General features: G+C 42.2%; 39 protein-coding genes, 1 other RNA gene and 2 pseudogenes. 19 read left to right on the top strand and 23 right to left on the bottom strand.

Annotated elements, in window-relative coordinates; translation table 11 throughout:
- Positions 1-15: 15 nt before the first annotated feature.
- The 3 genes from ACY3FQ_RS10970 to ACY3FQ_RS10980 all read right to left on the bottom strand — a co-directional run bounded on the left by ACY3FQ_RS10970 (position 16) and on the right by ACY3FQ_RS10980 (position 3,131).
- On the bottom strand, positions 16-945 hold the full coding sequence (locus ACY3FQ_RS10970) for an aminoglycoside phosphotransferase family protein (protein WP_151836211.1): 930 nt from the start codon (positions 943-945) through the stop codon (positions 16-18).
- A 150-nt stretch (positions 946-1,095) separates the two neighbouring features.
- On the bottom strand, positions 1,096-2,418 hold the full coding sequence (gene pepP / locus ACY3FQ_RS10975) for a Xaa-Pro aminopeptidase (protein ID WP_151836210.1): 1,323 nt from the start codon (positions 2,416-2,418) through the stop codon (positions 1,096-1,098).
- Positions 2,419-2,498: 80 nt separating this feature from the next.
- A complete protein-coding gene (locus tag ACY3FQ_RS10980; RefSeq protein WP_151836209.1) occupies positions 2,499-3,131 on the bottom strand; it encodes a UPF0149 family protein in 633 nt (210 codons plus the stop codon).
- A 64-nt stretch (positions 3,132-3,195) separates the two neighbouring features.
- Between ACY3FQ_RS10980 and ACY3FQ_RS10985 the strand changes: the two genes are divergently transcribed.
- The 3 genes from ACY3FQ_RS10985 (at position 3,196) to ssrS (ending at position 4,317) form a co-directional block, all read left to right on the top strand.
- Entirely contained in the window at positions 3,196-3,747 is a 552-nt protein-coding gene (locus ACY3FQ_RS10985; protein ID WP_010326327.1) for a hypothetical protein, read from the top strand.
- Positions 3,748-3,749: 2 nt separating this feature from the next.
- Positions 3,750-4,034: a cell division protein ZapA gene (locus ACY3FQ_RS10990; RefSeq protein WP_151836208.1), complete on the top strand. Its 285-nt coding sequence runs from the start codon at positions 3,750-3,752 to the stop codon at positions 4,032-4,034.
- A 99-nt stretch (positions 4,035-4,133) separates the two neighbouring features.
- Positions 4,134-4,317: non-coding RNA, 6S RNA (gene ssrS, locus ACY3FQ_RS10995), on the top strand.
- Between the two features lie 267 nt (positions 4,318-4,584).
- Here the strand turns inward: ssrS and ACY3FQ_RS11000 are convergent.
- The 7 genes and pseudogenes from ACY3FQ_RS11000 to ACY3FQ_RS11030 all read right to left on the bottom strand — a co-directional run bounded on the left by ACY3FQ_RS11000 (position 4,585) and on the right by ACY3FQ_RS11030 (position 15,353).
- The gene (locus tag ACY3FQ_RS11000; RefSeq protein ID WP_171500563.1) at positions 4,585-6,306 is read right to left on the bottom strand and encodes an acetyl/propionyl/methylcrotonyl-CoA carboxylase subunit alpha; all 1,722 of its coding nucleotides are present in this window, start codon (positions 6,304-6,306) and stop codon (positions 4,585-4,587) included.
- Entirely contained in the window at positions 6,306-7,889 is a 1,584-nt protein-coding gene (locus ACY3FQ_RS11005) for a 5-oxoprolinase subunit B/C family protein (protein ID WP_195728798.1), read from the bottom strand. Before ACY3FQ_RS11005 ends, ACY3FQ_RS11000 begins: the two co-directional genes overlap by 1 nt.
- A 33-nt stretch (positions 7,890-7,922) precedes the next feature.
- On the bottom strand, positions 7,923-8,729 hold the full coding sequence (locus tag ACY3FQ_RS11010; protein ID WP_151836205.1) for a putative hydro-lyase: 807 nt from the start codon (positions 8,727-8,729) through the stop codon (positions 7,923-7,925).
- Positions 8,722-9,504: a LamB/YcsF family protein gene (locus ACY3FQ_RS11015; protein ID WP_151836204.1), complete on the bottom strand. Its 783-nt coding sequence runs from the start codon at positions 9,502-9,504 to the stop codon at positions 8,722-8,724. Before ACY3FQ_RS11015 ends, ACY3FQ_RS11010 begins: the two co-directional genes overlap by 8 nt.
- Before the next feature lie 35 nt (positions 9,505-9,539).
- A pseudogene (locus tag ACY3FQ_RS11020) lies at positions 9,540-10,794 on the bottom strand (NRAMP family divalent metal transporter).
- 345 nt (positions 10,795-11,139) lie between these two features.
- Positions 11,140-12,051: a LysR family transcriptional regulator MumR gene (gene mumR / locus ACY3FQ_RS11025; protein WP_151836202.1), complete on the bottom strand. Its 912-nt coding sequence runs from the start codon at positions 12,049-12,051 to the stop codon at positions 11,140-11,142.
- Between the two features lie 341 nt (positions 12,052-12,392).
- Positions 12,393-15,353: a heavy metal translocating P-type ATPase gene (locus ACY3FQ_RS11030; RefSeq protein ID WP_151836201.1), complete on the bottom strand. Its 2,961-nt coding sequence runs from the start codon at positions 15,351-15,353 to the stop codon at positions 12,393-12,395.
- Between the two features lie 82 nt (positions 15,354-15,435).
- Between ACY3FQ_RS11030 and ACY3FQ_RS11035 the strand changes: the two genes are divergently transcribed.
- The 4 genes from ACY3FQ_RS11035 (at position 15,436) to ACY3FQ_RS11050 (ending at position 19,579) form a co-directional block, all read left to right on the top strand.
- On the top strand, positions 15,436-15,831 hold the full coding sequence (locus ACY3FQ_RS11035) for a MerR family transcriptional regulator (protein WP_151836200.1): 396 nt from the start codon (positions 15,436-15,438) through the stop codon (positions 15,829-15,831).
- A 71-nt stretch (positions 15,832-15,902) separates the two neighbouring features.
- The gene (locus ACY3FQ_RS11040; RefSeq protein ID WP_151836199.1) at positions 15,903-16,493 is read left to right on the top strand and encodes a 5-formyltetrahydrofolate cyclo-ligase; all 591 of its coding nucleotides are present in this window, start codon (positions 15,903-15,905) and stop codon (positions 16,491-16,493) included.
- 148 nt (positions 16,494-16,641) lie between these two features.
- Positions 16,642-19,071, top strand: a complete 2,430-nt coding sequence (lon, locus tag ACY3FQ_RS11045) for an endopeptidase La (protein ID WP_195728797.1) — start codon at positions 16,642-16,644, stop codon at positions 19,069-19,071.
- Positions 19,072-19,198: 127 nt separating this feature from the next.
- Positions 19,199-19,579, top strand: coding sequence for a VOC family protein (locus ACY3FQ_RS11050; protein WP_151836198.1), 381 nt, complete (start codon positions 19,199-19,201; stop codon positions 19,577-19,579).
- 245 nt (positions 19,580-19,824) lie between these two features.
- On the opposite strand, the gene ACY3FQ_RS11055 is transcribed toward ACY3FQ_RS11050, so the two are convergent.
- Complete coding sequence (locus ACY3FQ_RS11055) at positions 19,825-20,766, bottom strand: M20/M25/M40 family metallo-hydrolase (RefSeq protein ID WP_287167060.1); 942 nt, start codon at positions 20,764-20,766, stop codon at positions 19,825-19,827.
- Positions 20,767-20,912: 146 nt separating this feature from the next.
- On the opposite strand from ACY3FQ_RS11055, the gene rlmH reads away from it, so the two are divergent.
- The 3 genes from rlmH (at position 20,913) to ACY3FQ_RS11070 (ending at position 23,204) form a co-directional block, all read left to right on the top strand.
- On the top strand, positions 20,913-21,395 hold the full coding sequence (gene rlmH / locus ACY3FQ_RS11060; RefSeq protein ID WP_004980899.1) for a 23S rRNA (pseudouridine(1915)-N(3))-methyltransferase RlmH: 483 nt from the start codon (positions 20,913-20,915) through the stop codon (positions 21,393-21,395).
- Positions 21,396-21,503: 108 nt separating this feature from the next.
- Complete coding sequence (locus tag ACY3FQ_RS11065) at positions 21,504-22,280, top strand: dioxygenase family protein (RefSeq protein WP_287167062.1); 777 nt, start codon at positions 21,504-21,506, stop codon at positions 22,278-22,280.
- A 141-nt stretch (positions 22,281-22,421) separates the two neighbouring features.
- Positions 22,422-23,204, top strand: coding sequence for a DUF4377 domain-containing protein (locus ACY3FQ_RS11070; protein WP_287167063.1), 783 nt, complete (start codon positions 22,422-22,424; stop codon positions 23,202-23,204).
- Between the two features lie 75 nt (positions 23,205-23,279).
- Here the strand turns inward: ACY3FQ_RS11070 and gdhA are convergent, their stop codons facing one another.
- The gene (gene gdhA, locus ACY3FQ_RS11075) at positions 23,280-24,623 is read right to left on the bottom strand and encodes an NADP-specific glutamate dehydrogenase (protein WP_087010569.1); all 1,344 of its coding nucleotides are present in this window, start codon (positions 24,621-24,623) and stop codon (positions 23,280-23,282) included.
- A 347-nt stretch (positions 24,624-24,970) separates the two neighbouring features.
- Between gdhA and ACY3FQ_RS11080 the strand changes: the two genes are divergently transcribed.
- Positions 24,971-25,765 carry an RnfABCDGE type electron transport complex subunit B gene (locus tag ACY3FQ_RS11080; protein ID WP_151836196.1) on the top strand — a complete coding sequence of 265 codons (795 nt, stop codon included), beginning with the start codon at positions 24,971-24,973 and terminating at the stop codon, positions 25,763-25,765.
- A 3-nt stretch (positions 25,766-25,768) separates the two neighbouring features.
- Positions 25,769-26,479 (top strand): endonuclease III, encoded by a 711-nt coding sequence (nth, locus tag ACY3FQ_RS11085; protein ID WP_151836195.1) that lies wholly within the window; start codon positions 25,769-25,771, stop codon positions 26,477-26,479.
- Between the two features lie 12 nt (positions 26,480-26,491).
- On the opposite strand, the gene ACY3FQ_RS11090 is transcribed toward nth, so the two are convergent.
- The 4 genes from ACY3FQ_RS11090 to ACY3FQ_RS11105 all read right to left on the bottom strand — a co-directional run bounded on the left by ACY3FQ_RS11090 (position 26,492) and on the right by ACY3FQ_RS11105 (position 29,407).
- Positions 26,492-26,689: a hypothetical protein gene (locus ACY3FQ_RS11090; protein WP_151836194.1), complete on the bottom strand. Its 198-nt coding sequence runs from the start codon at positions 26,687-26,689 to the stop codon at positions 26,492-26,494.
- An 82-nt stretch (positions 26,690-26,771) separates the two neighbouring features.
- The gene (gene adk, locus ACY3FQ_RS11095) at positions 26,772-27,431 is read right to left on the bottom strand and encodes an adenylate kinase (protein ID WP_004980915.1); all 660 of its coding nucleotides are present in this window, start codon (positions 27,429-27,431) and stop codon (positions 26,772-26,774) included.
- Between the two features lie 77 nt (positions 27,432-27,508).
- On the bottom strand, positions 27,509-28,825 hold the full coding sequence (locus tag ACY3FQ_RS11100) for a DUF445 domain-containing protein (protein WP_062034448.1): 1,317 nt from the start codon (positions 28,823-28,825) through the stop codon (positions 27,509-27,511).
- Between the two features lie 63 nt (positions 28,826-28,888).
- The gene (locus tag ACY3FQ_RS11105) at positions 28,889-29,407 is read right to left on the bottom strand and encodes a hypothetical protein (RefSeq protein WP_004980918.1); all 519 of its coding nucleotides are present in this window, start codon (positions 29,405-29,407) and stop codon (positions 28,889-28,891) included.
- A 241-nt stretch (positions 29,408-29,648) separates the two neighbouring features.
- On the opposite strand from ACY3FQ_RS11105, the gene mrdA reads away from it, so the two are divergent.
- The 4 genes from mrdA (at position 29,649) to ACY3FQ_RS11125 (ending at position 33,704) form a co-directional block, all read left to right on the top strand.
- A complete protein-coding gene (gene mrdA, locus ACY3FQ_RS11110) occupies positions 29,649-31,694 on the top strand; it encodes a penicillin-binding protein 2 (RefSeq protein WP_005399838.1) in 2,046 nt (681 codons plus the stop codon).
- 2 nt (positions 31,695-31,696) lie between these two features.
- Positions 31,697-32,263, top strand: coding sequence for a 16S rRNA (guanine(966)-N(2))-methyltransferase RsmD (gene rsmD, locus ACY3FQ_RS11115; protein ID WP_195728796.1), 567 nt, complete (start codon positions 31,697-31,699; stop codon positions 32,261-32,263).
- 206 nt (positions 32,264-32,469) lie between these two features.
- The gene (locus ACY3FQ_RS11120; protein WP_151836191.1) at positions 32,470-33,204 is read left to right on the top strand and encodes a sulfite exporter TauE/SafE family protein; all 735 of its coding nucleotides are present in this window, start codon (positions 32,470-32,472) and stop codon (positions 33,202-33,204) included.
- A gap of 164 nt (positions 33,205-33,368) precedes the next feature.
- Entirely contained in the window at positions 33,369-33,704 is a 336-nt protein-coding gene (locus ACY3FQ_RS11125; RefSeq protein ID WP_151836190.1) for a hypothetical protein, read from the top strand.
- Between the two features lie 69 nt (positions 33,705-33,773).
- Here the strand turns inward: ACY3FQ_RS11125 and ACY3FQ_RS11130 are convergent, their stop codons facing one another.
- Positions 33,774-34,370, bottom strand: coding sequence for a 1-acyl-sn-glycerol-3-phosphate acyltransferase (locus tag ACY3FQ_RS11130; protein WP_171500561.1), 597 nt, complete (start codon positions 34,368-34,370; stop codon positions 33,774-33,776).
- Positions 34,371-34,647: 277 nt separating this feature from the next.
- Here ACY3FQ_RS11130 and ACY3FQ_RS11135 point away from each other — a divergent pair, with 277 nt between their 5' ends.
- Positions 34,648-35,124: a copper resistance protein NlpE gene (locus ACY3FQ_RS11135; RefSeq protein WP_151836189.1), complete on the top strand. Its 477-nt coding sequence runs from the start codon at positions 34,648-34,650 to the stop codon at positions 35,122-35,124.
- A 112-nt stretch (positions 35,125-35,236) separates the two neighbouring features.
- Here ACY3FQ_RS11135 and ACY3FQ_RS11140 read toward each other — a convergent pair whose 3' ends face one another.
- The 6 genes from ACY3FQ_RS11140 to ACY3FQ_RS11165 all read right to left on the bottom strand — a co-directional run bounded on the left by ACY3FQ_RS11140 (position 35,237) and on the right by ACY3FQ_RS11165 (position 42,934).
- Entirely contained in the window at positions 35,237-36,787 is a 1,551-nt protein-coding gene (locus tag ACY3FQ_RS11140) for an arylsulfatase (RefSeq protein WP_489774049.1), read from the bottom strand.
- 219 nt (positions 36,788-37,006) lie between these two features.
- Complete coding sequence (locus ACY3FQ_RS11145; protein WP_489774050.1) at positions 37,007-38,272, bottom strand: anaerobic sulfatase maturase; 1,266 nt, start codon at positions 38,270-38,272, stop codon at positions 37,007-37,009.
- A 777-nt stretch (positions 38,273-39,049) separates the two neighbouring features.
- Positions 39,050-40,684: a chaperonin GroEL gene (gene groL / locus ACY3FQ_RS11150; protein WP_004694331.1), complete on the bottom strand. Its 1,635-nt coding sequence runs from the start codon at positions 40,682-40,684 to the stop codon at positions 39,050-39,052.
- Between the two features lie 67 nt (positions 40,685-40,751).
- Entirely contained in the window at positions 40,752-41,042 is a 291-nt protein-coding gene (locus tag ACY3FQ_RS11155; RefSeq protein ID WP_010326285.1) for a co-chaperone GroES, read from the bottom strand.
- Between the two features lie 195 nt (positions 41,043-41,237).
- Entirely contained in the window at positions 41,238-42,014 is a 777-nt protein-coding gene (locus ACY3FQ_RS11160; RefSeq protein ID WP_126035858.1) for a metallophosphoesterase family protein, read from the bottom strand.
- Positions 42,011-42,934 (bottom strand): diacylglycerol/lipid kinase family protein, encoded by a 924-nt coding sequence (locus ACY3FQ_RS11165; RefSeq protein WP_126035856.1) that lies wholly within the window; start codon positions 42,932-42,934, stop codon positions 42,011-42,013. Before ACY3FQ_RS11165 ends, ACY3FQ_RS11160 begins: the two co-directional genes overlap by 4 nt.
- A gap of 414 nt (positions 42,935-43,348) precedes the next feature.
- On the opposite strand from ACY3FQ_RS11165, the gene ACY3FQ_RS11170 reads away from it, so the two are divergent.
- Both ACY3FQ_RS11170 and ACY3FQ_RS11175 read left to right on the top strand, forming a co-directional pair.
- Positions 43,349-45,181, top strand: coding sequence for a phosphoenolpyruvate carboxykinase (GTP) (locus ACY3FQ_RS11170; protein ID WP_126035854.1), 1,833 nt, complete (start codon positions 43,349-43,351; stop codon positions 45,179-45,181).
- Between the two features lie 105 nt (positions 45,182-45,286).
- Positions 45,287-45,515 (top strand): annotated as a pseudogene (locus ACY3FQ_RS11175) (hypothetical protein); the annotation flags it as partial.

A 45,515-nucleotide genomic window follows, 5' to 3' on the forward strand; every position in this document is an offset into this window, starting at 1 on the left:
AAAGAGTCTTAGAATCTAATCAAGCATCTCTAATTCTTTTAATGCAATTCTCAGCGTCCGAATTGCGGAAGCACGAAAAATAGGATTTGTCCCATCAGCGGAAGGATTTTGATCTGTCCAAGCGATTGCTGCAAGACATTGAATGCCAACATAGAATAGAAATTTCATTTTAGGCACAGTCTGCTTATACGTACATTCCCAACCCTCTAAAAAAGCATTTCGTAATTCTAAATCAGAGAAATCTATATCCACCCAAATAATTTTAGCTAAATCATAGACCGCATCTCCAATACGAGCAGCGTCGAAGTCTATAATACCCGAAATTCGATTTTCACTGTCTACAAGGATATTTCGACCTTTATAGTCACAATGCAGTAAATGAAGCTGTGTCGGCTCACATATCGCTTTAGCGTATTTTCGTAACTCATTCAATTGGTCGCAAAACTCATGATAATCAGATGACAATGGATTTATACGTGACATCCATTTTGAGATCATTAATTCTAATTGTTGCTTCCACAATACCCAATGTGTTGATAAGCCATCACGATCTTGCCAGAACCTCATATTCAATATGCGCGTTTGTGGAAGCGCACGATGAAGTTCGCCCAAAGCTCGTCCTGCATTCCCAAGCAAAGAGATTTTCTGTACCCGCGTACAATTCTTTAATGCTTGATCGACTTGAGTACCTTCTATGGCACTTATGACAAGGATAGAAGAACCTTCCCATTCAAACTTATTTAATACCTTTGGTGTTAGTGGAAATTCTTTGAGAGCTTCTAAGATTTCACAGTAACGATCATTAGCCGTTTGAATATTTGCTATTTTGATAAAGACTTCTCCTTGAGAGGATTGCCCTTGATACACTGAAGCCCCATTTCTCTGTGTAACTAAATCTAACGTCTTTGCCTGAATCCTATGCTTTAACTTAGATAAATCTTTCATGCTGCCTAATTTCTGTTGTGAATAAAAATGATGATGAAATAACTAAAATTTTTATTTATAAATATTATAGTTCTCTATTCAACATAAATACCTTACCTTATAAAAAATAAAAGCCGATCACATGATCGGCTTTTATACAGTAAATTATATTTATCGCGCCATTAACGCTTCAATCTCTTCTACCGACTTCACCACTTTCGCAGTCAAATTCAGTGGACCGTTTTGGGTTGCTACGATGTCATCTTCAATACGAATACCAATACCACGCCATTTCGCATCGACCGTTTCATCATCAGGCGCAATGTACAAGCCCGGTTCAACAGTCACCACCATGCCTTCTTCATAGGCACGCCACACACCTTCTTGCTTATATGAACCGACATCATGCACGTCCATACCGAGCCAATGTCCTGTACCATGCATATAAAACTGACGGAAACTTTCCTTTTGGATAATCTCTTCAATATCACCTTGCATAATACCCAGATCAAGCAAACCTTGGACTAAAATGCGCACAGCAACATTATGTGGTTCTTTATACGAGTTCCCTACACGCACTGCGTCAATTGCGGCAAGTTGTGCATCAAGGACGACATCATAAAGTGCTTTTTGCTCAGGGCTGAACTTTCCATTGACGGGGAAAGTACGGGTGATGTCGGAAGCATAGTATTCATACTCACACGCTGCATCGATCAGCACCAAATCGCCATCTTTTAGCTCTTTGTTGTTCTCTACATAGTGCAAAATACAAGCATTTTCACCACCACCGACAATGCTGTTATACGACGGCACGCAGCCATTTTGCCCAAATACATAATTAAGCTCAGCTTCAAGAGCATACTCCATCATACCGGGCTTAATGGCTTGCATGGCACGAGTATGCGCTTGTGCGGAAATATCAGAAGCTGTTTGCATCAATGCAATTTCTTGTTCTGACTTAAACAAACGCATTTCATCTAAAATACGGTCTAGCTGTATCACTTGTGCAGGTGCAGCAGTCCCACGACGTGACTCACCATTGGCAGTCGTGATCCATTTTGCTACACGCGCATCAAATTCAGGCTGTTGCCCAATACGATAGAATAATTTTTCTTTGCTTAAGAGTTTTTCAATGATTTCTTCATCTAACAAATCTATCGCATACGCTTCGTCAGCTTCATATTCTTCTACCGCCCCATCCACACCTGCGCGGTAACCATTCCAGATTTCCATCTCGCGGTCACGCTCACGGCAGAACAAACTGTAGCTGTAACCGTCTTCATCGTCTTCGGCAAAGGTTTCAATGACTGCCACGGCTTCGGGCTCAGCAAAACCAGTTAGATAAAAGAAGCTGCTATCGGTACGGTATTTATAGTCTGCATCACGATTACGCATCGCCACTGGACTGGTTGCAATAATGGCAATACTGTTCGGACCCATTTGTGCAGCCAAACGGTCACGGCGTTCCTGAAAATCCACTTGCGTTAGTTTCATGTTTGATCTGTCTTTTTTATACCAAAGAATAAAGTTGCCACGCGCACCCTATCATGTACGCGCAGCAAGTCTTATGCCAATCAGCTTGGGCGATGCGGCGTAAACATTTCTACAACATTGTTCGCTTCTGTTACAGAACGGTCGATTTGTTGCTTGTTATGAAAGTGTTTAAGCAGCGAACTTTCCTCTACCGCAATCTTTTTGCGGCCTACAGATAAGCTCACAGGAATTAAACGTACAAACTCGTATAATTCTTGATAGCTTTGTTCACCCTCTTCATCATCATCGGTTTCTTCAAACTCAACTGCCGCGACATCTTGTAAATGTTCGATCAGTTCCATTTCATCTGGGCGAATATGACCAGACGCCAAACCAAAGCCCAGCACTACGCCTGCGCACCAATCAGCCAAAGCTTGTACACGGTCTGCCAGCGTATGTGTGTCATCGGGAAGTAATGGTAAATAGTCCAATTCATCGTCAGAAAGTGCATGTGCGACATCTTCTGCTTCATCGGCTAACAACGCCAAAGCTTCTTCGCTTAACTCTGGAATTTCCAAAGTCGTGAGGATGTGTTGCCACTCTTCACGGCTCGGTGCCTGAGTTACACAAATGATACCTGTGAGTAAACCATGTAACTCACTTGGGCTAGAAATCTCTTCAATTTTAGAAAAATTTGGCTGCCATTCTGACCAACCTGAAATATCGTCTTGCATTCGTTTATCCAATCTCTATACTTCTTATATATTACCTTTGTTTGCAGCACTGTGCGACCACGATATGTTAGAAGAATTACAGCGTCTACAGGCGCATATTGGCGTTTTAAAAACGCGACTTGCTCATTTTGAAAGTGAAAATAGCACTTTAAATGCAGCTAAACTGGATGCTGAAGAACAGCACCGTTCTCAAGTTGTGCAAAAAAATGGCTTAATTACCCAGAAGCAAGAACAAATTGATGATTTAACTGAGCAATTAAGCAGCGCTCAGACCCAATATCAACACTTAAACACTGATGCGACTGCTTTGGCCGATCGTTATAGTCGTTTGGAAAAAAGTTGTACGGATTTAAAAAATCGCTTTCAGGAAATCTTGGCTGAACGTAATGAATTACGTGCAATTAAAGAAAAAATGAACAATGATCAGCGTCAAGCTCAGCAAGAAATCCAAGCACTTCAGCAAGAACGTGAAAGATTGTTACAAAAAAATGAGCATGCCAAAGCTAAAGTCGAAGCCATCATCCAACGTTTGGCTGTTTTAGGCACAGAGCAAGATCATCACGCGCAAGAAATTCAACAACTTGCCCACCCTACTGAAGCTGGCGAGGAAGTTTAATTATGAGCGAACCAATTACCGTTGAATTACGTGTCTTAGGTCATAGCTTTCGTTTAGTCACAACGGAAAAAGAAAAAGCCGACCTTGAACGTGCAGCTCTGCTTTTAAATGATAAATATGATGAGTTTCGCCGTAAAGCGCCACGGGTAGAACCCAGTAAAATTATCATTATGGTGGCACTAGAATTAATGCAAGAAGTGTTGTCGATGAATAAAACACTACAAGAGTATGCACACGCAGAACGATTACTGGCAAATATTATCGATGAGGTTGCAGAACTTGTTTAAACTCGACTTAATTGAATAAAGTATCAACACTTACTCCAGTTGTTTACAGTTCGTAGCGGTGTATGAGTTGCCATCAGTGTGATATTCGTTATACTTAAGGCAACTCTGAGGTGTTCGCCAGCGGGTCTATTCCCCTGCCGATACTTAAACTTATGGATGTGTTCTGTATATTTAGAGTGTATGCCCACTTTCATGTGGGAAACCCAGCAAGTATACGTCGCGTCCACCTTGAACTCATCGGGTTCAGGGTAACGACACATGCAGCGGCATCTTCGGAGTACTTTATTTAGTTAAAAATAATAATTACATACATCGTTAATACTCTTTTATTTTTTAACTTTATCGTTTTCATCTTGTCTTCCAGTTACCAAACAAAATGATTATTGAATATTTCTATCTCTTTAAATAACGCTTTTATTTGGCTATTCAACCTTTATCAAGTTATTTTTCTATAGAGCAAAGCTAACCAGCCCTCAATTTTTAAAAATTTCCAAACAAAAACCTGACTTAGCTGAATGCTGCATCAGGTTCATTCAAATGATTTATTTTTTTAGCAAATCGATCCAATAATATGCTCTGCGTGACAAGTTGTGCCTTGCAAAGCTGTCAATTGAATCATTCCGCTTTGATGTGCAAGTACAGGGACTTCCATTTTCATGGCCTCCATAATCGCAACCACTTGCCCCTCTACTACCTGCTCCCCGTTTTCTACCTTCCAAGCGCTAATTACGCCATTGATTGGAGCAAGTAAGTGTTCAGCACTCACTGCTGTTTCTGTAGCTGGTTGGTCATGAGATATAATTGCAGGGTTTTGTGCAAACATGCCCGCAGGTAAGCCTAAACGATGTAATTTCCCATCAATTTCAATATAGCTGAGTAACATCGGCTGTTGATGATTCGGAATACTGCGTTTCGTTGGCTTTAAGTCCTGTTTAAAATCATTTTCAATCCAACGAGTATGGACATTAAATGTTTCGGTAAAATCAGCTTCATTTAATACAGCACGGTGAAAGTCTAAAACCGACGCAACCCCTTCAATTTTAAATTGCTTCAGCGCACGTTTAGCACGAGCAATAGCAACCTCACGTGTCGGGCCAGTGATAATCAGTTTTGCCATGAGCGAATCAAAATGACTCGACACCAAAGAACCAGTACGAACACCTGTGTCTACGCGTACGCCCTGACCAAAAGGTGCTTCAAATAAACTCAATACACCAAATGCAGGAATGAAGCCACGAGCAGGATCTTCAGCATTGATACGAAACTCAATGGCATGCCCTTGCACTTTCGGGGTTTCTTTGATTGAAAGTTCATGACCTTGAGCCACACGAATTTGCTCGACCACCAAATCGACTTTGGCCGTTTCTTCAGTAACAGGATGTTCCACCTGCAAACGGGTATTAACCTCTAAAAATGAAAGCTTTCCATCACGGCTCAGCAAATATTCAACGGTACCCGCACCGACATAGTTGGCTGCCTGACAGATATTTTTAGCCGAAGTTAAAATTTCTTCATAAATTGCATCGCTGATAAAAGGCGCTGGGGCCTCTTCAATCAGCTTCTGATTACGACGTTGTAGAGAACAGTCACGTGTACCTAAAACCACTACATTGCCATGTTGATCGGCAATCACTTGCGCTTCGACATGGCGTGGTTGATCTAAGTATTGCTCAACAAAACACTCACCGCGGCCAAAGGCAGCTTGCGCTTCACGTACAGCCGAATCATACAGCTCTTTTACATCTTCCAGTTTCCAAACAACTTTTAAACCGCGACCACCACCGCCAAATGCGGCTTTAATCGCAATAGGTAAACCAAACTGCTTTGCAAACTCGAGTGCTTCATCAGCATTATTCAAGGGGTCTTGTGTGCCTTGAACTAAAGGTGCGCCCACTGAAGCGGCTATCTTACGTGCTTCAATTTTATCACCCAACTTTTCAATGGCGCTAGGTGACGGCCCGACCCACTTTAAGCCTGCATCAATTACGGCCTGTGCAAATTCAGCACGTTCAGATAAAAAGCCATAACCCGGATGAACCATGGTCGCCTTAGATTTTTTAGCAACCTCAAGAATGGCTGGAATATTTAAATAGGTTTCACGTGCAGTTGCACCCGCCAGCCCCCATGCTTCATCCGCCAGTTCGACATGCATACTATCCATATCATCATCGGCATATAACGCAACTGAGCTAATACCCATATCACGACAAGCATGAATAATACGAACGGCAATTTCACCACGGTTTGCAATTAATAATTTTTCAGTAGTCATCATTCATTCTCAAAATCTGTAAATTCAGTCATTTTTTTAAATTTGATTTGGCAACCTGCTGGAATCTGCGCCACCAAGTCCCAATGGTGCTTCGCCACAGCCGCAATCACGGGGTAGCCACCAGTTAAAGGATGGTCATTCATAAACAATACAGGCTGTCCACTTGGCGGAATCTGTAAGGCACCAATACAAGTTCCCTCACTTTCCAACTCATGGGTAATTTTGCGTTGCAACGGCTGCTCACCTGAAAGTCTCAGTCCAACCCGATTGCTTTCATTCGTCACAAGCCAAGCTTGCTGACATAAGCGCTCAATGCTCTCCGCTTCGAACCAATCCGTTCGCGGTCCCATCACAATGTCGAGCTCAACCACATCGCCGACTTTGGGCAAGTGTAACTTCGCAATTTCGGTAATACTGATATTTGAAACTTCAACCTGTCCTTGATAAACCGTATCCCCCATTTTTATAGGTTCTGGCCCCAATATGGCCAAACTATCAAATGAGGCGCTATTCAGCACAGGCTGCACGTCGATACCACCACGAATCGCCAGATAATTCCTCAGTCCTGCCGTCGGTGCTTGAATCTGAAATTCATCACCTTCATCAAGGGCAATCGCCTGATAACTACCAAAGTCAGCCTTTTGGCCATCACTAAATTTCACGTGGATGTTTGAAATCGCTCCCGTAACCGCAATGACTGCGGACTGATGCATTTTGGCTTTCAAACCACCATTTAAAACTTCAATCACAGGCGTCGGAGTTGGGTTACCAACAATTCGATTTGCACTGTGCATCGCCGATACATCCATCGCCCCTGCAACACCAACCCCTATCTTGGTCTGGTTAAAACGCCCTTCATCTTGAATCAGCATCTGTAGGCTCGGTGCAGTTACCGTAAACAAAGGCATGGATTGTTTGGGCTCAACTGTACGAGTGACTTGCTGTGCTACGCTAACCGTGGTTGGTTGATGTGTGACATCTTCAAAATGGACCGTCATTCCTGGTAACAATAGCGCTGGATTTTTACGCTCTAGATCCCACATTTTTTCAACAGTCGTACCGATCAGCTGCCAGCCTCCCGGACTATCTTTCGGGTAAATCCCCGAATATTGTCCTGCCAGTCCCAAAGAACCCGACGGTATTTTTTTACGTGGTACGGCTAAACGAGGAATATCTGTAAAAGGTCGATCGGGACTGCTCATATAAGCAAAGCCCGGCGCAAAGCCAATAAAAGCCACATTCCAAACACTTTGACGATGCTTCAAGATAACATCAGCAATTGAAAGCCCTTGTAACTCTGCAACTTGAGCAAGATCTTCGCCCGTATAGCAAATAGGAATAATCAGCTCTTGGACATTACGCTCAACACCTGAACCAATTTTTACAGTCTGAATCGAAGTAACCAGTGTTTTAAAGGTGGTCTCGATTTCATTAAAAAATACCAAAATCGTTTTTGCAGCAGGGACTAAGTCTTTAATTCCATTCAATTGCATCGTGTGCAATTTATTGTACAACGCCAATGTTTCCTCTAGGCTGGCAAGCTCTATAAGAAAACAATCCGCGTTTACCGATAAAAAACGCATATGCCTATCCTTTTAATTGTTCTTTAGTGCCGCTTAACCCATCCATGCACGATCAGGAATGTCGGTAATCAACATATGACCGGGTGCATGGCTTATGGCAAAAGGAATTTTTGAGTTCATCACCGCTGCTTGTGGGGTTACACCACAAGCCCAAAATACTGGAATTTCCCCAGCCTCAATACGTGAAGCATCACCAAAGTCTGGCTGATTCACATCACGAATGCCTAAACCTTCAGGATGTCCAATATGTACAGGCGCACCATGCACACTTGGCATCCGTGCTGTAATTTTGACGGCATCCGCAATTTGATGGGATGGAATTGGGCGCATAGAAACCACCATATTGCCCGAAATACGACCCGCAGGCTGACATTGAATATTACTCAAATACATCGGTACATTGGTCTGATCATGGATATGACGAACTTCAATGCCCGCCTCCTGCAGTGCTGTTTCAAAAGAGAAACTACAACCAATTAGAAACGTCACCAAGTCAGGATGTGCATGATAAATGTCACTCGCATCCGTGACTTCATCGACCATTTCACCCTCTTTCCAGATGCGATAACGTGGAAAGTCGGTGCGTATATCTGAGTTTTCTGCCAGTCTTGTAGCATAAACACCTTCTTCTAACACGTCTAAAACAGGACAGCTTTGCGGATTGCGATGTGCATACAGTAGAAAATCATAAGCCCAATCTTTAGGCACCGAAATCATATTGACCTGCGTCATGCCCGCAGCCATACCCGCCGTTGGTTTGTCAAAGCCTGCACGGATTTTTAAACGTGCAGCTAAAGCGGCTTCAAGCTGCGCTGAATCGACTCGGATATCCTTATACATTGCGTAGTTCCTCATGCTTTAAGACAAAGGGACGAATTTCAATATGATGATTTAGCAGTTCAGCTTTAATCGCAGCCGACATCTCTAAAGCACCTGCGGTGTCACCATGTAAGCAAATCGTGTCCGCTTGGATAGGGGTAAATACACCATCAATCGACTCAACGCCGCCATTTTTCAACATAGACACCACACGGCGTGCCACAAAGGCCGAATCATGTAAAACAGCCCCGTCCAAACGACGTGAAACCAATGAGCCATCACTGTTATAAGCACGGTCTGCAAAAGCCTCAGATACAACCTTTAAACCTGCTGCACGTGCTTGCTCAACCAAGTGGGAACCAGCCAGTGCCACCAAAACCAGTTCTGGGTTATACATCTTGATAGCATCAATCACCGCAGCGGCCTGAGCGTGATCGTGTGCAATGGTGTTATACAGTGCGCCATGTGGTTTCACATATTGCACGTGAGAACCAGCCACTTTAGCTAGACCATCCAGTGCAGAGATTTGATACAACACATCGGCAATCAGCTCATCACGTGATACATCCATATTGCGGCGACCAAAACCGACGAGGTCTGGATAAGATACATGCGCGCCAATCGTGACATTTAATTCAACAGCTTTACGCAGTGTCTTTAAAATCCCCAGCGGATCTCCTGCATGAAAGCCACATGCAATGTTGGCACTTGTCACCACAGGTAGAATTTGGTCATCATTGCCCATTTTCCACGAACCAAAACTTTCACCTAAGTCACTATTTAAATCTACAAACATGGCTTAATTCCTTTATCACTTCACCGTCTACTGGCTTAAAGTTTGGTTAAATAATTAAAGACTGTGGTAAAGGACATATAGCCCATCCACCATGTCAACATACATGTGAGTACACCCAAAATAAGTAACCATTTTGGATAGTTATAATTCCCCATCATATCTTTACGGCAAGCGGCAACATAAACAAAAATAGTCAAACCAATTGGCAGTACCAAACCATTAAAACCACCAACGAAGATCAACAATCCAGCAGGGGTTGCGCCCAGTAGGACATACAGTAGTAAAGCTAAAGAGATAAATGTAATGGTGGTGTAGTTGGTTTGTTTTGGACTGAGGTTTTTCTTAAATGCAGTAAAGAATGAAACCGAAGTATAAGCGGCACCAATGGTGCTACTGATCCCTGCTGCCCAGAAAATCAGACCAAATAATTTATAACCAAAAGTCCCTGCGGCATATTGAAAAGCTTGCGCTGCGGGATTGGCATCATGGCTGGCTAAATCAATACTTGCACCACTCACCACCACGCCCAAGAAAGCTAAAAACAGCACATAACGCATGATGCCCACAACCACAATACCTTTGGTTGCAGCTCTTGCGACTTCATCAATATTTTCAGGGCCAACCGCGCCTTTATCCAGTAAACGATGGGCGCCTGCATAGCAAATATAGCCGCCGACCGTTCCACCGACAATCGTGGTGATGATGGCAAAATCAATCTGGTCGGGTGCAAACGTTTGATGAACAGCTTGGCCCACAGGTGGCATCACAATGACGGCAACAATGATAATCAAGATGATTTTGAGCAACCCCAAAACGATCATGCTTTTATCCATGGCCAAGGTGGCTTTTCTTGAAGCAAAAATTAAAATGGCTAAAGCACCACTTAAAATGCCACCCCATTTAGTGTCCAAACCAAATAATGCATTGAGACCTAAAGCTGCGCCTGCAATATTACCAATACTGAAGAAGAAGCCACCCAAAATGACCAGAAAAGCCAGTAAGTAACCACTGCCCGGCAAGGCTTTATTGGCAATATCCGAGGCACGCATTTGCGTCAGTGTTACGACACGCCAAATATTTTGCTGAACTACATAATCAATCAAAATAGACACGAGAATGGCAAAGCCAAACGCCGCACCTAATTTCACAGTAAAGACCGCGGTTTGAGTTAGAAAACCAGGTCCCATGGCAGAGGTTGCCATCATGAAGATTGAAGCAACAATGGCCCATTGGCGATCTGATAAAAAAGAAGATTTTAATAAAGACATATTTAATGCGTTCCTCGTCCATTTGAGCTTAATAACGCTATTTTCAAGTTGAACCAAGAACATCATTTTGCTTACAAATTCTGTTCTTAAATCCCTTTAACTGACAAAGATTCCCTGTTGCCCAACCAAAGCCATGGCGGATCAAATCTTCTATTTGAAATAAGAACATAGGCAAGCGCGATGAACAATACGACTTTTTACCTCCACTATTAAAACTAAATAACTGTATTTTATTGTTTTTTATTTATTAAAAGTCTAATGATAAATTTTACTTATCACACACGATAAGCTGCTTTTATAGTTTTTCAAACAAATTACGGTTTGAGATAAAGAAACGTCGCTTGTCAAAAAACTGCGTACGCCTCAATTATTTTTTAATTTTCTCAAGCAGTCTTTTCATTGCACTTTCAGAAACAGTGACTGCGACATCGGTTAATTTCTCTTTCAAGGCAGCATCATTTCCTTGCATATAAATCGAGGTGAAATGAAAGGTTTTGAGCTGGATCGGTGTATTTAAAATCTCTAAACGACCATCTGTAATTTCCTTTAGCGCCGTTAAGGTCGGCACAACGGCGATCCCCAAACCTTGCTCTGCAAGACGCAATAAGGTCGCAAGCGAATAACTGGTAATTGAAAGCGGCTCATCTAGTGCCTGCTCTTTCATTTTGGCCTTGAGCTCTTTATAGGGATAGGTAATTTTCGGGTAAGTTAAAATGGTATGAGACATTAATGCCTTAAACGACATTTGGCCCACACCACCTTTAAAAGATGGAGCTGCCAAAAAACTCAGTTCAAAGTCGCACAGCGCCTGCTCCACACACTCGAAAGCCAAAGTCGGACCCAGCAAAAAGGCCATGTCCAAATCCCCTGTACGCACACCTTCTTGCAAATTTGGGGTTAAATCCACCACAATTTCCACAGAAACTTTGGGAAACTCTTTTTGTACTTTTTCGATATATTCAACCAACCACGTATAAACGATCGTCTCAGAAACACCTAAACGAATTGTTCCTGTTAGGTGTTGATTTTCAGTCAGCTCAGCCACCAAATCGGTTTCCAAACGCATAAACTTTTCAGCATATTTAAACAGGGTCATGCCTTTATGGGTGGGTTTAAGCTGTCGAAAACTGCGATCGAGTACTTTAAAGCCTAAATCATTTTCAAGAGAGGTGATTTTTTGTGAAACGGCAGGTTGGGTCGTTTGTAATTTTGTGGCAGCCTTATTGAAACTATTTAAAGTCACAACCCAATAAAATGCTGCTAGATTTTTTAAATTCACCCTGAATCCTGCCTTTACTCCATCCCGCTTATAGTACGGCAGTTATCACTATTTTTTAAGTTCCTGTTTTATATAATTTCAAAATGACTCACAAGATGACGCTCATTAAAACTCTACCTCTTGCCCAATTACATCCATTTTGCATCTTTTAACCAATTGACTCGGCCTAACCCAATCAAGGCTATTTAAATCAAGTTGAATTAAGAAAAAACGCTTGAAAGGCTTAATGTTTATTCGCACTACTCTTCATTCCATCACGAATCATCATAAAAAAAGCACCTTTGTTTAAAAGATGCTTTTTAAAACTCAACTTAAAAAGAGACTGTAAAATCTAAAAGTGCTTATTTACTCTTCTGTAAGCGCAAAGCGTTTAAAACCACGGACAGTGAGCTCAGTGACATCGCCACCGCAGCGAACATTGGGGTGAGTAATAAACCCGTCAATGGATAGAAAATTCCTGCTGCAACAGGTACACCCAAACCGTTATACACAAAGGAAAAAGCAAGGTTCTGTTTCATATTACGAACACCCAGTTTCGCCATATGTAGTGCATCGGCTGCACCACGAATGTCGCCTTTAACTAAGGTGACTTGCGCGGTTTGTTTAGCAATATCAGTTCCGTTTCCCATGGCAATTCCGACATTGGATTGCGCTAAGGCTGGTGCATCGTTAATGCCATCTCCCGCCATCGCCACAATTTTACCCTGAGCCTGATATTTCTTCACGATCTCCAGTTTTTCAGTTGGCGTACAGTTGCCATAGACTTGTTGAATACCCAATTCCTTAGCCACCAACTGGGCATTTTGTTCATGGTCACCTGTTGCCATGACCACTTCAATACCATCATCAATCAACTGCTGAATTACTTGCTGGGCATTGACTTTAATCGCATCGTGAATAGCAATATAAGCCAGTACTTCTTGGCTATTGCTTAAGAAACTGATCACATTGCCTGTCGCACGCTGCTGGTTCAACTGGCTTTGCAAAGTATCATCTAAAGTGATGCCGAGCTGTTCAAGCAGCTTTTGGCTACCAATATAGAGGGTTTGCTCGCCAATCTGCCCTTTGACGCCAAAACCAGTCACATCCTCAAAGTCTGCCACTTTAAGCAATTGCTGTGCAGGAACTATTTGAGTCAAAGTCTGTGCAATCGGATGACTAGAATACTGCTCAATCGAGGCAATCCACTGTTCTACTTGTGCTTGTTCCACATTTGGGCTGAGCAACTGAATTTCTTTAAGACTCGGTTTACCTTCCGTCAGAGTCCCTGTTTTATCGACAATCAGCGTATTCACTTTACTTAAAGCTTCAATCGCCTCTGCATCTTTAAACAGTACCCCTTTTTGTGCCGCACGACCGGTGGTGGCCATCACTGACATTGGCGTCGCCAAACCCAGCGCACATGGGCAGGCAATAATCAGTACCGCCACCGCACACATCAGTGCCAAATCAAATTGTGCACCACCAAACACCATCCAAGCGGCAAAGGTCAACACACTAATCAGTAACACCACAATCACAAAATACTTGGCAAACACATCGGCCAAACGTTGTAACGGTGCTTTAGAACGCTGTGCTTCTGCCACCGTCTGAATCATTTTCGCCAAAGTAGTATTCGCCCCGACCGCCGTGGTTTGAATACGAATACTGCCTTGTTGATTGACCGTACCGCCGATCACCGTGTCATGCATTTGCTTTTTCACAGGTACAGGTTCGCCTGTCATCATGGCTTCATCGACATAGGTTTTGCCTTCCACCACCACACCATCTAGTGGAATCTGCTCACCCGAGGAAATTTGTAAAATATCGCCTTGTTTGACCATGCCAATATCCACTTCAACCACTTGATCGTTTTGAACCAACTTGGCTGTGTTGGCTTGCAGTTTGAGTAAGGCTTTGAGTGAATCTGCTGTCTTGGCACGTGCTTTCAGCTCCATGATTTGACCAAGCAAACTTAAAGATACGATCATACAGGCTGCTTCAAAGTACACTGCAACGCCATGCCCCGTTTTGGCTTCCATTGGAATCACACTTGGGAAAATCGTTGCCACCACACTATAGATATAGGCCGCCAACACCCCGACACCAATGAGGCTCCACATATTTAAGTTGCGGGTTTTATACGAGGTCCAGCAACGCTCAATAAACGGTTTACCCGCCCATAGCACTACAGGAGTCGCTAGGACCAACTCAATCCACGGCTGAATATGCGGTGAAATGAAACTATGAATATGTGAACCCATCGCCAGTACAAATACAATCAACGTCAGCGGCAAGGTCATCCAAAAGCGATGGCTAAAATCCACCAATTCAGGGTTCGGTGCATCATCTAAAGTCGGTTGCATCGGCTCGAGTGCCATACCACAAATCGGACACGTCCCCGGTCCCTTTTGTACAATTTCAGGGTCCATCGGACAGGTATAGTCCATATCAGCAGCCCCTTCAGGCACAGGACGCTGATCGGGTGGAATCAGATAAAATTCAGGATCTCCCTGAAATTTGTCTAAGCAAGAAGGATTACAGAAATAGTAGGTCTGTTGCTGATAATCAGTTTTTAACTCTGTATTTGGGTCAACGGACATGCCACACACCGGGTCAATAGACTCTGCTGACGCCGATTGAGTACTGTGTTCATGTTGATGTTTCCCACCACCACAGCAGCTACTTTTGGCAGCTTCTACTTTCGGCTTGGGTGTACAGCAACTGGCTTTGCTGTCTGCTTCTGTTTGCGGTTTGGGCGCACAATAAGACGTTTTTTCCTCAGCCACTTTCGAGGTCGAACCACAACAACCTGAGGCTTTAACTACAGAATCTGAACGTTCAGCCTTTACATAAGCCTCTGGGGTTGCAATAAACTTTTGCAAACATTTTTCACTACAAAAGTAGTAGTTTTGCCCCTGCCATTCAGTATGCGGTTTACTTAAGTCCTTGACGGTCATGCCACACACAGGGTCAATAAATGTGGTCTTCTCTGCATCTGACACAGGTTTTGATCCACAACCACAACCCTTAGATGCAACTAATGTGCCTTCCTCTTTCGCCTGAGAACATGCCTCAGCTAAATCTACTTTGGGTTTACTGCAACAAGCACTGGGCGCTTTTTCTGATGTTAAATAAGCCTCTGGATTGGCCGAAAATTTCTTTAAACAGCCTGAACAACAAAACAAATAACGAACTGCTTGATGCTCATACACATGAGGAGAGTCTTCTGCGACCGTCATCCCACAGACAGGATCGATATTCACCACCATCGGCGCTAATTTCTGTTTAGAACAGCAAGACATTTTGTGTTGCTCACTCATTCTGACTCACCTTTTATTTTTTGATTGTGTTAGCATAAAGTCTGTACCTAGGTACTGAGTCAAGCCTTTTGGAGATTATTTTATGCTCACTATCGGCAAGCTGGCAAAACACTGTCAGGTGAATGTGGAAACGATTCGTTATTATCAGCGAATTGGTCTCATGCGCATTCCTGAAACCACACAAAACTATCGTTATTACAGCCAACAAGACATTGAAACCTTAAGCTTTATTCAAAAAGGCAAAGATGCGGGCTTACAGCTCAGTGAAATTCAAGATCTATTGCATTTGCAACTGGACGATCGCGAAAAAGTCCGTCATGTGATTCAGCAACGACTTGAAAAAATTGATCAACGGATTCAAGAGCTGAATGCTTTGAAACAACGTCTTTCAACTTGGGTGGATGAATGTAAAACCACCACTGACAGTTGCTGCCCAATTTTGCAAGAACTGAAAAAAGGTTCAACGGCTACGCCATAAACAGATGCCATCTTTTAAATTTGGCGCTCACTTTAACACTCACTATTTCGATACTCAGGACTGCGTTCACCATGTCGATTGAACTTGCCCAACTCAGAAAACAGCTTCGCAAACAACGCAGACAAGTTTCCGCCTATCAACAGCAGCAGTCCGAATTGCAAATTTTACAACGTTTAAGACGTGTGCCCGAATTCAAACATGCCACCCGTATTGGGATCTACCTACATGCTTTTGGGGAAATTCAGACCCATAAAATCATTGAATATTGCTTTCATCAAAAAAAGTCGGTGTATTTACCGATGATTTGCAATATGAATCAGCGCTTGGTGTGGGTCAAAGTTTCACGCAATCAATTTCAAAATAAACGCTTTTCACACCATCCGCTAGGTATGCAAGAGCCTATGGCAACACGTGGTCAGCACGTTTCACATTTAGACCTGCTACTCATGCCCTTATTGGCTTGTGATCCTTATGGCACACGCATTGGCATGGGCGGTGGTTTTTACGATAAAACCTTGGCTTCTGCACGCTATCACCGTCCATTTCGTCTTGGTTTGGCTCATCACTTCCAGTTGGTGCCACAGCGCTTGATTCGAGAAAAATGGGATCAACCTTTAGATGGACTGCTGACCCCTCAACAGCATTTACGCTTCAAGCGCTAAAATTGACATTTTTGACTGTTGAGAATACTTAAAAATCACATGTTTAGTCATTTTTTATACAATTTATTTTGACCTGCCCTTGTATTTTTTAAAATACCCATCACTATAAAAAACATGGCAACACCGTTGTCACTCATTAGGAGTGCCCATGTCTGAAATTATTATGAATCAAGAAACCTTAGAGCCTCAGGTTCCAAGTGTATTACCACTTTTAGCGTTACGTGATGTGGTGGTGTATCCATACATGCAAATCGCGCTATTTGTAGGTCGTGAAAAATCGATCAATGCAGTTGATGTGGCTCGTAACAGTGACAATCTAGTATTTGTAGTTGCTCAAAAAGATTCTCTTTCAGAAGAAATTGATCACGACAACTTATATCAATACGGTACTGTCGCGAAGATTGTGCAAGTTGTGAATCATGAAAATGATGAAAACTGTATAAAAGTATTAATTGAAGGCTTGCATCGTTCAAAGCTAGAAAAAATCATTGATGAAAATGATTATCTAACCGCAGAACATGCGCTTAGCCCAATGTCAGTCCACATTGACGAAACAACGCAAGAAACACGTGTTCAAGAATTACGTGCCCTGTTTGCACAATACGCTGAAGCAAAACTACGTAACGCACGTGAACTGATTGCTGCAGCGAACAAGATTGACGATTTACTGCAATTGTTATTCTTCGTAGCGACCCGTGTTCCACTGAATATTGATGTAAAGCAAAAATTCCTCGAACACGATGAGTTCGAAGCACATCTACAAGAACTGATGACGTATTTATTGCAACAATCTGAAGAACAACAGATTGAGCAAACTTTACATGACTCAGTGAAGCGTCAAATGGAGAAAAATCAACGCGAATACTTCCTCAATGAAAAGATGAAGGTCATTCAGCGTGAGCTTTCTGACATGAATGGCGGCGCGGAAGATGACGTTGCCGAAATTGAAAAACGTCTTGCCGAAGCTGATTTGCCTGAACACGTGCGCAAAAAAGCTGAAAGCGAATTCCGTAAACTCAAAGCAATGCAACCTGCGTCTAGCGAAGCGGCTGTGGTGCGCAATTATATCGAGGCCATCTTAGATACGCCTTGGAATAAAGCTAGCAAAGTCAGCATTAACTTAAGCAAAGCGCAAGAAATTTTGGATACCGATCATTACGGCTTAGATGACGTGAAAGATCGTATCGTGGAATATTTAGCGGTTCAATCTCGCGTGAAAAAACTCAAAGGCCCAATCCTTTGTTTGGTTGGCCCTCCAGGTGTAGGTAAAACTTCACTGGGTGAATCGGTTGCCAAAGCAACAGGTCGTGAGTTTGTACGTATGGCACTCGGTGGCGTGCGTGACGAGGCGGAAATCCGTGGTCACCGTCGTACCTATATCGGTGCGATGCCGGGTAAAATTGTGCAGTCATTAACGAAAGTTGGCGTGAAGAACCCATTGTTCTTGCTCGACGAAATCGACAAGATGGCACAAGACTACCGCGGCGACCCTGCGTCTGCGTTACTTGAAGTACTCGATCCATCACAGAACAGCAAGTTTAACGATCACTATTTAGATCTTGATCTGGACCTGTCTGAAGTGATGTTCATCTGTACTGCCAACAGCATGAATATTCCAGAAGCATTGCTTGACCGTATGGAAGTGATTCGTCTACCGGGTTATACCGAAGATGAAAAAGTCAATATTGCTGAGCGTTACCTTGTTCCGAAAGCAATGAAGAACAATGGTCTACGTGCGAAAGAATTGACTGTTCACGAAGAAGCGATTCGTGACATCGTGCAACGTTATACACGTGAAGCGGGTGTTCGTAGCTTAGAGCGTGAAGTGTCTAAAATTGCCCGTAAAGTTGTAAAAGAAGCGGTCAGCAAAAAGGCAAAAAACCTGCAAGTTGATGTGACTTCGGCCAATCTTCCAGATTACTTAGGTCCACATAAGTTTGACTTTGGTATGGCGGAAGATGAAGCACAAGTCGGTCGTGTTAACGGTTTGGCTTGGACTTCAGTCGGTGGTGAGTTGTTGACCATCGAAGTTGCAGCGGTCAAAGGTAAAGGTAAATTCATTACCACGGGTTCACTCGGCGATGTAATGAAAGAATCGATTACTGCTGCTATGACTGTCGTGCGTACCCGTGCAGATGAATTGGGTATCGAGTCGACACGTTTCGAAGAAACCGATGTTCACGTTCACTTACCAGAAGGTGCAACACCAAAAGATGGCCCTTCTGCAGGTTTAGCGTTAACAACTGCATTGGTTTCTGCTTTCACAGGCATCCCAATTCGCCCTGATATTGCCATGACAGGTGAAACCAGTCTCGGTGGTCGTGCAATGCGCATTGGTGGCTTGAAAGAGAAACTTCTGGCTGCACACCGTGGTGGAATTAAGCTGGTCTTCATTCCTCAAGACAACGTCCGTGATTTATCTGAAATCCCTGACAATGTTAAAGAAGGTTTAGAGATTAAAGCGGTGAAGTCGATTGATGAGATTTTACCACTGGCGTTGACCTCTATGCCTGAGCCTTTGGTCAAAGCACCAATTGTCAAAGCGGTCGATGAAGGCAAAAAAGCTGCACGCCACTAATTCCGCATCGTAAAGAGAGAGCTTCGGCTCTCTTTTTTATTACAATTTACTGTAGATAACACCACACATCTTTATGCTTTTATTTCCTACAATAATTTGATCAAGGGATACATGTAGGACAACTAAAATGAAAAACCCGATTGGTTGGTTTGAAATTTATGTGGATGACTTATCTCGTGCCAAACAATTTTATGAATCTGTTTTTAATATTCAATTAACTGAATTAACCCCACCAGCGGATGATAACTCACTGCAAATGTGGGCTTTCCCGTCAGATATGCAAGCCTATGGCGCTTCAGGTGCACTGGTGAAAATGCCAGGCCTATCCGCAGGAGAAAACAGTACCTTAATCTATTTTTCATGTGATGATTGTGCGAATGAAGCGAGCCGGCTTGTTGAGTCTGGTGGAAAAATTCATGAAGCAAAAACTGCCATTGGTGAATATGGTTTTATTGTGCTGGCCTTTGATAGCGAAGGAAATATGATTGGCCTACATTCCATGACGTGAAACGGATGAAACTCCAAATTTTTGCCTAGCTTGTTTGATTTTTTGTATTAAACCTTTTCCACTATCATCCATCAGACTTGAAAAATCGATAAAAAGCCCGATATAAATAATAAGAACAGATACGCGCTGTATGTTTCTTTTTATTGATGATTTGAAATTGCATGGTCATCTGATTCTCCAGACGGATGACCTTTTATCGCAGTTCTCGCTACTTGGGAACTGCGTTTTTTATTGCTCAAAATACATTAAGGTTTCAATAAATGCTGTACCAGCCCATCGATCACATTCGCCATTTTGGTCAAATTCAACGTCGCTAAGCGGTCTGCTTTGGTATGGTAGTGACCATTTCGATAAAATGCCGTATCGGTAATCATGACTGCGGGAATATCAAACTCCCAATAATTCAAATGATCTGAAAAATCAAAAGCATTGGCAAAGCTTGGTGCAACCAAACGCTGACATTCTAATTGATCAAGTTTCTGCATCGCTGCACAATATCCTGCGCCTAAATCACGTGAACTGACATTACTCACTGTAGCAATAAAATTACCATGGGTTGGATAAATCCACTTTAAGCCCACAGGATAGCTTTGGATGGTTTGTTCGCTAAAGAACCCTATCATTTCTAAAATATACACACCTTTAATCTTATCTTTTTGTGACTGAACTGATTTCGCATGCACATAGCTGCCCATTTGTTCAGTTTTAGAAAACGGTGGTTCTTCTAAACTATAGAACACAAAGTCCACATTGTTGGGTAGTTTAGCCTTTTGCTCTGCCAAAATACGTGCCGTTTCAATCACGCCGGCAACACCAGAGGCATTGTCATCTGCACCATCTTGATCGCCAAAGACGTCATAATGCGCCCCAACAATCACGCGGTCTGCCCGTCCGACGTTTAAACTACACACTACATTTCGGTAAATTTGCTGATTGGCCGTAAAGTTTTGATAGTGACACGGAACGCCCAATAAGCGCATTTGTTCTTTGATCCATGCAGAGACACGGTTCAGTTCATCAAGGTTTTTATAGTTACGTGCTTTGCCCTGACCAATCACTTGCTCCAAATAGACTTGTAGGTTTTGTTCATCAGCCATTTTGACGTTGCTTGCAAATACCTGCCCTGTGAAAGTACCTAGTACAACAATCAACAAAAAAGCCTGTTTTTTTAAAGTTTTGAGCCACATTGTTATTATTCCAAGTATTTCTTATTCCTCTCATCTGTTGAATTAAGCAACATTAGTTCAGTGAATTCAATTGCATTTTGTTTCGTCTCACTGCAAAGCCTTGCTTTCACCGTTATAATGAATCGTCTCCTTATACATGACCCATTATGAAAATCCGTATTCTGACCATTGGTCAAAAAATGCCTGCATGGGTACTGACTGGTTTTGAAGATTATTTCAAACGTATTCAACCTTTTGTGCAAACGCAGATTATTGAACTGCCAATGGCAAAGCGCGGTAAAAATGATTCAGAAGCAGATATTTTAAAATACCGTCAAATTGAAGGTGATAGCATTTTAAATGCGATGAAAGGCAACGAAGTACTGATTGCTTTGGAAGTCGGTGGTCGTGAGTTTAGCACCGAAAAACTGGCAGAAACCATGAAAGGATGGATGCTTGAGGGTAATGATATTGTACTGGCAATTGGTGGGCCTGACGGTCACTCTGAAGCAGTACGTAAAGCAGCTGCTTGGCATTGGTCTTTATCCAAACTGACCTTACCTCACCCGATGGTTCGCGTGATGCTGATTGAACAACTCTACCGAGCGATGAGTATTAACCATAATCACCCTTATCATCGTGCAGGTTAAGCTCAAGTATTGTTCTTTTTTTGGAACAATACGTTGATATTTCCCCCATTACACAGATGATAAGAATCTGACAAAATTCTTTTCATCTTCCCTTATTAGGCTTTCACAATGAACTTACAAACGCTACCCGGCTTATTCATTTCTCATGGCTCACCCATGCTTGCGTTGAATCCAGAGCAAGTTGGGCCAGCGTTACATCGTTTGGGTCTAAACTTACCGACACCACAAGCAATTGTGATTATGTCCGCGCACTGGGAAAGTAACTCACTTGAAGTAAGTACTGGAGTCCGTCCTGAGACATGGCATGACTTTCGAGGCTTTCCTGCTGAGCTTTATGACATTCGCTACCCAGCACCCGGTCAACCTGTTCTAGCTGAAGAAATTCTACATTTATTGGCAGAAGCGGGTTTTTCAGCTCATGCAAACAGTACTCGTCCGCGTGATCATGGCGTTTGGATGCCTTTAATCCATATGTATCCAGATGCAGACATCCCTGTGGTGGAAATTTCACTCCCGATGAATCTGTCGGCAGAGGAGATTTATAAAATTGGACAAACACTTGCACCACTACGCGAGCAGCAGGTCTTGCTCATTGGCTCAGGGAGTATTACCCATAACTTAGCCGAGTTGTCTTGGCATGGTCAGTCACAAGCGGTACCTGAGTGGGCATCGACATTTCGTAATCATGTCGTCGCGAAACTTAGCCATCAGGACTTTGACGCCATTTTAGACTGGGAATCGATTCCTTTTGTCCGTCGTAACCACCCAACGTTAGAACACTTTGCCCCAATATTTTTTGCGATGGGTACAGGACATCGTTTTAATATTGTGCATAGTAGCTTTACCATGGGTGCACTGGGCATGGACATTTACCGTTTTGATTAATGTATAAATTTTACTTATATATTAACAAAAAAATATTTATGGATATATTTTGAAACCCAAAAGAACTGAATGTATCCATTCTTTTAAAAACAACATCGGATATCATGTATCTTGTTATTTTAAATCAAGAACTTGTAACCCATGAAATTAAAATATTTAGCGATTGTCCTTTTCCCTCTCGCACTGGCTGCTTGCCAATCATCTGATATTCAAAAAGTAGGAGATTTGGCTGTGTCTGTACTACAACAACAAAATGCAGATCAAACACTCGCAAACTATCATTGGAGCGCGAACACCGCAGATGCGCCTAAACCTTTGGTTTTAAACTTTGACAAAAAAGCAGGTCGCTTAGGCATTGCAACCAGTTGTAACGGTATGGGGACTAGTTGGAAAGTTGAAAATAATCAAATTGTGACGGGTAACCTGATGGCGACTCAAATGGCATGTGAACCAAAAGCCATGGCTCAGGAAGGCGTCGCAGCAGATTTATTTGACAACCGTAAAGCACCGTTTGTTTTAAACCTAAATGATCCTGATGCGCCAACACTGACCGTGGTATCGGCAAAAGGTGAAAAAATTGTATTCACAGGTAAACAAACCGCTGAGTCGAAATATCAAAGCCAAGGTGAAACTGTTTTCTTAGAAATTTCACCAGAAACTAAAACATGTTCTACAGGTGTTGCCCGTATGGAATGCCTACAAGTTCGTGAAATTAAATATGCTGAAAATGGCGTAAAGACACAGGTCGATAAAGACTGGACTTTATTCTATAACCACATTGATGGCTTCACTCATAACCCTAAAGAGCGTCAAATCGTACGTGTTAAACGTTTTAAAATTGCCAACCCTGCAGCGGACCAATCAAAATATGCTTATGTTCAAGACATGATTATTGAACGTGAAGCAGTAAAAGGTTCATTGTAATCGTTCAATGACCTAGAAAAAACCGAGGCCTCAAGCCTCGGTTTTTTATTGGGATTTTTCTAAGTGTATATAAACTTAGAATACGCCTTGAGCAAGCATTGCATCTGCAACTTTTACAAAGCCTGCAATGTTGGCACCATTTACATAGTTCACAGTACCATCTGCTTGTGTACCGTATTTCACACAGTTACGGTGAATTTCTTTCATGATCGCATGTAAGCGCTCATCGACTTCTTCAAAAGTCCAACCCAAACGCAAAGCATTTTGTGACATTTCTAGGCCAGAGGTCGCAACACCACCCGCGTTGGATGCTTTACCTGGTGCGTATAAAATTTTCGCTTCAACGAATTTTTCGACTGCATCTAAGGTAGAAGGCATGTTTGCCCCTTCAGCGACACAAATCACTCCATTTGTAAGGAGTACTTCAGCATCCGCCTGATCTAACTCATTTTGAGTTGCGCATGGCAATGCGATATCACATGGAATAGACCATGGACGCTGACCTTCTAAGTATTCAAAGCCATGCTTAGACGCAAACTCAGAAATACGACCGCGCTTCACATTCTTCAGTTCCATCACTTCAGCAAGTAAAGCATCGGTAAAGCCTGCTTTTACATATACCGTACCCGCAGAGTCAGACAATGAAACGACTTTTGCGCCTAAGTACATTGCTTTTTCAGCAGCGTACTGCGCTACGTTACCCGAACCAGAAATCGCGACTGTTTTACCTTGGAAGCAGTCGCCACGGGTTTTCAGCATTTCTTCAGCAAAATACACTGTGCCGTAGCCCGTTGCTTCAGGACGCGCCAAAGAACCACCAAAGGTCAAACCTTTACCCGTAAACACAGATGAAGTGTCATTGCTCAACTTCTTCATCATGCCAGCCATATAACCCACTTCACGGCCACCCACACCAATATCACCCGCAGGGATATCCGTATTTGAACCTAGGTGACGGTATAGCTCAATCATTAGCGCTTGGCAGAAACGCATAATTTCGCCTTCAGACTTACCCTTAGGATCAAAGTCTGAACCACCTTTACCACCACCCATTGGCAGTGTGGTTAACGCATTTTTAAAGGTTTGCTCAAAGCCTAAGAATTTTAGGATCGATAAATTCACCGATGGGTGAAAACGCATACCACCTTTAAATGGACCAATCGCCGAGTTGTATTGAACACGGAAAGCACGGTTTACATGGGTTTGACCTTGGTCATCCACCCATGAAACACGGAATTGAATCGCACGCTCTGGCTCAACCAAACGCTCTAGCAAACCGTGGTCTGCATAACGAGGATTTTTTTCAATGAACGGCCAAAGGCTGGTCATGACTTCCTCTACCGCTTGTAGAAACTCGGGTTGATGTTCATCACGTGTTTTCACGTAATCTAAAAACTCATTAAGGCTGTTATATTTCAACGCTTAATCCTCAGCAGAAAATGGATCAAAATTGGTCAAATTTTATAAACAATGTTAAATTTTGGCGCAAACAATTAAATATCTTTTACCAACAATTCACAACACATTTCTATAAAAAAACATATTTATCATTTATATAACAATTATTTATATAAAATATACCTAGAAATTTGTTATAAAAAAACACCAATGAAAACACAGGCTTAAAATCTTTTTTTGCTCAAAAATGATGCAGTTAATGAACCATTTTAGAACACAGGATTAATCAAAAAAAACATGGTAAAATTCAGTGATCTACCTATTTCTCCTAATATCTCTGCAAATTCAGTTGCAGGATTGGTTTACGCATGAATTCGCACATTTCCCTGATCCAAAATATCGATGCCCTCCTTCCCCAAACCCAATGTGGACTCTGCGGACATCGTGATGGATGTCTGCCTTATGCCCAAGCCATCAGCGAAGGTGAAGCAGCCAATAAATGTGTACCCGGCGGGCAGCCTGTAGCCGATGCATTGGCTCAGTTGCTAAACCGACCAGCATTAATTGCAGAGGAAAGTGTTTGGCCTATTCAAGCCGATGGCCGCCCACAGAGAATGAAAGCAATCATTCGTGAGGATGAATGCATTGGTTGTACCAAATGTATTAGTGCCTGTCCTGTAGACGCCATTATTGGTTCGGGTAAACTCATGCACAGTATTTTGACTGATCTGTGTACAGGCTGTGAACTGTGTATCCCGCCTTGTCCTGTCGACTGTATTGACCTTATTCCAGATGTAGACGGCATACCAACGGAAATCTTGCGCAAAGCTGAGCAAGATGATTTAAGACAACGCTATTACGCACATATTCAACGTGAAGAAAAACAGCGCCTACACCGTAAAGGTCCAGTGGTTCGTGCGGAAATTGATACGGCTTTATTTGCCCAGTTTTCAGCACAGAACGATGCTGTACCTGATATTCAGATCATTGAAAAAGAACCAGAAATGGCAGCAAAGCTTGATGCAAAATCCACGATTGAGCTGGCGAAATTACGCGTACAAATTAAAAAATTAGAAAAGCAACTCAGCGTTCGTGAAGATGAAAAAAAACGTCTGTTGTTGGATGACTTAACCCAACAGCTTCATCAGTTACAGGGAGCGTAAAGCATGCTAACGACAAGCGGAAAACCTGTAAAAAACATGACCAAAAAGCAAATTCAAATCTTTTTTGAACGTTTACGTGCACAACGCCCAAATCCCAAAACTGAATTAAATTATTCGAGTCCTTTTGAGCTGTTGGTGGCTGTGACCTTGTCTGCTCAGGCGACAGATGTGAGTGTCAACAAAGCTACAGATAAACTCTTTCCAGTCGCCAATACACCTGAAACTATTTATGCCTTAGGGGTCGATGGTTTAAAAACCTATATTAAAACCATAGGCTTATATAATGCAAAGGCTGAGAATGTCATTAAAGCCTGTAAGATACTGATTGAAAAACATAACAGCATCGTGCCAAACAATCGTGCGGATTTAGAAGCCTTGCCCGGTGTAGGACGAAAAACAGCCAATGTGGTGTTAAATACTGCTTTTGGACAACCGACGATGGCGGTCGATACGCATATTTTTCGTTTAGGCAATCGTACGGGATTAGCAGTCGGCAAAAATGTGCTTGAAGTCGAACACCGTTTAATGAAAGTCATACCGAAAGAATTTATTGTCGACTCACATCATTGGCTGATTTTACATGGTCGATACTGCTGTATTGCACGCAAACCGAAATGCCATGAGTGTATTGTTTCAGATGTGTGTAACTGGCCAGATCGTTTTGAATTTGGTGCAGCACGTATTGCCACAACGACGATAGAAGCTGAACATTAAAGTTCAGTTTTTTTATTTTTGATTTGATTTATCTTTGAAATCTTGCTGCAACTTCGGATGTAACTGACGTTTTGGCTGCTTCTTCGACATTTTTTCTTGTTTACTGACATCGCGTAGCATTTTTACGCTAATGTAAAACAAACCCACCAATACCGCCGCAGCAACAATAATTAAAACAATGATTCCAACTTGTGCCACACGCGACTCCATTTTTAGAGGATCAAGAAAAAGAGCCCTAATATGACTTAGAGCTCTTTCAATGTCAAAACATTGCCATGTTTAAAACATGCAATTATTTGTCTTGATCAAGAATCGCGAACAAATCTGCTTGTACTTCGTCAATTGGACGTAAGCCATTCAGCTTGTCATAGGTTGGTGCATTTTCACCAGACGCTGCGCGACCTTGGTAGAAACCAACCAACTGTTCAGTTTCAGTGTGGTATGAACCCAAACGCTTACGAATCGTTGCTTCTTGGTCATCTGGACGCTGTACCAGCTCTTCACCAGTTTCGTCGTCCTTACCTTCCACTTTAGGTGGATTGTAAACGATGTGATAAACACGGCCTGATGCAGGGTGCTGACGGCGACCAGAAAGACGTTGTACGATTTCTTCGTCAGGAACATCAATTTCAATCACGTGATCAATGTTGATACCTTCATTTTCAAGCGCTTCGGCTTGAGGAATGGTACGTGGGAAACCATCAAAGATACAGCCATTTACACAGTCAGGTTGCGCAATACGTTCTTTCACTAAACCAATGATCAGTTCATCAGATACAAGACCACCATTGTCCATCACGCTTTTAGCTTGTAGACCGAGTTCAGTTCCTTCACGAATTGCAGCACGGAGCATATCACCGGTTGAAATTTGTGGGACATTGTAGCGCTTACAGATCAACTGAGCTTGTGTACCTTTACCTGCTCCAGGTGGTCCGAGTAAGATAATGCGCATAAAAAAACATCCTCATTTAAACAATGTATTTGACACTTTGTACATATCGAAAAATTCGACATATTTTTAGCATCTAATTATAAGAAAGCTACAAACAAATGTATTGTACCCGCAATGAAGCCAGTTACCCCACCCAATAAAATCAAAATCCATTCGTCTTCCTGAAATGCAGGACGTAATAAGTTTTGAAATTCTTTCGGCGTTAGCTCTCGAATACGGTCTCTAAACATTTTATAGATTTTCTGTGCACGGCTCGCATTGAACGCTGGGTCGCATACAGGCACCATCGTAATTTCAATTGAACGATCAATCAAGTCCGTCTTCAGTTTTGCGTATTCACGTGGACCTAAAGACAGTTGCAAAGACGTTCTCACCAATGGCGTTTCCATGATTTCATTAATATGACGTTTGACAATACGACGGGTCTTGTCTTTTTTATTGCCATACATCATTTCAGTCATGATGGATTTTAACGTAATCAGGTCTTCTGTGACTACACTTGCAAACACATCAGACACTTCTTCTTGGCGCTTCATGAAAGCGCCTTGTACATTATAAGTCCCAATGCGCGGAATCACAGGTTTAATCCATGGAAACTTACGATCTTTTGTTAATTCAGTCAGTTGTAAGTATCGAACATAGTGTGGCTCAATTGGATTAAACACCATCCAAATCGCAATCCAGTTGGTTAAGAAGCCCCATACCGCGGCCCAAAATGGCACGGTCCAATGCCATGGCACCACAAACCAAACAATCATTTGGAAGATACCAAAGAACATCCCAATGAGGGCACTAATATGCCAAATAAAGTTGATTTCTTTCTGACCCACTTTCAAGAACATACGCACCATTAGTCTGCGGTCACCTTCCATTTGGCTGACCACCATATCGCGCATATCCACAAGTGACTCGACGTTCATGGTCAGTTCGGTCACTAATTCTCTGAGCACAGCCGGAAGCTGTTTGTGTGCCTGCGCATAAATTCGACGCTTAATCGAATAAGGTAAGTTTTCCCAAAGTACAGCATTACGGTCAATCATGACTTCATCAATCAGGTGCTCAAGTTCAAAACCAACTTGCTCACCAATGATTCGCGCCATATCCTCAGGATCCATTGCATCTAAAAATTCACGCAAAGAACCAAGTTTAGATAAGGTGTTATCCGTAATGATGCCTGAAATACGCCCCGCTTTTCTGGGCACAATACCCTGCCAACCCACAGGCAAAGGCCCAATATGAAACCCCCAAAATGTAATCGGGTAAAAGACCATTTTCAGGGCCATCCAAACGTGTGCCCAAGTCACAAAAGCAGTCACAGGAATAATGCTGAGTACAGCCCAAAAATCGGGTCGATTCAAAAAGGTTTGCCACAACTGATTGACGTACTCAAGCATGCATAACTTCCATATTTAATTTTATTAACTGAATTATATAGCGTTTTAAAAAAGATATTGTGTCTATAAACCGAAACTTAGAGTATAGGAAAATTGTAGTCTCGGTTCAGTTTCTGCAACCACATAGCCCGATTTGGCTTCGAGTTTTTCCCCTGCGCCAATCCCCACACTGAAAGTGCTGATTCGCTCAGGACTAAGTAACACATAAGCAAGATCTACACCACCACCAAGGCGAGATTCGTACTCGCCATCTACTTTCTTGCTGTCAATATGCCCTGCGTAAACACCGAGATAATAGCCATTTTTATCTTTACCAGTAAAATGAACTGGAAATCTAAAACCCAGCTGACCACCTACAGGGTAATCATCATTGATAAATACCCCAGCTTTTGCGTATGCAATGCCATAAGGATTCACCCACTCCAAATTGGTGTGCAGTAATTTCTGCGTTACACCAGCCCCTACATTCCACGTTTGAGCACTGCCAGCAGGAATTTTCGCATCTGGCAAAAAGGAATTATCTTGAGCGTAGGCTACGTTTGCACAGGCAACAAGTGCCAACACTGGATAAATTCTTGTCATTATTGTCACCATTATCCGTAATGTTATTTTAGTAATTGGTCCCTTTTTACAGGATTTTGACTGTAGCAGAATTTATAAAACACTTATATACAGCAATTTATATTTTTGATGTCTATAAAGTCAAAATTTAGGCAAAAATGAAAAGCAGAAGCAGCGATAACAAATATCAAAACAGTGTGACATGCGTTAGAATAGCGCGCAGGTATTTTCCTCTTTATCCATGTGTTTAAGTCGATTTGGTATGAAACAGCACTTTCCTTTAAAAAATGTCCAACAAGAAAAGCGCATTTTTCGAAATCGTACTTTTATTTCCATGGGTATTGTGGTTTTCTTCTTGCTGATTTTAGTCACTCGCTATGCCTATTTGCAGCTGGTTCAATTTGACGAGTTTTCAACTGCATCCGATCAAAACCGTATCCGCCTACAACCTTTAGCCCCTGCACGTGGTTATATTTATGACCGCAATGGTGTGCTGTTGGCGGACAACTATCCAGTCTTTACCGCGACGATGAGTCGAGCGGATGTGACGGATATTGATGCCACAATTGAACGTTTAACGCCAATCTTAGAACTCACACCAGATGATATTGAGCGCTTTAACAGTCGTATTAAAGCCTCACGTAAAACTGAACGCGTTTCCATTAAACTTAATCTCAATGAAAATGATATCGCTCGCTTTAGCGAAGTTAAGTATCAATTCCCTGGGGTTAATATCGAAACCCAGATGACGCGCTACTATCCACATGGTGAGCTATTTGCCCATGTGATTGGTTATGTAGGTCGAATTAACGATAAAGAATTAAAAAGTATCAATAAAGATTTGTATGCGGGCACTAACCTGATTGGTAAAATTGGGGTAGAAAACTCCTATGAAGATTTGCTGCATGGTGTACCAGGAAATGAGTCGGTCGAAGCCGATGCGCACGGTAACGTGTTGCGCCATTTAGGTCGCAAAGAACCCGTTCGTGGTAATGACTTATATCTTTCACTCGATTATGGCTTGCAGACGGTTGCCTCAGAGCAGCTTGCAGGTCGTCGTGGTGCAATCGTGGCGATGGATCCACGTACAGGTGAAATTCTGGCCTTGGTCTCAAGTCCAAGTTTTAACCCTAACCTGTTTGTCACGGGGATTAGTCATACCGACTATAGCGGTTTACGCGATAACCTCGATCAACCGCTATATAACCGTGCTGTACAAGGCGCTTACCCACCCGGCTCAACCATTAAACCGATGTTTGGTTTAGGTGGTATTCATTATGGCTTAATTGATTGGGGCACGGCCATTTCTGATCATGGCTATTTCACACTTCCGGGCGATTCGCATAAATTCCGCGACTGGAAAAAGTCAGGTCACGGCGTAGTCAACTTGCATAAATCACAAGTAGTCTCTTGCGATACCTTCTTCTACATTCTGTCGTTCCGTATGGGCATTGAAAAAATGAACACATGGATGCGCCAGTTTGGCTTTGGTGAAAAAACTGGCGTGGATTTACCAAGTGAAAGTACAGGCCTTTACCCCAACCCTGAATGGAAAATGCGTACCCGTGATGCCAAGTGGCTCAAAGGTGAAACCATTTCAGTGAGTATTGGACAAGGTGCTTTTACAGCAACACCGCTGCAATTGGCTATGGCAACAGCCATTACCGCCAACCATGGTTCACATGTGATTCCGCATGTTTTACAAACAAGTAAAGGCGCAAAACCACATAAAGACTTAAATGCACCTGATGGCAGAATCCAGTTCAATGGCACCGATCAAGACTGGATACAAATGCGTGATGCCATGGTCGATGTCATTGAAACAGGGACTGGACGTGGCATTCGCACGCCAATGTATAAAATTGCAGGTAAAACCGGTACGGCACAAGTCAAAAGTATTGCCCAAGGCAAACGCTACAATGAAGCCCTGTTAACCGAACGGCAGTTAGACCACGGTTTATTCGTGGGCTTTGCACCTGCGGAAAACCCTGAAATTGCGATTGCAGTAGTGTGGGAAAATGGTCGTCATGGTGGTTCTGCGGCACAGCTGGCTCGTCCGATCTTAGACTACTGGCTGCTCACACGTCATAAAAATCCAATTCGTCCACAAAACCATCAAATTAGTGGTGGTTTGATGACAGCGGGGATTAAACCGGGTGAATTACCAAGTGGTAGCACGCCACCAGCGACCACAACTGGGACAAGTGCAGCTACGCCAACCAGTACTTCCAATACAGCACCCGCTTCAACAACGGCAAATACAAGCCGTTCAGCTACACCACCTTCTGCACCTGTGGAGTCAGACTAATTATGAAAAACCAACTCCGCATCATTGGAGGGGACTGGAAACGTCGTCAACTGCCTTTTGCCAATATTGAAGGTTTACGCCCTACGCCTGATCGCGTACGTGAGACTTTGTTTAATTGGCTCATGTGGGATGTACAAAATACCAATGTTTTGGATATTTGTGCAGGTTCAGGTGCGTTGGCATTTGAAGCCTTATCACGTGGTGCATCAAAAGTAGTGATGATTGAACCTGACCGCAGTCAAGCACAGTTTTTAACGCAAAACTTGGAACTCCTTAAAGTACCTAAGTCCCGTGCCCAGTTAAAAGTAGCGACTGCACAGCAAACATTAGCCACCTTAAAAGAACAGTTTGATTTGGTCTTTTTAGACCCGCCGTATAGCCTAGAGCTATGGGAAGAATTGGCCCTCTTGGCTGATCCTCTGATTCAAAATAATGGCTATATTTATGTGGAAGCCGATCGAGATTTAAATCTATTAAAACTCCCAACGTCGTGGGTGCAAATAAAGAGCACCAAAGCTGGGACTGTTCGCGCAGGCTTATATCAAAAGAAAGTGGTGGTTTGTCCATAATCTAGACACTTTTATGCCCTTTTGATTTACGCCATCACGAAAGAAAGTGGTCTTAGCGAATATTAGTGTGGTTCTGAGCTACGCTATGTATGAAGATCAATATACATATTCAAAATCAAGCTAAGGTTTCAGTCATTTTACATGTCTAAAACTATGTAGACCGATCAAAAAACCGTACACTCGCTAAAATTTTAAATATATCGCATATGACTTGGTTGATCTTTATCTTAGGTGCAATGGTGGCGGGTTTTGTACAGGGACTCACAGGCTTTGCATTTGCCTTAATCGCCATGTCATTTTGGGTCTGGATCCTGGCACCTCAGCTCGCAGCGCCTCTGGTGGTGTTCGCCTCAGTCTGGAGTCACCTGATTTCCTTAAAGTCAGAATCTGCCTTTCAACTTGATAAAAGCCTCGTTGCACCTTATATCCTTGCAGGTCTGATTGGCGTTCCATTGGGAACCTATCTATTAGACATCATTCAAGCACAGACCTTTAAACTGATACTAGGAATTTTTTTGATTCTTTGGTGTCCATTGATGCTAATTAATCCCCAGATTCGCTTCATTCAAAACTCTGGAAAATACGCCGATAGCAGTATTGGTTTTCTTGGGGGTGTATTGGGTGGGGTGGGAGGCTTTTGTGGCTCACTGCCTTCAGCTTGGGTCATGTTAAAAAACCTTCCTAAAGAGCAACAGCGCTCAATTTTAAGGCATTTTAATTTCGCCATTCAGCTATTCACCTTACTCACCTATCTGCTCCGCGGAAATTTAAACTTGCAACATTTGCCCTATATGGGCATCTTACTTTTGAGTGTGAGTCTACCGGCCATGCTCGGCGCGCAATTGTTTTATAAAATTTCTGAGCGGCAGTTCAAACATACGGTACTGGGTTTATTGTTTAGTTCAGGCTGTTTTCTATGTATCAGCTATCGCTTTCTGTAGTGCTATAAAACCTGACTCTGAACTTTGGCAATGGCTTGGGTCAGCAATTGTGTATTTTGTGTCAATATAGGCTCATCTTTAAACAACTTGGCACTACTAGACTTCCTCCAGCTTCACAAATCTTTATACAATTGGCGCACCTTCCAACCCATCGCTCACCATATATGAAACTGCCTCTTGCACTACTGAGTTTTTGCTTTATCAGTGCTTGCTCCATAAGCTCATCCAAAGAAATAAAACAAGCTGAAAAACTTCTCCAATCTTTTAACTGTCAAAATATAGAGCACGATCAGGCAGACCACAGCAGTATGACCAGTTATCATGAACAAGTGCTTGCCAGCAGCAAACAAAAAGCCCAATCCTATGTAGAAAGCTATCAACATGGCGATCAAATTTTTGACCTGCCACTGCCCGAAGTGATTGAAACACAGCTACAAAGTTATACGGCCGCATGCCAGTCACTAGGTGGGGTTTTACCCAATCCCCAGCAAAGTCTTTAAAATACGATTAGCAATAAAAAAGACAGCTCGAAAACTGTCTTTTTTATTTCATATGACTTAAATTTGAAGTTAAGACACAGTTGAGTCGTTGTGATAACGAGTATCGACACTGAAACCTTGAGGAAATTTAGCAGAAATTTGCGCATAAAATGCCATAATTTCAGCCATATCTTTTTCATAGTCACCCGTAGGATAAATAATTTTACCCACTCCAGTTTTTTTCTTCGCATAGTCCATATAGGCTAACGCAATTGGAACACCTGCACTGACTGCAACATGATAAAAACCTGTTTTCCATTGTTCCTGCTTGGCACGTGTCCCTTCAGGGGTAACCAACATCACCAACTTAGGATGTTCTTTAAAAAGATCACTCATGAGTTGCACCATACTTGGACGTGGTTCACCTTCATGCTTTGGACGACGGTCAATACCTATCCCGCCCATTGCACGAACAAATGGCCCAAATGGCAGTTTCATATAGCTGTCTTTAATAGTAATACGGACATGCACACCTAAGGCCTTTAATGCCAAACGAGCGTACAGCGCATCCCAATTGCTGGTATGTGGCGCTGCAATCATTACACATTGATCGATATTCAAATCCCAATGATTATCAATCTGCCACCCCATTAAGGCCAAACTTTGTTCTGCAAGCTTTTCGAACACAAAAAATACCACATTACTGAAAATCCGCGCCGATTCTAGCAATGCTGCTGATCAAATACACGGCGAGACGCTCAATAAAACAACAATTAATCTATAAACGTATATTTTATTTAATTCCAAATATTTCAGGAAAAATCAGGCTCTTTGAGATTAAAGGTAAAAATACGTGAATAGTATTCTTTATTGAAGATACATAAGCATTCACAGATCTTCACAGTTTCATCTCCAGCACTCCTGTAAGGTAAAACTAAACATTAAGTAATATCGGGTGCTGTATATGCAAAAGACTGTTTTAGCACTATGCCTATCTCTCACCATGTTAACTGCATGCTCAAAGCCAAATGAAAACAATCCTCCACCAGATCACAATGTCACGGCATCTATGGACGACAGTGCTAGCGCAACCGTGATGGATACACCAGACACAGCAAATGCCTTAGATTGGGTAGGCACATATCAAGGGGTTCTGCCCTGTCACGATTGTTCTGGGATCGACACTGAACTTGAACTGACCTTAGATCATCATTTTGTGCTGAAACAAAAAATTTTAGGCAAATCGAATAATAATTATGTCAATGAAGTGAAAGGTTCATTTCAATTTTTGAATGGCTCTGATCAGATGATTCAACTCGACTCATCAGGCGATAGCCGTATTTATTATATTGGTGCGCAATTTATTGAAATGCGTGGCGATAAAGGCCAAGTACTGGATCAACCTGAGTCCAACTTTAAACTCACCAAATCCTTGGAATAGACACTCGCAACATTCTGAATGATTTAAATTGCTTATTTAAATATCACCGCATAAATTTCATCCAAGCATCAAAAAAGGTAGCCAAATTACTTCAGCTACCTTTTTTCATAATTTACTTCTTTTGGTTCTGCATATTCTTAATTAGCTCGCTAAAATCAAGTGTTGCAGCCTTTTGTACAGGTGGATAGTCCATCAACGATTTGATATGTGAACCCAGTAATGCCTGTAAGGGTTCAGAAATCCATTGCTTGGTTTGAATAATGTCTGAACGATCTCTGATACTATCAAAAGTCTCAAATGGGTCTTGGCGAAGGTTGTACATCACTGGAAATTTTTGCTTTTGATACTGGTCGTAATAATTTTCACTGGTTTCAAAGTGAACTTTCCATTGGTTAATACGAACTGCACGTACGGTTGACTCATGATAGTACAAGAAATTATTACGCTTACTTTCTGTAGTCTTACCCGTCCAATAATCAAGATTATTCACACCATCAATAATTTGCTTACGATTGGTTTTCATCTCCTCTACAACATTTTTATTCCCTGCGACATTCGCCAAAGTTGTAAACAGATCCATATGCGACTGAATGCCGTGTTTCACTTGTCCTGCAGGAATATGTCCCGGCCATCGCACCATCATTGGAACACGAACTCCCCCTTCATAGGTCGTCATTTTTTCACCACGGAACGGTGTGGTTCCACCATGATTTTTTGCACTGTGCTCAGGGCCATTATCAGTGGTATAAACAATGATGGTGTTATCCAACACCCCCATCTTCTTCATATCATCCAAGAGTTGACCGACTTGCATATCGTGTTCAACCATACCACTGCCGTATAAATCATCTTCAGAGGTGGCTTTGGCAGCTAAGTAACGATGCTCAGGACGTAAATGGGTAAACATGTGCATACGACTTGGATTCAGCCACACAAAAAACGGCTTGTCCGATTTTTTACTGCGCTTCATAAAATCGACACTGGCAGCGATAAATTCATCATCCACCGTTTCAATACGTTTACGGGTTAAAGGACCGGAGTCTTTACACTTTTGTTTACCTATCACACCAAAACGAGGATCGATAGTTCCATCATTATCGTTGGACGAATAACAATGTAATACACCACGCGTTCCATACTGATTCACAAATTCAGGATCTTTTGGATAATCATACTGTTCAGGAAATTCTTCAGTATTTAAGTGATATAAATTACCAAAGAATTCATCAAAACCATGTACTGTCGGTAAGCTATCATTTCGATCACCCAAATGATTTTTACCAAACTGACCACTCATATAACCTAACGGTTTGAGTACTTCTGCCAAAGTCGGTGTTGCAGCTTTAATCCCTAAAGGTGAACCTGGACGACCGACTGTCGTCATATCTGAACGAATTGGATACTGACCTGTAATAAATGCTGCACGTCCAGCGGTTGAACTTGGCTGTGCATAGTGATCGGTAAACATCACGCCTTCTTGGGCAATACGATCAATATTCGGCGTGTCATAGCCCATAACACCATGACTATAAGCACTGACGTTCTGCCAGCCTACATCATCGGACATAATCACCAAAATATTGGGTGGTTTCGCCATGAGTGCTGTTGAAAGTAATGCTCCACCTACCAGAGCTAAAGAGCGTGAAATTAAGTTTTTTTGCATGGTATTTTCTTAAACACATTCGTATAAAACGAATTTTCATCCTTGTTTCAAACCCAATTGGCACTAAACGCAAAACCATATCAGTGCCTTACAAATTTAATTTTTAGAAAAATGCTTTTCTAAAAACCTGTGACAATATCTTGATCGACTCAGTCGATGAGTTATTTCGAGTTTTTTTCGAATCTTGTATGAATAATAAAGTAGTTTGACTATAGTTCCCTAATGCGGCCGTATCCGTTTAGCAATTTCATTTTTAGATAAAAGTGCACTATGAAAAAAACGTTTTAAACCTGAGCAAAGATAATGTAGACCCGCCTCTCCATCTGGGGTTTTGAGAAAACGGTCTTTCGGACAATCGCCCCAGCAATATTGAAGATATGGACATTTTTGGCAGTATTCTGGCAGTGACTTCGATTTGGCGTATGCAAATTTCTTTTGTCGCTCAGAAAAAACTAAATCGCCTTGGTGAATCTCGTGAATGTTGCCCAATTTATATTCAGGATAAACAAAGTGGTCGCACGAAAATAAGTCGCCATTGTGTTCGACCGCCAAGGATTTCCCACAAATTTGACCCGACACACATTTCTGCGCCCCATAGCCAAACATCATTGAAACCATGTTTTCAAACTGGTCAACAAAGACCTGCCCAAAGTCTTTCTGTAACCATTCTTTCCACACAGTTGAAAGGAATATGCCCCAATCATCGGCAGCAATCGACCAGTCTGTCACCACAGAGTCTGAGCTGCCCGGCTGCGCTGCTGAACTGCCCAATTTGGGTAAATCTTGAGGATTCCAATGGCCTGGTGCTGTCTGCTGAAACTGGGCACTTTCCATTCCTGGAATCAGTTGAATCATGCGCGGTCTCACCTGATCTCGAATAAAACGATAAACCTCTAACGGTCGCTTCGCATTATCACGGTTCACCACACATAAGGCATTAAAGGGGACTTGATACTGGCGCAATAATGCAGCAGCCTGCATGACTTTAGCATGCGTAGGTTTTCCACCTTTGTTATAGCGATGGATATCATGCAACTCGGCAGGCCCATCTATGGATAAACCCACCAAAAAATCATGCTGTTTTAAAAATGCACACCAGTCTTCATCCAGTAAGGTGCCATTGGTTTGTAAATCATTTTCAATACGTTGCTGCGGTTTCGCATATTTTTTTTGCAGTTCAACCACCCGCTGGAAAAACTCCAAGCCCATAAGCGTCGGCTCACCACCCTGCCAACTAAAAATAACTTCATTGCCCGTTTGCGCTTCGACATATTGCTTAATATGTAACTCAAGCATCGACTCAGACATACGCGGAACTTTGGGTTGCTGGAACATGTCTTGTTTATGCAAATAGAAGCAATAACTACAATCTAAGTTGCACTGTGCCCCAGTGGGTTTGATCATCACGTGATAGCGATAGGTTTGCCCCTGCACTTGCAGGCTTCTTAAAGGCGGAGATTCAGCTTGTATAGGTATCATTCGCATTTTAGAATCCTCATTTTTTTCAGCGTTCAGGCACAAATTCACAACTGTACAAAACCATGTACACAAGTTATTTTGCGAAAAAAGATCTGGTAGTTTCATTCCATTCACTGCATGAAGTCGGCTAAAGACCCAAGCCATTTTTTGTTTTGAATGGATTAACCAGAGTGATTATTGCCGTTAAACATGCAACAGGAAGGCTGCTATACGATGACCTTGCAAATCTTTTGATAATTTCAATGTTTTATAATTCATTCTCTTCTTATCCCTAAGCTTAATTTTCATCAGCAAAACCACTGTGTAAGAGTAAAAATCAACAGCCAATTCCAATTTTGGCCTACTGAAAAATACTGACCCATCTCACACAGTTGCATTGCTTGGTAGAGCACGTTATCAAACTTTGAAAACAGAGAAACCACTCAAAAGAATGGTAATTGCATTTTTTATGGTCGTTATATACTTGAGCTACGTCATCCTCCAAACCTAAACACCATTCTGTTGAACCCAAACTAGACATATTTTATAAAATGTGAAGCATCGCTTTTAGAACTTCGACATAGACTATTTTAAGAATTGAGAAGCTGGATAATGAATTTTTAAATGATCCATTTATACCTAATGTGCTGACTCGTCTCCGTCTTATCTTTTGTTTTTATTCACACAGTCAGAAACATCAAAAAGTTCAATAAAAAAGGCCGCTCATAGAGCGACCTTTTTCTTTTCAAATATATGTGAGTAACTATGAATAAATTACAAACACTTATTTAATTAGGGTTGGAATTACATCATTCCGCCCATACCACCCATACCGCCCATATCAGGCATTGCAGGCTTATCTTCTGGAACGTCAGTAATCATACATTCAGTTGTCAACATTAAACCTGCTACAGATGCAGCATGCTCAAGTGCAGAACGCGTTACTTTCGCAGGGTCAAGAATACCCATTTCTAGCATGTCACCGTACTCAGAAGTTGCAGCGTTATAACCAAAGTTACCTTCGCCATTTTTCACAGCGTTGATCACAACTGAAGGCTCATCACCCGCATTCGCAACGATCTGACGAAGTGGCGCTTCAATCGCACGACGTAAAATGTTAATACCTACATTTTGATCGTCATTCGCACCATTTACACCGTCAAGCGCAGCTGCAGCACGCACCAGTGCAACACCACCACCAGCAACCACACCTTCTTCAACCGCAGCACGTGTTGCATGAAGCGCATCGTCCACGCGGTCTTTCTTCTCTTTCATTTCAACTTCAGTCGCTGCACCAATTTTGATCACAGCTACACCGCCTGCCAATTTAGCAACACGTTCTTGAAGTTTTTCTTTGTCGTATTCAGAAGACGATTCTTCAATTTGCGCACGAATTTGAGTGACACGTTCAGCAATTTGAGCTGCATCACCAGCACCGTCAACAATCACAGTGTTCTCTTTAGACACAGTGATTTTGTGCGCAGTACCTAAGTCTTGAAGAGAAGCTTGTTCCAAAGTCATGCCTACTTCTTCAGAAATCACAGTCGCGCCAGTCAAGATTGCGATATCTTGAAGCATTGCTTTACGACGGTCACCAAAACCTGGCGCTTTAACCGCACATACTTTGATAATTCCGCGCATGTTGTTAACAACAAGTGTAGCTAAAGCCTCACCTTCAACATCTTCAGCGATGATTAAAAGTGGTTTACCAGTTTTAGCAACAGCTTCAAGTACAGTAATTAATTCACGGATGTTGCTGATTTTTTTGTCAACAAGCAAGATAAACGGATTTTCAAGTTCAGCCGTTAATGTATCTTGTTTGTTTGCAAAATACGGGCTGATATAACCACGGTCAAACTGCATACCCTCAACAACGTCCAAAGCATCTTCAAAGCCTGAACCTTCTTCAACGGTAATCACGCCTTCTTTACCTACGCGTTCCATTGCTTGTGCAATGAGTTTACCTACAGTTTCGTCAGAGTTTGCAGAGATTGAACCGACTTGTTCAATCGCTTTGGTATCAGAAGCAGGTTTTGCTGTTGCTTTAATTTCAGCAACCAATGCTTTAACAGCCAGGTCAATACCACGTTTCAAGTCCATTGGGTTCATACCCGCAGTTACAGACTTGATGCCTTCATTTAAAATTGCTTGAGCTAGTACAGTTGCGGTTGTTGTACCGTCACCCGCGATGTCATTGGTTTTAGAAGATACTTCACGAACCAATTGAGCGCCCATGTTCTCAAATTTGTCTTTTAGAGAAATTTCTTTCGCAACAGTTACACCATCTTTAGTGATGTGTGGTGCGCCAAAAGAACGGTCGATCACAACGTTACGGCCTTTAGGACCTAAAGTCACTTTTACAGCATCTGCAAGCACGTTTACGCCTGCAATCATTTTAGAACGAGCTGAATCACCAAATTTTACGTCTTTAGCTGACATACTAAACTCCAAATATTCTTAAATTTTAATCAATTGTATTGCTTAAACAGCAAATGAACGTTCTGAATTAACCTTCAAGAACCGCTAAAATATCAGACTCTTTCATCACAAGAAGTTCTTCTCCTTCAACTTTAACTTTAGTGCCTGCATATGCACCAAACAGTACATTGTCGCCCACTTTTACATCTAAAGCACGAACGCCATTGTCTGTAATTTTGCCATTGCCTACTGCAATAATTTCACCTTGAGCTGGCTGTTCAGCAGCAGAAGTACTCAAAATTAAACCACCCGCAGTTTTAGTTTCCTTTTCTACGCGGCGAATCACAACGTTGTCATGTAAAGGACGAATTTTGCTCATTTCTTGCTCCATAGACATTTTCAAAAATGCCATTGTTTACGATGTGAAGATGACTTCTTATTCCTAGGTCATCAACAAAATTTTGATATGACACTTTTGTGGGGATGGAATAAAACGCTTCAAGGGCAAACACAAAATATTTTTATATTTTTGCGCTCTTTTTAAGCAAACCTAAGCAAAGTTTAGACACTTAATTCAATCTGACGTATTTTGCTGCATCAACTCGAAGTGATTTGTTTCAGCGTTAAAGCTCAAATGTTGTACATCGGCATTCGGCAAAATAATATTCAGGCTATTGGGCAAACCCGCATGTAAACGATAAGATGTTGCCGTTCCAGCATGGATATCCAGCACTGGATGCGATACCCCAAGTTGATAAATCTGATTCAAATCATAAACGGCAGCGTGGTGTAAATGCCCATGTAAAAGTCCATTTAAACCATGTTGGCTCCATTGCTCCAATGCAATACGACCAAGCATCGGACAGTCTTTCACACCATGACTATGGTCTGGCGGAGTATAAAAAGGCTGATGCGCGGCGATCAGTTTAATTTTGTGCGCAGGTGCTTGCTGCAATTTTAGATCAATCTCTTGAATTTGGTTCAGTGAAATATGCCCTCGCGTGTGGTAACGCCGACGAATACTATTCACTCCAATGACATAAAAATGTTCAGTTTCTAAGGTGTTTTCCATCCCCCCAAAAAACAGTTGATAACGTGCAAAGGGACTGAAAAAACGATTCCACACATGGTACAGCGGAATATCATGATTCCCCGGCACCACCAAATACGGCAGCTTTAAACTGTCTAAAAACTGCCGACAAGCATAAAACTGAATAAACCGCGCACGTTGGGTCAAGTCCCCACTGACCACTACGGCTTCAAAAGAATGTTCCTCACATAACTGACGAATGGCCTGTAAACAGGCTTCGCGTTCGGTCCCAAAGTGTAAATCTGACAAATGTAAAATCATGCGGGAACCATGATATTCAGCGCATGCTTACGTACTGTAATTTTCAGCGGTGGTGTCATCGTGACAATTTCTCCATCTACCGCAACCGTAAGCTTATTACGCTTTGAATGAACAATCACTTCATCTGCTGCAAAGCTATAGACATCGGAAGCCTGATCTAAATTGCCTTTAATCAGCTGCCATAAGGTCTTGAACAAAGTCCGCTTATCACTTTTTGCTACTACCACGCCCGCCACTTTGCCTGCTTCCGCCGCCTCGGCAATACGTAGTTTCATTTCAGCCAGTTGAAGTTGATTATTGCCAAAGAAAATCAATGGCGTTTTCACTGGATAGCGCTGTCCATCGACTTCTACTTCAAGTTTTAACTCTTTTCGGTCGCGGATGAGAACATCCAATGCCGAAGTATACGCATGCAATGGAAAACGTCCAAAATGCTTATTAAACTGTTCTCTTTTTTGAATAAATAAAGGATAAAGCCCTAAACTGGCATTGTTCAGATATATATGTTGATTCAACTGTGCCACATGCACAGAACGTGGCTGCCCTTCACTAATGGCTTTGGCTGCATCTAATAGGTCCAACGGAATATTCAGCACTCGCGCAACATAGTTAAAGGTACCTAGCGGCAAGATCCCCATAGGAATATCCGTTCCCATCAATTTAGATGCAACTGCATTTAAAGTTCCATCACCACCTGCAGCAACCACGACCCCTACATTCTCCGCTTGACGATGACGTAGTAAAATATCTTGCATCATCTGATCAAAGTTCATGCACTCACTTAACTCAAATGACTGTATTTCAAAACCCGCAGTACTCAGATCGGCTACCAACTGTTCATACACTTCATCTTTATTTGCAGCATGAAAACCTGATTTTTTATTATAAATAAGTGATAAAGGTTTGAGTTGCTCTGACATTTTGCACCTAAACTTGAAGTAATTGCTCTATTTTTGTCCAAACACTCAACACTTAACAGTTTTGTTATGTAAAATTCAAATGACTACCATTTATTTAATCAATAATAAATCTCAATCACAAAATAAATGCAAATATATGATTTTAATACTAATATCTTAAATGAATAATCCTCATAAATATAATAAATACACAAAATAAAAGCCAAAAATCAAACCAAGCTATTGTTTTTTAATAGTTAAAATGAGACAACCCCATCGAACTGTTCATAATTTAGATACGCCTTTGGTCTTATTTTTTTTATCAAATTATGCTTTAATACAGCCACTTTTTTTCATCTTTTCATCTCTGCAGTAAATTTTATTGCTGAGATTGTACTTTGTACAAACGTGTACATATTTGAGATAGGCCTCACCATGACCCAAGTGAACGCACCAGAATTCGTTCGTCACCCTAAGCTTATTGCGTGGGTGGAAGAAATTGCAAAATTAACAAAACCAGCGAAAATTGAATGGTGTGACGGCAGCGAAGAAGAATATCAACGTTATATCAACTTGATGATCGCTAACGGCACAATGCAAGCGCTTAACCAAGAAACGCATCCTGGTTCTTATCTTGCTAATTCTGATCCTTCTGACGTTGCTCGTGTTGAAGGTCGTACTTACATCTGCTCTGAAAAACAAGAAGATGCTGGTGCAACAAACAACTGGGAAGAGCCTGCTGAAATGCGTGCTCGCCTAAATGGTTTGTTTGACGGTTCAATGGCAGGTCGTACTTTATATGTAGTACCGTTCTCTATGGGCCCATTAGGTTCTCATATTGCACATATTGGTATCGAATTAACTGACTCTCCATATGTAGCAGTTAGCATGTCTAAAATGGCTCGCATGGGTAAAGCTGTTTATGACGTTCTTGGTACAGACGGTGAATTTATTCCTTGCGTACATACTGTTGGTGCGCCGCTTGCTGATGGCGAAAAAGATGTTGCATGGCCTTGCAACCCTGAAAAATACATCGTGCATTACCCAGAAACACGTGAAATCTGGTCTTACGGTTCTGGTTACGGTGGTAACGCATTGTTAGGTAAAAAATGCTTAGCTTTACGTATTGCGTCTTCTATGGGTCGTCAACAAGGTTGGTTAGCAGAACACATGCTGATTCTTGGTGTGACTAATCCTCAAGGCGAAAAACACTACATCGCAGCGGCATTCCCGTCTGCTTGTGGTAAAACAAACTTCGCGATGTTGATTCCACCAGCAGGCTACGAAGGTTGGAAAATTGAAACTGTAGGTGACGATATTGCTTGGATCAAACCAGGTGAAGACGGTCGCTTATACGCAATCAACCCAGAAGCAGGCTTCTTCGGTGTAGCGCCTGGTACAAATACCAAGACCAACCCGAACTGTATGGCTACACTTCACAAAGACGTGATTTATACCAATGTTGCGGTAACTGATAACGGTGAAGTATGGTGGGAAGGTCTTACTAAAGAAGCACCTGCCAACCTGACTAACTGGAAAGGTCAACCTCACACTGGCGCAGAAAAAGCGGCTCATCCAAATGCGCGCTTCACTGTTTCAGCAGGTCAATGTCCTTCTATTGATGCTGACTGGGAAAATCCAGCCGGTGTTCCAATTTCAGCGTTCATCTTTGGTGGTCGCCGTGCAGACACAGTGCCTCTAATTTCAGAAGCATTTGACTGGGTAGATGGTGTTTACAAAGCTGCAACGATGGGCTCTGAAACAACTGCAGCTGCCGTTGGCCAACAAGGTATCGTTCGTCGTGACCCATTCGCAATGCTTCCATTTGCGGGTTACAACATGGCGGATTACTTCTCTCACTGGTTAGAGCTTGGTGAAGAAGTTGCAGCGAAAGCTAAAGCTGCGGGCAACAAACTTCCAGGCATCTACAACGTGAACTGGTTCCGTCGTGATGCTGAAGGCAACTTCGTATGGCCTGGTTTCGGTCAAAACATGCGTGTTCTTGAGTGGATCATTGACCGTTGTGAAGGCCGTGCTGATGCAGTTGAAACACCAATTGGTTTAGTTCCAACTTATGAACAGTTGAACTGGACAGGTTCTGACTTCACTAAAGCACAGTTTGACCTTGTGACTTCTCAAGACAAAGATCAATGGATCAAAGAGCTTGAAAGCCATACTGAACTATTCGACAAACTTGGTGAACGCCTACCAGCTGCTCTTAAAGCTCGCCAAAACGAACTTTTAGATGCTGTTAAGCAATCTGCTTAATCTTTCAATTAAGCCAAAAAAAAAGACCGCTTAAGCGGTCTTTTTTTAATCTATTTACAATTTTAAAACTTTATAACTCAACAAAAATTTATCAAGGGGTAATTCATGCTTAAAAAACTCACACTCACAATTGGTTTACTGGGCCTATCAAGCTTAGTCATGGCTCAAACAGAAGTAGCAACAACTCAGCCAGCACTTCATGTTTGCGCAATCAAAGGTACACCTGATTCAACTCAATTTGAAATCAAAAAGCGTATCAAAGTCGCTAAAGGTACTTATGGCAGCGTGGTTGAACTCTATCCGCGTTTTGCTGAACGTGCACATCAAGTCGGTG

The organism is Acinetobacter sp. AB03 (assembly GCF_058107045.1).

Bases quoted from the DNA above. Each gene is read 5' to 3' on its own strand.
- ACY3FQ_RS11005 (WP_195728798.1), bottom strand. From the start codon at position 7,889: ATGCGTTTTTTATCGGTAAACGCGGATTGTTTTCTTATAGAGCTTGCC.
- rlmH (WP_004980899.1), top strand. From the start codon at position 20,913: ATGAAAATCCGTATTCTGACCATTGGTCAAAAAATGCCTGCATGGGTA.
- ACY3FQ_RS11030 (WP_151836201.1), bottom strand. From the start codon at position 15,353: ATGAGTGAGCAACACAAAATGTCTTGCTGTTCTAAACAGAAATTAGCG.
- ACY3FQ_RS11000 (WP_171500563.1), bottom strand. From the start codon at position 6,306: ATGACTACTGAAAAATTATTAATTGCAAACCGTGGTGAAATTGCCGTT.
- ACY3FQ_RS11170 (WP_126035854.1), top strand. From the start codon at position 43,349: ATGACCCAAGTGAACGCACCAGAATTCGTTCGTCACCCTAAGCTTATT.
- ACY3FQ_RS11155 (WP_010326285.1), bottom strand. From the start codon at position 41,042: ATGAGCAAAATTCGTCCTTTACATGACAACGTTGTGATTCGCCGCGTA.
- ACY3FQ_RS11010 (WP_151836205.1), bottom strand. From the start codon at position 8,729: ATGTATAAGGATATCCGAGTCGATTCAGCGCAGCTTGAAGCCGCTTTA.
- ACY3FQ_RS11050 (WP_151836198.1), top strand. From the start codon at position 19,199: ATGAAAAACCCGATTGGTTGGTTTGAAATTTATGTGGATGACTTATCT.
- lon (WP_195728797.1), top strand. From the start codon at position 16,642: ATGTCTGAAATTATTATGAATCAAGAAACCTTAGAGCCTCAGGTTCCA.
- ACY3FQ_RS11140 (WP_489774049.1), bottom strand. From the start codon at position 36,787: ATGCAAAAAAACTTAATTTCACGCTCTTTAGCTCTGGTAGGTGGAGCA.
- ACY3FQ_RS11160 (WP_126035858.1), bottom strand. From the start codon at position 42,014: ATGATTTTACATTTGTCAGATTTACACTTTGGGACCGAACGCGAAGCC.
- ACY3FQ_RS10970 (WP_151836211.1), bottom strand. From the start codon at position 945: ATGAAAGATTTATCTAAGTTAAAGCATAGGATTCAGGCAAAGACGTTA.
- rsmD (WP_195728796.1), top strand. From the start codon at position 31,697: ATGAAAAACCAACTCCGCATCATTGGAGGGGACTGGAAACGTCGTCAA.
- ACY3FQ_RS10985 (WP_010326327.1), top strand. From the start codon at position 3,196: ATGTTAGAAGAATTACAGCGTCTACAGGCGCATATTGGCGTTTTAAAA.
- ACY3FQ_RS11135 (WP_151836189.1), top strand. From the start codon at position 34,648: ATGCAAAAGACTGTTTTAGCACTATGCCTATCTCTCACCATGTTAACT.
- groL (WP_004694331.1), bottom strand. From the start codon at position 40,684: ATGTCAGCTAAAGACGTAAAATTTGGTGATTCAGCTCGTTCTAAAATG.
- ACY3FQ_RS11105 (WP_004980918.1), bottom strand. From the start codon at position 29,407: ATGACAAGAATTTATCCAGTGTTGGCACTTGTTGCCTGTGCAAACGTA.
- pepP (WP_151836210.1), bottom strand. From the start codon at position 2,418: ATGAAACTAACGCAAGTGGATTTTCAGGAACGCCGTGACCGTTTGGCT.
- ACY3FQ_RS11090 (WP_151836194.1), bottom strand. From the start codon at position 26,689: ATGGAGTCGCGTGTGGCACAAGTTGGAATCATTGTTTTAATTATTGTT.
- mrdA (WP_005399838.1), top strand. From the start codon at position 29,649: ATGAAACAGCACTTTCCTTTAAAAAATGTCCAACAAGAAAAGCGCATT.
- ACY3FQ_RS11125 (WP_151836190.1), top strand. From the start codon at position 33,369: ATGAAACTGCCTCTTGCACTACTGAGTTTTTGCTTTATCAGTGCTTGC.
- ACY3FQ_RS11080 (WP_151836196.1), top strand. From the start codon at position 24,971: ATGAATTCGCACATTTCCCTGATCCAAAATATCGATGCCCTCCTTCCC.
- ACY3FQ_RS11035 (WP_151836200.1), top strand. From the start codon at position 15,436: ATGCTCACTATCGGCAAGCTGGCAAAACACTGTCAGGTGAATGTGGAA.
- ACY3FQ_RS11120 (WP_151836191.1), top strand. From the start codon at position 32,470: ATGACTTGGTTGATCTTTATCTTAGGTGCAATGGTGGCGGGTTTTGTA.
- ACY3FQ_RS10990 (WP_151836208.1), top strand. From the start codon at position 3,750: ATGAGCGAACCAATTACCGTTGAATTACGTGTCTTAGGTCATAGCTTT.
- ACY3FQ_RS11040 (WP_151836199.1), top strand. From the start codon at position 15,903: ATGTCGATTGAACTTGCCCAACTCAGAAAACAGCTTCGCAAACAACGC.
- ACY3FQ_RS11165 (WP_126035856.1), bottom strand. From the start codon at position 42,934: ATGTCAGAGCAACTCAAACCTTTATCACTTATTTATAATAAAAAATCA.
- ACY3FQ_RS11070 (WP_287167063.1), top strand. From the start codon at position 22,422: ATGAAATTAAAATATTTAGCGATTGTCCTTTTCCCTCTCGCACTGGCT.
- adk (WP_004980915.1), bottom strand. From the start codon at position 27,431: ATGCGCATTATCTTACTCGGACCACCTGGAGCAGGTAAAGGTACACAA.
- ACY3FQ_RS11015 (WP_151836204.1), bottom strand. From the start codon at position 9,504: ATGTTTGTAGATTTAAATAGTGACTTAGGTGAAAGTTTTGGTTCGTGG.
- ACY3FQ_RS11055 (WP_287167060.1), bottom strand. From the start codon at position 20,766: ATGTGGCTCAAAACTTTAAAAAAACAGGCTTTTTTGTTGATTGTTGTA.
- ACY3FQ_RS11065 (WP_287167062.1), top strand. From the start codon at position 21,504: ATGAACTTACAAACGCTACCCGGCTTATTCATTTCTCATGGCTCACCC.
- ACY3FQ_RS11100 (WP_062034448.1), bottom strand. From the start codon at position 28,825: ATGCTTGAGTACGTCAATCAGTTGTGGCAAACCTTTTTGAATCGACCC.
- nth (WP_151836195.1), top strand. From the start codon at position 25,769: ATGCTAACGACAAGCGGAAAACCTGTAAAAAACATGACCAAAAAGCAA.
- ACY3FQ_RS10980 (WP_151836209.1), bottom strand. From the start codon at position 3,131: ATGCAAGACGATATTTCAGGTTGGTCAGAATGGCAGCCAAATTTTTCT.
- ACY3FQ_RS11145 (WP_489774050.1), bottom strand. From the start codon at position 38,272: ATGCGAATGATACCTATACAAGCTGAATCTCCGCCTTTAAGAAGCCTG.